Raw genomic sequence first — 55,822 nt, 5'->3', positions numbered from 1 at the left:
CGCTGATCAACGACCCCGTTTACGGGTCGCCGCTGGTCACGCAGCTCGTGAACAAGATCCTGCTGGACGGCAAGAAGTCCACCGCCGAGCGCATCGTCTACGAAGCCCTCGAGCAGGCGCGTGAGAAGACCGGCACCGATCCGGTCGTCACGCTCAAGCGCGCGCTGGACAACGTCAAGCCCGCCCTCGAGGTGCGCAGCCGCCGTGTCGGTGGCGCCACCTACCAGGTGCCGGTCGAGGTTCGCCCCGGCCGCTCCACCACGCTGGCCCTGCGCTGGCTGGTGACCTTCTCGCGTGCACGTCGTGAGAAGACCATGGTCGAGCGTCTCGCCAACGAGCTCATGGATGCCAGCAATGGCCTCGGTGCAGCCGTGAAGCGTCGCGAGGACACGCACAAGATGGCTGAGGCCAACAAGGCGTTCGCGCACTACCGCTGGTGATCCGGCGCCGGTGCGGCACTTCGTGTGCCGCACCGGCGTTGCCACTATGTGTCGGTTCCTCGCGGGCCGGCTGACAACACAAAAAGACGTGGTCCGCTAAGGACCGACACGAGCTACGAGCGGGGAAGAATCCTGTGGCACAGGAAGTGCTGACCGACCTGAACAAGGTCCGCAACATCGGCATCATGGCGCACATCGATGCCGGCAAGACCACCACCACCGAGCGCATCCTGTTCTACACCGGTGTCAACTACAAGATCGGTGAGACGCACGACGGTGCGTCGACGACGGACTGGATGGAGCAGGAGAAGGAACGCGGCATCACGATCACGTCTGCCGCCGTGACCTGCTTCTGGAACAACAACCAGATCAACATCATCGACACCCCGGGCCACGTCGACTTCACGGTCGAGGTCGAGCGCTCGCTGCGCGTGCTCGATGGCGCCGTTGCCGTCTTCGACGGCAAGGAGGGCGTCGAGCCCCAGTCCGAGCAGGTCTGGCGTCAGGCCGCCAAGTACGACGTCCCGCGCATCTGTTTCGTCAACAAGATGGACAAGATGGGCGCGGACTTCTACTTCACGGTCCAGACCATCATCGACCGACTCGGCGCGAAGCCGCTCGTCATCCAGCTGCCGATCGGCGCCGAGGACGACTTCGACGGCGTCGTCGACCTGGTCGAGATGCGTGCCGTCACCTGGCGCGGCGTGGTGCCGACCGGTGCCGAGCCGACCATCGAGGAGATCCCCGCGGATCTCGTCGAGAAGGCCAACGAGTACCGCACCAAGCTGCTCGAGACGGTCGCCGAGACCGACGACGCGCTCATGGAGAAGTACTTCGGCGGTGAGGAGCTCACGGTCGAGGAGATCAAGGGCGCGATCCGCAAGCTGACCGTGAACTCCGAGATCTACCCGGTTCTCTGTGGTTCCGCGTTCAAGAACAAGGGCGTTCAGCCCATGCTCGACGCGGTCATCGACTACCTGCCCACCCCGCTGGACATCGGCGAGGTCGAGGGTCACGTTCTCAACAAAGAGGACGAGATCATCACGCGCAAGCCGAGCAAGGACGAGCCGTTCTCCGCGCTGGCCTTCAAGATCGCGGCGCACCCGTTCTTCGGCAAGCTGACCTTCGTGCGCGTGTACTCCGGCCGTCTCGATCCCGGCCAGCAGGTGCTCAACGCCACCAAGGGCAAGAAGGAGCGCATCGGAAAGCTCTTCCAGATGCACGCCAACAAGGAGAACCCGGTCGATGAGGCCGTGGCCGGCCACATCTACGCGATGATCGGTCTGAAGGACACCACCACCGGTGACACCCTCTGCGATCAGGCCGACCCGATCGTGCTTGAGTCCATGAGCTTCCCGGACCCGGTCATCCAGGTCTCGATCGAGCCCAAGACCAAGTCCGACCAGGAGAAGCTGGGCACCGCGATCCAGAAGCTGGCCGAAGAGGACCCGACCTTCTCGGTCGAGCTGGACGAGGAGACCGGCCAGACCGTCATCGGCGGCATGGGCGAGCTCCACCTCGACATCCTCGTCGACCGCATGCGTCGCGAGTTCAAGGTCGAGGCCAACGTCGGCAAGCCGCAGGTCGCGTACCGCGAGACCATCACCAAGACGGTCGAGAAGCACGAGTTCACCCACAAGAAGCAGACCGGTGGTTCGGGTCAGTTCGCAAAGGTGATCATCGCGCTCGAGCCGTTCATCGGCGAAGAGGGCGAGTCGTACACGTTCGAGAACAAGGTCTCCGGTGGCCGCGTTCCGCGCGAGTACATCCCCTCCGTCGACCACGGTGCACGCGACGCCATGCAGTACGGCGTGCTCGCCGGCTACCCGCTGGTGAACCTCAAGCTGACGCTGCTCGACGGCGCGTACCACGACGTCGACTCGTCGGAAATGGCCTTCAAGGTTGCCGGTTCGCAGGCACTGAAGGAAGCCGCCCGCAAGGCCGGTCCGGTCATCCTCGAGCCGCTCATGGCTGTCGAGGTGACCACGCCCGAGGAGTACATGGGCGATGTGATCGGCGACCTCAACTCCCGCCGTGGCCAGATCCAGGCCATGGAGGAACGCAGTGGTGCCCGTGTCGTGAAGGCGCTGGTTCCGCTCTCGGAGATGTTCGGCTACATCGGAGACCTTCGGTCGAAGACCCAGGGTCGGGCGAACTTCTCCATGGTGTTTGATTCCTACGCAGAGGTTCCCGCGAACGTCTCGAAGGAAATCATCGCCAAGGCGACCGGCGAGTAACACCAGCTGGGAGCACGACCGCTGGCGAGTTTCACCAGCTGAGCACGACCAAGTAAAAACCAACCGCACTGCTGCATAGCGCAAGCACGAATACAGGAGGCCATCAAGTGGCGAAGGCGAAGTTCGAGCGGACGAAGCCGCACGTCAACATCGGGACCATCGGTCACGTTGACCACGGCAAGACCACGCTGACGGCGGCGATCACCAAGGTCCTGCACGACAAGTTCCCGGACCTGAACGAGGCCTCGGCCTTCGATCAGATCGACAAGGCGCCGGAGGAGAAGGCTCGTGGTATCACGATCAACATCTCCCACGTCGAGTACCAGACGGAGAAGCGCCACTACGCGCACGTCGACGCCCCGGGCCACGCGGACTACATCAAGAACATGATCACGGGTGCGGCGCAGATGGACGGCGCCATTCTCGTGGTCGCGGCCACCGATGGCCCGATGCCGCAGACCCGCGAGCACGTGCTGCTCGCCCGCCAGGTTGGTGTTCCCTACATCCTGGTCGCGCTCAACAAGTCCGACATGGTCGACGACGAGGAAATCCTCGAGCTCGTCGAGATGGAGGTCCGCGAGCTGCTGTCGTCGCAGGAGTTCGACGGCGACAACGCTCCCGTCGTGAAGGTCTCGGCGCTCAAGGCGCTCGAGGGCGACGCCAAGTGGGGCGAGAGCGTTCTCGAGCTCATGCAGGCCGTCGACGACTCGATCCCGGACCCCGTCCGTGAGACCGACAAGCCGTTCCTCATGCCCGTCGAGGACGTCTTCACCATCACCGGTCGTGGCACCGTGGTGACCGGTCGTATCGAGCGTGGCGTGGTCAACGTCAACGAAGAGGTCGAGATCGTCGGCATCAAGGAGACGGTCACCAAGACCACCGTCACCGGCATCGAGATGTTCCGCAAGCTGCTCGACTCCGGCCAGGCGGGCGACAACGTCGGTCTGCTGGTTCGTGGCATCAAGCGCGAAGATGTCGAGCGTGGCCAGGTCGTCGTGAAGCCGGGCACCACCACCCCGCACACCGAGTTCGAGGGCAACGCCTACATCCTGTCCAAGGACGAGGGCGGCCGCCACACGCCGTTCTTCAACAACTACCGCCCGCAGTTCTACTTCCGTACCACGGACGTTACGGGCGTCGTGACCCTGCCCGAGGGCACCGAGATGGTCATGCCCGGTGACAACACCGAGATGTCCGTCAAGCTGATCCAGCCGGTCGCCATGGACGAGGGCCTGCGGTTCGCCATCCGTGAGGGTGGCCGCACCGTCGGCGCCGGTCGCGTCACGAAGATCAACAAGTAGGCACCGCCTACGCGATCAACAAGTAGGCATTGCCTCACCGTTGATCTAGCAGTACCAAGCCGAATGGCGTTCACTCCCTCGGGAGTGGGCGCCATTCGGCGTTTCGGGGGGTTCGTCGGGCCGAGGGGGAGGTTGTCGTGCCCGGATGGGCGCAATGGCCCGAGAACCTCCCGGTCGGTGGTGAGTTGTGCCGGACCTTCCGCCCGTCATCGCTGCGCTGGGACGGTGTCTGGGCGAGTTTCCGGTGCGGGGTCGGGCCTGGACGCGGTTGTCCCCGACTCCTCGCCCGCCGCACCGGACGACGGGCTGCGTCAGCCCGGCTGGTCGGCGCGATCGAGATGGAGCAGCACCTGCGTGGCGACCGGCGCATCGGGCAGGGCCGCGGCCATCGACCTGGCCAGGGCCTCCGCATCGCGGGTGAACTCGCCGAGGTCCACCGCCGGGTCGGCGATCACCGTGACGCGCAGAGTCTGCAGCCCGCGGTCATCGACAGCCGCGGAGCGCACGGACCGAACCCCCTGCAGGGTGGACAGTTCCGAGGCCAGCCCGACCGCCATCGGCCCGAGGTCGACCGACAGATCGGCGTCGCCGAGGGCGGCCCCGATCTGCACCGTCGAGGTTCGACCGCGCCGAAGGTTGATCACCAGCAGGGTCACGCCGACGACCAAACTGACGACGCAGGTGACACCGAGGAGCGTCGGCCACCACTCCCGTGCGGGGATCGCCGCGTACTGAGCCCGGTCGAATCGACGCCAGAACTCCCGGGCCACGTCGAGCTCCATGTTCCAGGTCAGGGCCAGCGAGCCTGCCGCCAGCAGGGCGAGGCCGGCGCCGAGCGCGATCACCCGGTCGATGACGGAGGTGCGGCGTCTCATCGGCGCACCTTGCCGATCCGGACGCGCAACGGGCGCGGGGATGCCAGCGTGGACAGGCCCGGCATGACCGCCTCGCGGACGGCCACCTCGAGCGCGGCGGCCGCGACCTCGCCGTCCGGGGCGACGCGGACGGTGGTCCGCTTGCCGTCGACGACGGTCTGGACCGATCGGACGCCCGCGACCGTGCGCGCGTGCGCGCTGCACATCCTCGCGACGTCGGTCGGGCGCACCCACACCACGGCCGATCCCACGCTGCCGAGCGGCAGGTGGGTGCGGATCCGCGGCTTCACCGCCACGAAGATCAGCGCCAGGCCGCCGAACACGGCCGCGACCGCCGCCGGGAGCATCCAGGGCTGCCAATGCAGGCGGGAGGACCACTCGACCGAATTGCGCAGCCAGGCCGCGGGAGCGATGACCTCGTGGGCGATCAGGAACTCGCGCCCGGTGAGTACGGCAAGCACCAGCAGCGCCCCGGCGAAGAGCAACGCGACCGGGGCGGCCGCGGGCCGGGTGATCGGTGCCCGCGATGGAACGAGCGGAGACTGTGCGGCGCCGGGCGCCGTGAGCTGCTGGCTGTCGACCTCGGTGCCGTCCTGTGCCGCGGCGGGGACGGCTGCGGCAACGACGACGTGCAGTTGGTGCATCGGCAGGCCGCTGAGCGCGGCGATGCGATCGCCCACCTCACGGTGTACCTCGCGGGACAGGACGGCGATCGGGCACGGCCACGCGACCGCGATGTACAGCGTCACCGCGACCGACTCGGTGCCCATCGACACCTCGGCCCGCGGCAACTCGCGACCGGTGAGCCGGGACATTCCGCCGCTCTGGCGGACCACTCCTGGTACCTGCAGGGCCGCCGCCACCGCGATGCGGGAGACGGCGCGGTCCTTGATCGTCAGCTGGCCCCTGGCGCCGCGTTCGTCGTCCAGATCAGCGAGGTCGGTCTGCCCGCTCCCGTCAGCCACGGCCCCGGCTCCGCAGCAGCGCGCCCAGATCGACGTGCCCGTCGCGGTGCGCACCGATCGCTGCGCCGAACGCCCCCAAAAGCAGGGCGAACACGAAACCGCCGAAACCGCCGAGGATTCCGGCGATCGCCAGCAGCAGACCGGCGATCAGTCCGACGACCGTGCTGTTCATGGCGTAATCCTCTCCGTGAGTACGTCTTCGACCGTGACATCGACCGGGCCCGCGACCAACGGGGCGAGCGACGCCCTGACCCGCTCGGCCGTTTCGACGACATTCGCCGGGTACCGCACGCTGATGTGGACGGCGCAGGAATCGTCACCGAGCGCGACACCGAGCACCCGGCGGCCGGGCAGGTACGTCGCGACCTCACCGAACATGCCGCCGTGCAGCCCCGCGACACCCGGCACCGCGAGCACCGCATCGGCGATCAGATCGGCGGGCTCCGTCTCCTGCGCAGCTGGGTCGCTCCGCGGGCTCCGCTCCGGCGCAGCTGGGTCGCTCCGCAGGCTCCGCTCCGGCGCAGTTGGGTCGCTCCGCAGGCTCCGCTCCGGCGCAGCTGGGTCGCTCCGCAGGCTCCGCTCCGGCGTCACTGGACTCTCGGTCTGCCGTCGGTGTCGCTCGCCTGCTCGTTCTCGTCGAACAGCACGACGTCGTAGACGGTGATGTTGACCTCGGTGACCTCGAGCCCGGTCATCCGCTCCACGGCCGCGATCACGTTGCGCCGGATGCCTGCCGCGAGCTCGTGCAGCGCTACGCCATACTCGGCGACGATGCCGATGTCGATGGCGGCCTGCTTCTCGCCGACCTCGACGGCGACGCCCTGACCGTGGTTGACACGGGCGCCGGGGATCCGGTCACGCAGCGCGCCGACGACCCGGGCGGTGCCGCCGCCCACGTCGAACACCCCGCTGATCTCCCGGGTGGCGATTCCGGCGATCTTCGCGACGACTGCGTCGGCAATGATCGTGCGCCCCTGCGAACTCACCAGCTCGGTGGTGCCGGCGCCGTACTGCACTGGGGAGATGCCCCTGCTCGGATCGGTGGTCACGCTTCAACTCTAGTGAGTACAGCCGCGCCGCGACGCCCGTGCGCCGATTCACCTAACGTGGAGCAGTCCACTGCACCGTCGACGAAGGATGTAGCCCGATGGCAGGAGTTCAGGACCCGAACCCCGAGGGGGACGCGTCGCCCGCCGTCGCGGCGGGGACGGCGCTGCTCGCCGTGGCCGCGCTGCTGCTGGCGACGGCGTGCGGGGTCATGCTCTGGCAGCACCGTTCGGTATCTGCCCAGCAGTCCGAACGGGAAACCTATCTCCAGGTCGCCCGCGAGGGCGCGCTCAACCTGACCACTATCGACCACAACAGTGCCGAGGCCGACGTGCAGCGGGTGCTCGACGGCGCGACGGGCGAGTTCTATGACGATTTCGAGCGGCGGGCGCAGGGGTTCATCACGGTGGTGCGGGACGCGAAGGTGACCACGGTCGGTGAGTCGGCCGCCGCAGGCATCGAAACGGAGGCAGCGAATTCGGCCACGGTGCTGGTCCAGGTCACTTCGCGGGTCAGCAACGGGACCGGGGCGCAGGATCAGCAGCGGGTGCAGCGGCTCCGGGTGACCGTCGACGGTGAGCGGTCGAAGATCTCGAGGGTGGAGTACGTGTCGTGAGTGCGCGACGCAGGCTCACGCTCGGGCTGACCGCTGCGGTCCTCGTGCTGACGGCGCTGGCCGGGTTCCTGTACATCACCGCGTACCGGCCGGATCAGCGGATTGATGACGGGGCCAGGGCCGAGGCCCAGCGGGCCGCCGCGGACGGTGCGGTGGCCCTGCTGACCTACACGCCGGAGACCGCCTTCGCGAACATGGCCGCCGCGCGGGAGTTGCTGACCGGAGACTTCAGGGACTACCACGACCGGCTCGCGCGGACGGTGATCGTGCCCGCGGCCATGGACAAGAAGATCAGCGCGACGGCCACCGTCACCGCGACCGGAATGACGTCGTTGTCCGAGGACAGTGCGGCGGTGCTGGTGTTCCTCGACCAGTCGACGACCACCCCGGAGCAGCAGGCGCCGACCATCACGTCCGTCGGCGCCGAGGTGGAGCTGCAGAAGGTCGACGGACGCTGGCTGATCTCCGCGTTCGACGCGACGTGATCGAAGCTCGGCACGAGACCCGAACCCCGACAACGCTTCTGGAAGGCGGCGGACGATGACCGAATCAGGACGGAGCGTATTGCTCACGGGCGGCACCGGCGGGCTCGGGGTCGCGGTCACCAGGCGGTTGCTCGCGGACGGGTGGCGGGTGGTGGTGCCGTGGATCGCGGAGGCGGAACTCGAGCGCTTGGACCCGCACCCGCGGCTCGTGCTCAGTCGCGCCGACCTGTTCGATCCCGCGAGTGTCGCCGACGTGGCCGCGCTGGCCGGCGGCGACGAGCGGGCGCCGCTGCGGGCGGTGGTGAACCTGGTCGGCGGCTTCGCCAGCGGCGCTCGGGTACACGAGAGTCCGGTCGAGGATTTCGAGGCCATGCTGCGGCTCAACCTGCGCCCGCTCTACCTGTGCACCCAGGCGGCGCTGCCGTTGTTGATCGACGCGGGCGGCGGGTCGGTGGTCGCGATGTCGACCAAGGCCGCCTTCGCGCCCTTCTCGGGCGCCTCGGGGTATGTCACCTCGAAGGCAGCGGTCTGGGCGTTCATCAGTGCCCTGGCCGTCGAATACCGCGCGGAGGGCATCCGGGCGAACGCGGTGCTGCCCTCGGTGATCGACACCCCGGGCAACCGGGCGAGCCAGCCCGAGTCGAGCCGCAAGGGCTGGGTCTCGCCCGACGCCATCGCCGAGGTCATCGCGTTCCTGGTGGGTGATTCGTCGGCCGCGATCACCGGCGCCCAGGTCCCCGTGCCAGGGGTGGGCTGAGCGCGTTCGATTCGCCTCCCGCCGCACCACGAGGGCGTAGGTGTGGCTTTCCCTCGACGCTTAGGGCACGCTATCTAGAACACGTGTCAGTTTTGGTATGAAATGTGCGTGGTCCACGCGGGCCACAGCGATCCATCGGGTGAAAGGTTGGAGCGGGATGAGCGTTGGACGGGTCGTCGTGGTCGGTGCCGGGCTGGCGGGTTTGCGCACCGCGGAGGAACTGCGGCGGGCGGGCTTCGACGGTGAACTGACGCTGATCGGCGCGGAACCGCACCTGCCCTACGACCGCCCGCCGCTGTCGAAGGAGGTCGTCCGCGGGGAGCGGGACGACGTCACCCTCAAGCCGGCGGAGTTCTTCGAGGAACAGCGCATCGAGCTGCGCCTCGGTGCGGCCGCGACCGGCGTCGACACCGGCGCCCGCACGGTGGCCCTCGCGGACGGCGGGGCCGTCGACTACGACCACCTGGTGATCGCGACGGGCCTGGTCCCGCGCCGGATCCCCGGCCTAGCCGATCTCGAGGGCGTGCACGTGCTGCGCTCGTTCGAGGACGCGATGGGGCTGCGTGCCGAGATCGCGCCCGGCAAGACCGCCCTGATCGTCGGGGCCGGGTTCATCGGCTGCGAGCTCGCCGCGAGCATGCGCAAGTGCGGCATGAACGTCGTCCTGATCGAGCCGCAGCCCACCCCGCTGGCCTCTGTGCTCGGCGAGCGGATCGGCGGCCTCGTGGCCCGGCTCCATCGCGAGGAGGGCGTCGACCTGCGCACCGGGGTCGGTCTCACCGCGCTGCTCGGCGAGGGTCGGGTCACCGGCGCCGTCCTCGGTGACGGCACCGAGGTCGCCGCCGACCTGGTGGTCATCGGCATCGGGTCCGTCCCGGTCACCGGGCTGCTCGAGGGGTCGGGGGTGCAGATCGCCGAGCCCCGCGAGGGCGGCGGCGTGCTCGCCGACGAGTGCGGCCGGACCAGCGACCCGAATGTCTGGGCGGTCGGCGACGTCGCGGCATGGCGTCACCCCGAGGGCCAGCGGCGGGTGGAGCACTGGACCAACGCGGGCGACCAGGCGAAGGCGCTTGCCCTCGCGCTGGTCGGCTGCGACAAGCCCGCAGGCCCGGCCCAGGTCCCGTACTTCTGGAGCGACCAGTACGACATCAAGATCCAGGCGCTCGGCGAGCCGTCCGCCACGGACACCGTGCACCTCGTCCGCGACGACGGCCGCAAGTTCCTCGCCTACTACGAGCGCGACGGCATTCTCGTCGCGGTGGTCGGCGGCGGCCTCGCCGGTGCCGTGATGAAGACCAGGGCGAAGATCGCGGACGGTGCACCGATCACCGAGGTGCTCGAGGCCGCGGGCGTCTAACGTGAATACATGGTCCATGACCAGCGGGCGCTGCCGGAGCTGACGGACCTGACCGCCGCGCACTGGACGTCGGGCGCGTCCGGGCGGTTGTCGGTGCAGCGGTGCGTGCACTGCCTGCGATGGTCGTTCCCGCCCTCGCCGTGCTGCAGGCACTGCTGGTCCGCGGACTTCACCGTCGAGCCCGTCACCGGCAAGGGCGTGCTGCTCACCTGGACCGAGGTGCACGAGCCGGAGCAGATGGAGCCGCCGGTTCCCCTCGTCGTCGCCGTGGTCGAACTCGAGGAGGGCATCCGGCTGCTGCTGGGCTTGACCGGGGCGGAGCCGGGGGCGCTGCGGGTGGACACGCCGATCCGGCTGTACTTCGAGCACCTCGGCGGAGACATCTGGCTTCCGCTCGCCGAGATCGAGGAGTTGGAACTGCCGGAGGACCGGCTGGAGGCCGTGTCGTGATCGCCAGGGGGGCGGTGGTCAGCGGAATCGGACGGGTGCCCCGCGGACCGGCGCCCTGCGGTGTCGGCATCGCCGCGCAGGCCGCTCGCGGCGCACTGGCCGATGCGGGCCTGACCGGCGGCGCCGTCGACGGCCTCGTCACCTGCGGACTGCCGGACACCGTCGAGGTGGGTGACGCTCTGGGCCTCGAACTCTCCTGGCGCACAGTGGAATCGGATCGGCTCGGTGTACTCGCAGCGGTGTCGGCCGCGGTGGCGGCTGTGGCCTCGGGCCTGGCCACCCACGTGCTGTGTGTCGAGGCGAGCGACCCGCCGCGGCCCGTGCCGCCTGAGGCCGGGAGGTTCTCGGGCAGGCCGTCCGTATCGGGGTGGGCTCAGTGGCACGCACCCTACGGTGCGGGAACGGAATTGGTGACGACCGCGCTCGCGGCACGCAGCTATGTCGAGGCGTTCGGGCTCACGCGGGTCGAACTCGCGCAGATCGCGCTGACCGCCTGCCGAAACGGCGGGCGGGGCATCGGGCTTCGGGAGTACCTGGACGCCCCGATGCTGGCCGATCCGCTCTGTGTACATGACCGCGCGGCACCGGCGGGCGGGGCAACGGCGGTGGTGATCAGCCGGGGCGACATCGAGGGGGACCTGCCGGCCCCGGCGGTGACCCTCGAGGCCGTCGCGGCGGCACGGAGCGCGAGCCGGCTGTGGGAACAGCGCTCCGAGCTGACCACGATGGCAATCCATTCGGCGGGCCAAAGGCTCTGGGCGGGTACCGAACTCGGGCCGGATGACGTGGATGTCGCCCTGGTCGAGGACGAGTTCAGCTTCCTGGCATTGATCTGGCTCGAGGCGCTCGGGTTCTGCGCGCAGGGGATGGCGGGTGCCTTCGTCGCCGGGGGTCAGCGGATCTCGCGCACCGGGGCGTTGCCGCTCAACCCGCACGGCGGACAGCTGGGGCTGGGGCGGTCGGCCGCACTGGAGCTCGTCGCGGAGGCAGTGGCGCAGCTGCGCGGCGAGTCGAGCGCCCAGCTCGAGGTACCGCCGGAGGTGGCCGTCGTCGGAGTCGGCGGCGCGACCGTCGCGGGTTGCCTGCTGTTGGTTCGGTGATCGCACCCGCCAGAATCGTTGCTAGGAAAGGAAATCGGCGAGGATCGTGGTCAGCCGGTCCGGATCGTGACTGGGCAGGCAGTGGTGACTGCTCTCCGGCAGGACTTCGATCCGGACACCCGGGATGGCGTGGTGCGCCGCCGCGGCCACCCGTTCGGGATCGATCGCCCGTGAATCCTGGGCGAGCGCGACGAGGGTGGGGACGCGCAGCTCGCCGAGTGCGGTGGTGGACGGCCGCTTCGGCAGCACGATCCGCGGCCGCGGGGACCCCGCAGCGCCGAGCGCGAAAACCGTCAGCCAGTCCGGGTCGATCGCCCGCCCGTGCGTCTCCCACTCGATGAATCGCCGGACCCGGCTCTCGTTGGGGCGCAGCAACATCGGAAGCGCTCGCAGCACATAGCCGGCCCGCAGCCCGGAGAAGCAGTTCGTCGGGTCGAGCAGGCCGAGTCGGTCCACCCGGTCAGGGCGGCCGAGCGTGTATGCGAGGGCGATCCACGCGCCGTAAGAGTGCCCGATCAGGGCCGCCCGCGGCAGGTCGAGCTCGTCGAGAACCGTGTCGAGCCAGGTCATCAGGTCCGCGGGCGTGCGTGGCCGCCGATCGCCTGGCATGCTGCGGCCTGCGTCGCCGATGAGGTCAGGGGCATAGACCCGGTGGGTCCGGCCGAGCGCGGCCGCGACGGCGTACCAGGCCGTCCCGGTGGCGCCGCCGCCGTGCAGGAGGAGAACCGGGGGAGCATCGACCGGGCCGCAGGCGTGCACGCGGGTCACGCCGAACTCGGAGGTGGTCTCCAGCGGTGTTGCTCCGTCCCAGCGGGCGAGGACCGCGTCGTAGGCGGAGTCGAATCGGCTTCTCGTGCGGATTTGAGTGCTGTCATCCATGGGACGCTCCGAATTCTCTCGACATCAGATAATCTCGATGACTGAGATAATTACTGATCGAGAGATATGAATCAAGGGAGCCATGCATCAGGGGAGCAGTGCGTTGGGAGCACGAGAATGAGCGCGACGGGCGACCCCGACTCGGCGATGCGGCTCGTGCACCAACTGCGCAGGCTCACCGTCGACCTCGACCTGTTCGGTGCCGCGTTCGCGAGCCGTAACGGCCTACACGCGACCGACCTGCGGGCGCTCATCGCGCTGCTCGACGCGGACCGGGCCGGGATCGCCGCCACGCCGGGGTGGCTGGGCAGGCAGCTGAGCCTGGGCTCGGCGGCAACCACCGCGCTGCTCGACAGGCTGGAAAGGGCGGGCCACATCGGTCGGACGCCGGACCCCGGCGACCGCCGCCGGGTGCTGCTACAGGTTCAGGAGCACGCGAAGTACCTGGGCTGGTCCTTCTTCGGGCCGCTGATCGGTCGGATGACCGCCTCGATCGGCGAGTTCGACGAGGCCGAGCTGGCCGCCGTGGCCAAATTCCTTGCGGCGATGACCGAGGCGGTCGGCTCCGCGGATGGGGGACTCGACGGCTGGCGTTGACTTCCGCTCGGTGGACGGAGAAGGCTCGGGTCCATGGAACGGCTGCGGGGCCGCGTCGCACTGGTGACGGGGGCGTCCGGTGGGCTCGGCCCCGTCATCGCCCGCGCACTCGCGGGCGAGGGCATGGACGTCGCGGTCACCGGCAGGCGCGAGGACGCACTCGCCGCCGTGGTGGCGGATTTGCGGGCATTCGGCGTGCGGGCGGAGGCGGTGCCTGCCGACCTCACCGACCCGGGGGCGGCCGGCGCCCTGATCGAGCGCGCCGAGCAGGCGGTCGGTCCGATCGACGTTCTGGTCAACAATGCCGGCGTCGAGAACGTCGCCGCCTTCACCGCGCTCACCCCGGCGGAACTGACCGAGATGGTCGACGTCAACCTCACGGCCCCGATGCTGCTCACCCGTGACGTGCTGCCCGGCATGGTGAGCCGCGGCCGTGGCCACGTGGTCTTCATCAGCTCGATGGCAGGCAAGTTCGGACAGGCGTACACGGAGCCCTACTCCGCCACCAAGGCGGCCCTGATCGGGCTCAACCAGGCGCTACGCGCCGAATACGGGCCGTCCCCGGTCGGCTTCTCCGTCGTGTGCCCTGGGTTCATCGGCGGCGACGGCATGTACCAGCGGATGGTCGAGCGCGGAATCAGGTCCAACCGGGTGATCGGCGAGACCACGACGACGAGGGTGGCGGACAGGGTGGTCTCGGCGATCCGCAAGGACCTGCCCGAGGTGATCGAGAGCGGGGCGCCGGTTCGTCCGCTGCTCGCGATCGCCGCGGTCGCGCCCCGATTCGCCGAGCGGGTCGCCGCCAGGATCGGTGTGAAGGAGATGTTCCGGCGCCTGAGCGAGGACCGCGGGAAGGCCTAGGGAGGCGGGTGGGATCGACGGGCGGCCCCACCCAGGCGGCGCGATGGCGGCGTCGAGATAGATTTGTCGGGTGATTGTTGCGCTCATCGACTCCGGGCTGGGGCTGCTGCCCACGTCGGCCTGGCTGCGGCGCCTTCGTCCCGAGCTGGATCTGCTGCTCGTCCTCGACCCCGACGGCGCACCATGGGGGCCCAAGCCGGAGCGCTGGGTGATCGACAGGGTGGTCGGGGCCGCCGAACGGGCGGTGGACCTGGGCGCCGAGGTCGTGGTGCTGCCGTGCAACACCGCGAGCGTGACCGCGCTCGACCACGTCCGGGCCCGGCTGGGCGACTCGATCCCGGTGATCGGGACCGTGCCCGCGATCAAGCCTGCCGCCGCGGTCAGTCGCTCCGTCGCGATCTGGGCCACCGCGGCCACCACCGCCAGCCGGTACCAGGCAGACCTGATCGAGCAGTTCGCCAACGGCGCCTCGGTGGTCGGTGTGGCGTGTCACGGACTGGCCGACGCGATCGACCTGGGCGACACCGACCTGGCCAAGCGCGCGATCGCGGACGCCGTCGCCCGCACTCCGGCCGACTGCGACGGGGTGGTCCTCGGTTGCACCCACTACCCGTTGATGGCCGGCGAGATCGCCGACCAGCTGCCTGCAGGGGTCACCCTGTTCGACAGCGCCGAGGCGGTCGCCGCCCAGACGATCCGGCGAATCGATGCGCTCGGCCGCGAGGCGAGCGGGAGCGGAACGGTGTCGGTGCTGCTCAGTGGCCGACCGGGGTCACTGCCCGCCAGCGCCGCCGCGTTCGAGGCGGGCCGCCTACTCGGGTAGCGGCTGCACGGTCACGCACCGGCCGTGCCGAGCTGTTCGAGACCCGCGGCCACCACGCGTGCGACGCCGCCCAGGTCCTCCCGGTGTTCGCGGTTCACGCCGTCGAGATCGCGGAGTCGATCGGTGCTGGCAACGGAGAACATCGCGGCCACCCAGGCGGTCGCGCACGAATCGAGCACCCGCGCGGACACGGCGACCGGGGAGCTGGCCCGCAGCACCTCGACGGTGGCGTCGTGCAGGTAGCTGCGGAACCGCCGCAGGTGCGCGCGGACGGCGGGGTGCGTCTCGGCCTCGCGCCAGATGATCACCCGCATCACCGAGGAGTGATGGTCTCGCAGGTTCAGCGCGGCCTCGAGGTTGACCAGCGTCGATTCCGGCTCGCCCGTGACCACCAGTCCGGCGACGTCGGTCAGCGGTTCCGCAGGCAGCCGTTCGGCGATGAGCGTGGTGAGGATCGACGCCTTGGTCGGGAAGTAATAGAAGACCAGCCCCTTCGGCACGCCCGCCTTCGCCGCGATGGCCGCGGTCGAGGTCGCGTCGTAACCCGACACGGCGATGAGTTCTTCGGCGGCGTCGAGGATCAACTCCCGTGCGTCACCGTCCACGCTGGCCGTCCGGCGCTGGCGCGGACCTGGCATTCGGTTGCCTCCGAACGGGTTTGGTGGGGCGAGGCCATCGGCGCTCGCCCCAGCGTGGGAATTGTCGTTGATTCTGTCAGTGGTGCGTAGCCAATCCGCCACCGTGTCCGATGTGTAGCCGCGAACCCTCCGGCATGGCGGCCATCGCCGTGAGCGCCGTCAGCACTCCGCCGATCCATGAGGTCCAGGCGGCGCCGGCCATGTCGGCGAAGCCCATCACCCACGGGGAGAGGAACATCAGTACGCCGAGCGCGCCCATCGCCCATGGGACGAAGGCCATCTCAGACGACATCATGTGCGCCAGCCCGGCGACTGCCACCAGCACACCCAGCACGACCATCGACCAGCGTGCGGCGTTGTTCGTGTCCATCCACATCGGGGACAGCGCCACGACGACGCCGATCACCACGGCGGCCCAGTCCTGCCACCGAGCCATTGCTGCCTTCATTTCCTGCCTCCTCGAAGAGGGAACCCGCTACCTCCGGTATAACCCTGATTGACCGGCCGGTCAATAGCCCGGCCGGCCTCGATTCGGCCGCCCGTCTGGCATGGTCGGGGCATGGACGATGCGACGACAGTGACCGGGGCGTTGGCACAGGTCTCGAGCTCTGCCGACGCCACGCACCTCCAACGGTTCTTCAAGACCGGGCCGGGGGAGTACGGCGAGGGAGACGTGTTCATCGGGGTCCGGGTACCTGCGACCCGGGCGGTGGCGAAGCGGTTCGCGGACCTGCCGTTGGCCGAGGTGCGCGTGCTGCTCGACAGCGAGGTGCACGAGCATCGGCTGGCCGCCCTGGTCATCCTGTGTGGCCGGTTCACCCGGGCCTCCGCCAGCAGGACGCGCGACGACGCCGAACGCGAGCGGATCGCCGACTTCTACCTGGCCGCGGTGCTGCGGGGGCGGGTCAACAACTGGGATCTCGTCGACAGCTCGGCGGAGATCGTGCTCGGCGGCTGGCTGTTCGACCGACCGCGCGACCTGGTCTTCGAGCTCGGCGAGGACGGGGACCTGTGGCGCAGGCGGGTGGCGCTGCTGACCACGTTCGGCTTCATCCGCCGCGGCGACGCCACGACGACGCTTGAGCTGGCACCTCGGCTACTCGACGACCGACGCGACCTCACGCAGAAGGCACTCGGCTGGATGCTGCGTGAGGTCGGCAAACGGGTGGACCGGGCGCTGCTCACCGGGTTTCTCGACGAACACGCCGCCGAGATGGGTGCGACGGCGCTGTCGTACGCCGCCGAGCATCTCGACGGCGCCGACCGCGCCCGCTATCGGGAGATCAGAACTCGATCTCGAGGGCGTCGCTGATCGGCTTGGCCTGGCAGCCGAGGATGTAGCCGGCGGCGATGTCCTCGGGGTCGAGGATCTCGCTGTTGCCCATCTCGACCTCGCCCTTGAGCACGGTGCAGGCGCAGGAGCCGCACTCGCCCTCCTGGCAGGAGTACGGCACGTCCAGGCCCTTGGCCAGCATGATGTCGACGAGGGTCTGCTTGCGCGGCCAGCTCATCTCGTGGGTCTCACCGTCCAGGGTGACGGAGACGGTGGCCGCGTCGGCGGCCTCTTCCTCGGTGATCTCCTCGAGCTCGACGTCCTGGAACGGGTCGCCTGCGAGCGAGTTGAAGACCTCGGCGTGCACGGAGGTGCGCGGCACGCCTGCCTCGGCGAGCGCCTTGTGCACGGTGTCCATGAACGGGCCGGGGCCGCACATGAACGACTCGAAGCCGCCGAACGGCTTGGCGAGGGTGGCGAACTGGTCAGGCGTCGGCCGTCCCTGCAGGGATTCGAGCCAGTGCACGACGGTCAGGCGGGTCGGGTACTGGGCCGCGAGGCCGCGCAGCTCGTCCGCGAAGATGACCGACTTCTCGTCGCGGTTGGCATAGATCAGCACCACCTTGCCGGTGCCCTCGGTGAGCGCGGACTTGAGGATCGAGATCACCGGGGTGATCCCGCTGCCCGCGCCCCACAGCAGGAAGTCGTGGTCAAGCGACTTGGGGGTGAACACGCCCGACGGGGGCAGCACCTCGATGGTGTCGCCTGCCTTGATGTTGTCGCAGAGCCAGTTCGATCCATAGCCCTCAACGGTCCTCTTGACCGTGACCTTGGGCTCGGCGTCGCTGAACGGCGAGCTGGCCAGGGAGTAGCAGCGGGCCACCGAGCCGGTCTGATCGCTGGGAATGCGCAGCGTGAGGAACTGGCCGGGCTTGTAGTCGAACTTGCCGCGATGCTCGTCCGGGACGGTGAAGACCAGGGACCGGGCATCGGAGGTCTCCTCGACGACCCCGGACACGGTGAGGACAACCGACCTGGAGCTGTGCGGCATGTCAACGGTGGTCATCGCGGCGGATCCTCTCGGGGGTGAATCTGGAACGTGTTCTAGTTTCGAATGTAGCAGGAAATCATGAAACCAGGTCGATCGTAAAACGTGGGGGCCCGTTCCCGGCAATCGGGATACAGCAGCTCAGGGCGGTGGGCGCAGTCCCGAATGGTCTCGTGCGCGGGTCACTCACCGTGGATGGCTGCGGCGTCGAGTCCGTGGGACAGGACGGCACTCCCGGCGCGGAGCAGATCCGGCAGTTCGAGGGAGTCGTCGGTGAGCCACTGCTCGTAGGCGGAAAGTGCGACACCGAGGACCATCCAGCCGATCGTGCGGGGCAGGTGATCGGTTGCCCGGTTGCCCATGCGGTCGGCCGCATAGTCGGCGATCACCGCGCGCCAGCCGTTGTACATCACCATCGAATATGCCTGCAGCGCCGGAGCTTGCAGGATGATCTGCATGCGCTTGCGATGCAGCGCGGCCACCGCGGGCGGGAAGCTGTTGAACTCGAGCAGCGCCGAGGCGAGCCCCTCGGCCAGCGGGATGTCGCGGGGGAGTTCGGCGAGCTGTTCGCGCATGTTCGCCAGATGCAGGTCGAAGTCGCCCCACGGCACCGCGTTCTTGGATGGGAAGTAGCGGAAGAAGGTGCGCCTGGCGATGCCTGCGGCCTCGGCGATCTGATCGACGCTGGTCTCCTCGAAACCGTGCTCGGCGAACAGTTCGATGCCGATATTGCTGATCCGATCGCGCGTCGTCGAGGGACGGCGACCTATCCGACCTGCGGTTTTATTGCCGGTCTGCGTCAATTTGTCGCCCGGACCTTTCATTGTGCACTCGATGCCATTAGTGTGGTGAGGCGAGTCACAGTGAACCGATCGCCGTGACTGACGCCAACCCTGGCACAGGAGGTATGTGAATGTCTGACCATCGCGAAAGCGTCGTTGCCGAGACCGAGCTCGTCGAGGAGGCCCTCGTCGAAGAGGTCTCGATCGACGGCATGTGCGGCGTGTACTGATCGTGGATCTCGATACCGGGTGGAAGCTTCACCCGCAGGTGGCGCTGCGTCCCGAACCGTTCGGGGCGCTGCTCTACCACTTCGGGACAAGGAAGCTCTCGTTCCTGAAGAACCGCACGATCGTCGAGATCGTGCGGGCTCTGCCTGATCATCCCGACGCCAGAACCGCCATCCGTGCGGCAGGCATCGACGAGGCGCAGGTGGACACCTATGCCCGGGCGCTCTCCACGCTGGCCGCGTCGAAGATGATCGTCGCCGCCTGAGTCCGCCACCACGCCACCCCTTCTTCCGTCTCGAGGACACAGCCCATGACCTCTATGCTCGATCGCCCCGCTCCCGCCCCGGTGGGCAGGCTCGTTGACCAGTTCGAACTCGGTCTCGACGCGCCCATCTGTCTCACCTGGGAACTCACCTACGCCTGCAACCTTTCCTGCGTGCACTGCCTGTCGTCGTCCGGTCGGCGGGATCCGCGTGAGCTGAGCACCGAGCAGTGCAAGTCCATCATCGACGAACTGCAGCGGATGCAGGTGTTCTACGTGAACATCGGTGGCGGCGAGCCGACCGTCCGTTCCGACTTCTGGGAGCTCGTGGACTACGCCACCGAGCACCAGGTGGGCGTCAAGTTCTCCACCAACGGCGTCAAGATCGACAAGAAGGTCGCCGCACGGCTGGCGGCCAGCGACTACGTCGACGTGCAGATCTCCATCGACGGTGCCACCGCCGAGGTCAACGACGCGGTGCGCGGACCCGGATCCTTCGCGATGGCCGTGCGCGCCCTCGAGAACCTCGCCGAGGCGGGATTCAAGGACGCCAAGATCTCCGTCGTCGTCACCCGGCACAACGTCGGCCAGCTGGACGAGTTCAAGGCGCTCGCCGACAAGTACGGTGCGACGCTGCGGATCACCCGGCTGCGCCCGTCCGGCCGCGGCGCCGACGTCTGGGACGAGCTGCACCCGACGCAGCCGCAGCAGCGCGAGCTGTACGACTGGCTGGTCGCGAACGGTGAAGGGGTCCTGACCGGCGACTCGTTCTTCCACCTGTCCGCCTACGGCGATGCGCTCCCCGGCCTGAACCTGTGCGGTGCCGGACGGGTGGTGTGCCTGATCGATCCGGTCGGCGACGTGTACGCCTGCCCCTTCGCGATCCACGAGCAGTTCCTTGCAGGAAACATCGTGGCCGACGGCGGATTTCAGCACGTGTGGCAGCACTCCGACCTGTTCACCGAGCTGCGTTCCCCGCAGACCGGCGGCGCATGCAGCAAGTGCGACCACTACGACTCCTGCCGCGGCGGCTGCATGGCGGCCAAGTTCTTCACCGGCCTGCCGATGGACGGCCCGGACCCTGAGTGCGTGCAGGGCTACGGCGAGACCGCGCTCGCGGGTACTCGCGGCGAGATTCCCAAGTCGAGCGTCGACCACTCCCGCACCGGGAACCGCCGCACCCCGCGGGCACCGGTTCCGCTGCAGCTGATGGTCCGCCCGCCAGCCAAGATCTGTGACGAAAACCCGCTCGCGGGAATGGAATAGAGGATTTTTTCATGGCCAAGAATGCCTGGTTCGAAACCGTGGCCGAGGCGCAGCGACGCGCCAAGAAGCGGCTGCCCAAGTCCGTCTACATGGCGTTGGTGGCCGGGTCCGAGAAGGGGCTGACGGTCGACGACAACCTCGCGGCCTTCAGCGAGCTCGGCTTCGCACCGCACGTCGCGGGGCTGCACGACAAGCGGGACATGGCTACCCAGGTCATGGGTCAGCCCATCTCGATGCCGGTGCTGATCTCGCCGACCGGCGTGCAGGCCGTGCACCCGGAGGGCGAGGTCGCGGTGGCCCGCGCCGCCGCCGCCCGTGGGGTCGCGATGGGGCTGAGCTCCTTCGCGAGTCGCTCGATCGAGGACGTCGCCGCGGCCAACCCGCAGACGTTCTTCCAGATGTACTGGGTGGGCGACCGCGACACCCTGGTCCAGCGCATGGAGCGGGCTCGCGCGGCCGGTGCCACCGGCCTGATCATGACCCTGGACTGGTCCTTCTCGATGGGGCGGGACTGGGGCAGCCCGGCGATCCCGGAGAAGATGAACCTCAAGGCGATGATGCAGAACGCGCCGGAGGCCATCACCCGGCCGAAGTGGTTGTGGGAGTTCGCGAAGACCGGCAAGGTGCCGGACCTGACCACCCCGAACCTGGCCGCGCCCGGCCAGCAGGCGCCGACCTTCTTCGGTGCCTACGGCGAGTGGATGGGTACTCCGCTGCCGTCGTGGGAGGACGTCGCGTGGCTCCGCGAGCAGTGGGGCGGGCCGTTCATGCTCAAGGGCGTCATGCGCGTGGACGACGCCAAGCGCGCCGTCGACGCCGGCTGTTCCGCGATCTCCGTCTCCAACCACGGCGGCAACAACCTCGACGGCACCCCGGCCCCGATCCGGGCCCTGCCCGCGATCGCCGAGGCGGTGGGCGACGACCTGGAGGTGCTGCTCGACGGCGGTATCCGTCGCGGTAGCGACGTCGTCAAGGCCGTCGCGCTCGGCGCCAAGGCCGTGATGATCGGCCGCGGCTACCTCTGGGGCCTGGCGGCCAACGGGCAGGCAGGCGTCGAGAACGTCCTCGACATCCTCCGCAGCGGCATCGACTCGGCGGTGCTGGGTCTGGGGCACTCGTCGATCGCGGACCTGTCCCCGTCGGACCTGGTGATCCCGGCCGGCTTCCGCCGCGACCTCGGCGTCTAGGACGCCGCGGGCCGTGACGGCACGGCTCACCGAACCGATCACCCTGGCAGGGCGCACCGCACCGGCCAGGGTGATCTTCGGTCCACACGAGACGAATCTCGGTGTGGGCCGCGCCCTTTCCTCCGCGCACGTGGCGTATTACGGCAGGCGCGCCAGGGGCGGGGCAGGCGTCGTGGTCACCGAGGTGGCCTCGGTGCACGCGGACGACTGGCCGTACGAGCGGGCACCGCTGGCCGCGGACTGCGGGCCGGGCTGGCGGGAGATCGTCGACGCCTGCCGGCCGCACGGAACACTGGTGCTGGCAGGCCTCGGCCACACCGGGCTGCAGGGTTCGAGCGCGAATTCGCAGTCGGCGCTGTGGGGGCCGTCGCGGGTCGCGGATGTCGTCACCCGCGAGCTGCCCATGGAGATGGAGCGGGCCGAGATCGACTCGCTGATAGAGGGATTCCGGTCCGCCGCGGCGCTCGCCCGGGCGGCGGACCTGGACGGAATCGAGCTCGACGCTGGCCCGCGGGCGCTGCTGCGACAGTTCCACTCGGGTCTGACCAATATGCGCGACGACGGATACGGCGAGGACCGGCTCAGGCTCACCCGGGACGTGATCGACGCCGTCCGCGGCGAGCTCGGTCGCGACCGGGTGCTGTCGCTGCGGCTGAGCTGCGACGAGCTCGCGCCGTGGGCGGGGATCACGCCCGAGATCGCCGCGCGGTATGCCGGCGAACTGGCGCAGTCGCTCGACCTGCTGGTGGTCGTCCGCGGCGGCCCGATGTCGGTCGAGGCGTACCGCCCGGACGCGCACACCACCGCGATGTTCAACGTGAAACTGTGCTCCCGAATCAGGGAGGCGGTCGCGGGCGCGGTGCCGGTTGTGCTGCAGGGCAGCGTGATCGAGGCAGGCGATGCGCAGCTGGCGCTCGAGGACGGCGTCGCCGATGCGGTGGAGATGACCCGCGCGCAGATCGCCGACCCGGACCTGATCGTCAAGGCCCGCCGCGGCGACGCACCAAGACCCTGCCTGCTCTGCAACCAGGCCTGTCAGGTCCGCGACCCGCGCAATCCGATCGTCACCTGTGTCGGGAACCCGTCGGCCGGTCACGAGCGCGTCGACCCCGACGAGACGCTGCCCGCTCCGGACCCGGGTGAGGTACTGGTCGTCGGCGGCGGGCCTGCCGGGCTGGAGGCGGCGCGGGTGCTGGCGGTGCGCGGGCACCGGGTCACCCTCGCCGAGCGCGGTTCCCGGCTCGGCGGCATGCTGCGGGTGGCCTCGGTCGGCGCCGGTCGCGATTCGCTCTCGGCACTGGTGGATTGGCTGGAATCCGAATGTCGCCGGTTGGGCGTTCGCGTCGAAACCGGCCGCGCGGTCACAGCCGAGGAGATCGACTCCGCGAGGTCCGTCGGCCGCGCGGTGATCCTGGCGACCGGTAGCGCGCCGAATCCGTGGCCGGGGGACCGGCACGAGAACACCGAGATCGTGAGCGCGGCAGAGCTGTTGGCCGGACAGGCCTCGCGCGAACGGCCCCTGCGGGACGGCCCGATCCTGGTGTTCGATCCGGTGGGTGACCAGATCGGCGGCGCGGTCGCAGAATGGCTGGCCGCGCTTGGCCGCGAGGTGTCGATCGCGACGCCGGACCAGGTCGTCGGCGTCCAGCTCGGCAGGACCGGAGACCTCGCCGCCGCCAATGTCCGGTTGCAGCGGGCGGGCATCACGCGGCACCTGAGCATGATCGTTCGTTCGATCGTCGCGGACGGAGTCCTGTTGGAGAACGTCCACACCGGCGAGCGGCACGTGCAGGCCGCGGCCACGCTGGTCGACTGCTCACACCGGCTACCTGACGAGTCACTGTTTCTGATGCGGCCCACCGCGATCCGGGTCGGGGACTGCCTGGCGCCGCGGACGGCAGCCGAAGCGATCCGGGAGGGCCGGGCGGCGGCGGTCGCGGCCTCCGTGGGGGACGTGCGGACATGACCGCCTACCGTTACCTGCTGACCCCGCTGACCCTCGGCCGGACGACGCTGCGAAACCGGGTGGTGTTCTCGGCGCACCTGACCAACAGCGCACGCGGCGGGCTGCCAACGGAGCAGCACGCCGCGTACTACGAGGCGCGTGCCAGGGGCGGTGCGGGGCTGATCATCACCGAGGAACACAGCATCCACCCGTCGGACTGGCCGTACGAGAAGCTGATCCAGGGATATCGGCCCGAGGTGGTCCCGCACTATCGGAAGATCACCGATGCGGTGCACGCGCACGGCTCGGTGATCCTGGCGCAGCTCAACCACAACGGCGGGCAGGGCTCCGGGATGTACTCGCGGCAACCTGTTCTGGCGCCCAGTCCCGTGCCGGACCCGATGTTCCGCGAGGTGCCGAAGGCCGTCGACACGGCGGAGATCGGGGAGCTGGTCGCGGGCTTCGCGTTGGTCGCCGAGCATTGCAGGCGCGGCGGCTTCGACGGTGTCGAGATCCAGTGCTCGCAGGCGTCGATCGTGCGGGCCTTTCTCTCGCCCGACACCAACCGGCGCACCGATCGGTACGGGGGCACCCTGGCGAACCGGGCGCGATTCCTGCTCGAGGTCGTGGCGTCGGTGCGCGCGGCGCTCGGACCCGAACCGGTGCTCGGCGTGCGGTTGACCGGAGAGGAGTTGATCGAGAACGGCATCCACCTCGGCGAGGCGGTGGAGGTCGCCGCGATGGTGGAGGCGAGCGGGCACGTCGACTACATCAACACCTCGATCGGCATGGCGACGCAGACCCTGCACCTGATCGAGGGGTCGATGGCGGTGCCGCGCGGATACGCCTTGTTCATCCCGAACGCGATCCGGCAGCGGGTGGCACTGCCGGTGATCGGCGTCGGCCGGTTCACGGACCCGGAGCAGGCGGATCTCGCGATCGACGAGGGCCACTGCGACCTGATCGGCGTCGTCCGCGGCCAGATCGCGGACCCCGACTTCGCCGCCAAGGCCGTGGCGGGCCGCTCCGACGAGATCCGGACCTGCCTGGCCTGCAACCAGGAGTGCATCGGCCGCGTCGGGCTGGGCCGCTGGCTCGGCTGCATCGAGAACCCGAGGGCCGGAAGGGAATCGGTTCCGCTACCGCTGCCAAGGCGACTCGGTCTGCGGGTATGCGTGGTGGGCGGCGGACCCGCTGGGCTGCAGGCCGCGGCCACCGCGGCGGAGCGCGGCCATCGGGTGACGCTGTTCGAGCGGGCCGACCGCACCGGCGGCCAGGTCCGGATCGCCGCGGGCGCGGCCGGCCGAGCCGAGTTCGGGGATCTGGTCTCGAATCTCGAGGTGGAGTGCGATCGGTATGGCGTCGACGTTAGGACCGGCGTCGAGGTGGACGCGGACTTCCTTCGCGCGCAGGCGCCCGGCGCGGTGATCGTCGCGACCGGCGCCCGGCCGCGCCGGCCGCGGTGGGCCGGGGAGCTGGCGCGGGTGGTGGACGTGCGGGACGTGCTCGAGGGCCGGTCCGACCCCGGCGGCCGGGTACTCGTGATCGACGAGTTGGGCTTCCACCAGGCGACATCGGTCGCCGAACTGCTCGCCGACCGCGGCTGCGCGGTGACCGTCGCGGCGAATGGCATGATCGTCGGCCAGGACCTGGGCATCACCCTCGACATGGAGGGCTGGCAGCGCAGGGCACACCGCAAGGGCATCGCCCAGCTCACCGACCTGGTGCCGCTCGGGGCCGTCGCGGCACCGGGGTCGGCGGTACGCGTCGCGTTGCTGCACCACCCGACCGGGGTCACCACGGAGCCGGAATTCGACTGGGTGGTGTGCGCGGTGCACCAGCAGCCCGAGGACCGGTTGTGGAAGCAGCTGTCCGGCAGCGAGTTCGAGGTGCACCGGATCGGTGACGCGCTGACCCCACGCCGCGCGGACGCGGCGGTGACCGAGGGGCACCGGGTGGCCGTCGCGCTCTGAACGGCCCCGCCCAACCTCCCCAATGTCACACTCGTTCGGCCAGGCCGAACGAGTGTGACATTGGGGAGGTCTGTCCTGGCTAGATGGTGGTGGCCAGGTCGCCCGGCAGCAGGCGTTGCGGCGACTGGCTGAATGCCCATCCGTCCGAACCGTTCCGGGTGAGCACCCAGACCACGTCGAACCGGTCCTCGGGCCAGGGGTCGGGGGGCGTCGACTCGACCTCGCCTAGCGCGTCGACGATCTCGGGGAGATACTCGCGCTGCCAGCAGATCAGGACCGGCCCCGGCGTGCGGAGTACCCGCTTTGCGAGCGCCTTGACCTCGGATCGCCCGATGTCGGTGTCCACCTCGAGGCCGAGCTTGTCGGCCAGCGGCGAGATCGTCTGCAGCGAGCGCTTGCTGCCGTCCTTCTTGCTCGGCGTCGACGCGAACAGGGCCCGCGGTCGGAGCAGCCCGGTGGGTGGTTCGCCGTCGTCGGGGGCGAAGAGCGTGGCGAGCGCGGCGGCGCGTTGCCAGCCGACGGGGGTGAGCGATTCGTCGCACCGTCCGCCGTCCGGGTCGACGCCGAACGGTGGTTCGTCGCCCTCGGGCCGTTCCGCGTGCCGGATCAGCATGATCGACGTCGGGAACGTCGCCTCGTCCTTGGCCATACGCGTATTCTTCCCGATCGCTGCCGGCTATCCGGGTGTTTGATCACCCGAGGGCGCGGCGGACTGCAGCAGGCCCCAGGAGAACTGCGCGGCGCAGGCGGTGCCGTCCGGTGTGGCGAACTCGGCGGCCGCATGGCTGGGCACGGTGCCCGCGGACATGCGGTAGCGGACGGGGGCACAGGTCGACTCGAGGTCGTCGATGACCAGCAGCCACGGCCGTAGGTCCGCCACCGAGGCGATGGCGGGCGCGGCCCCGTCGGACGCCCTTGCGAGCCGCTCGTCGACGACTTCCCCTCCAGGCCCGAAGGTGACCTGGAACTGCAGTCCGGGCCACAGCGGCATCGGCCAGGCTTCGATGGCCAATTCCCCGACCACCGCCACCGGGCGGGAGGTCACCACCTCGGGCTTGCCGAGGGCGAGGCGATACCGCGCGGCACCGTCGGGGAAGTGGCTCCGCAGGCCGCGTTGCCACTGGGCGTGCGCGGCGCGCAGGTCCGTGCCGCTCTTGCCGAGGTTCTTGAGCGCGGCCTCGACCAGTCTTGGCTGATGGTCGTTCATCCGGCGGAGCAGCATCAGCTCGAAGTTGACGACGCCAAATCCTTTGAGCGGCATTCGGTCCAGCGTCACGTCATCCTCCAGCCGAGGGTCCTGTTGGTGACCGATGGTAGCCGCAGGGCCGCGACGGGCTCGGCATAACATCGTGGGCATGCCATTGGACCTCGCGGGCGCGACCTGGCCCGACATCGACGCCGACGCGCCCGCCATCGCGGTGCCGATCGGCTCGCTCGAGCAGCACGGCCCGCACCTCCCGCTGGACACCGACACCCGGATCGCGGTCGCGGTGGCGCGGTCGCTGCCGGGGATGGCAATCGCCCCCGCCATCGCCTACGGGGCCAGCGGGGAGCACGAGGGCTTTGCGGGAACCGTCTCCCTCGGCGCGTCCGCGCTCGAGGCGGTGGTGGTCGAGTACGGGCGGTCGGCGTGTCGCTGGTCCCCGCGCGTGTTGTTGGTGAACGGGCACGGCGGCAACGCCCCCACCCTCGCCAAGGCGGTCGCGCTGCTGCGCTACGAGGGCCGGGACGTGGCCTGGTTGCCCTGTGCGGTCCCGGGCGCCGACGCCCACGCGGGACGCACAGAAACGTCCCTGCTGCTGCACCTTTCGCCAGGTGACGTGCGGATGGAGCGCGCGCAACCGGGCGTCACGCAGCCCATCGGCGAATTGATGGACCGACTGCGGGCAGGCGGGATCGCCTCCGTCAGCGCGAACGGCGTCCTCGGCGATCCGACCGGGGCGAGCGCCGCCGAAGGTGAACGGATGTTCGAGCAGATGGTGGCGCGCTGTGTCGCGGCCGTGTCGCGATGGCAACCGGATGGCAATGGCATGTTGCGGTGAGAGCAGATCCGAATACGATCACCTGATGCGCCAAGCTCGACTGCCCGACGGATTCGGGGTGAGAATCGATCCGAAGGTGCGCACATTCTCGGGTGGACGGGTGTTGATCGGCGGTTCCCCGACCCGGATGCTCCGGCTCGCGCCGACGGCGGCGGCGATGATCGGTGACGGATTCCTGAAGGTCGTCGACACCCAGTCCGCACAGGTCGCCAGGCACCTCCTCGACTCCGGGGTCGCCAACCCCCGGCCGATGAGTTCGCCGTCGAATCAGGACGTCACCGTCGTCATCCCCCTGCACAACAACATCGCCGGGCTCAATCGGCTGCTGCCCGCGCTGCGCGGGCTCGCCGTCATCGTCGTCGACGACGGCTCCGACGATCCGGTGCCCACCCCACCGTGCTGCGACGGACGCGCCGAGGTGCAGGTCCTCCGGCATGAGACCGCGCTCGGTCCTGCCGCTGCCCGCAACACCGGAATGGCCGCCGCAACAACGGAGTACGTGGTCTTCCTCGATTCCGACGTGGTGCCCAGGCTCGGCTGGCTGGACGCGATGCTCGGCCACTTCAGCGATCCGGCGGTCGCGATGGCCGCGCCGCGGATCGTCGCTCTGGAACCGGAGGCGGGCGCGATCGCCCGTTACGAGCACGCCCGATCCTCCCTCGATCTGGGGCGCAAGGAGGGTGCGGTGCGGGCGGGCAGTCCGGTCTCCTATGTGCCGAGTGCGGCGATGCTGGTGCGCAGGCGCGCACTCGAGGAGTGCGGTGGCTTCGACGCCGCCATGCACGTGGCCGAGGACGTCGACCTGTGCTGGCGGCTGCATGCGGCGGGCTGGCGGCTGCGTTACGAGCCGATTGCCAACGTCGCCCACGATCACCGCGTTTCCTTCCGGAAGTGGTTCGGCCGCAAGCTCTTTTACGGGACCGGAGCCGCTCCGCTTGCCCTCCGTCACGAGGGGTTGGTGCCGCCGGTCGCGATGTCGCCGTGGACGCTGGTGGCCGTCTTGCTCGCCGCGACCTGCACCAGGCTGGGCCTGGCAGGCTCGCTGGTCGCGCAGCTCGTCACCGTCGTGCGCCTGCGCCGGACGTTCCGGGAGCTCGATCAGCCGACCCGGATCGCGGTCGTCCTCGCCGGGCAGGGCTTCGCGGGCGGCGTCTGGCAGCTCGCGTCCGCGATGTGCAGGCACTATTGGCCGGTGACGCTGCTGGCCGCACTGGTGTCGCCGCGGGTCCGTCGCGCCTGGCTGGCGGTGGCGGTGGCCGAGGGACTCGCCGACTGGTTCACGCACCGGGAGCCGGGCGGCCTGGGCCCGTTGCGGCACACCATGTTCAAGCGGATGGATGACGTTGCCTACGGCACCGGCCTGTGGCGCGGGGCGATTGCCGAGCGCAGTCTCGCCGCACTGAAGCCCCGGCTGCGGGGCTGAACGATGCCGGCCCCGGATCCGGTGGCCGATGTGATCGTGGTGGGCGGCGGGTCCAGCGGATGTGTCGTGGCCGCGCGACTGAGCGCGAACCCCGACCGCTCCGTGCTGTTGATCGAGTCGGGGCCCGGTGCGCGCGAGCCCGGACCGCTCGGGTTGCTGCCTGTCGGGCCGACCAGCGACCTCACCTCCAGCTACCGGGTCGAACTGCGACCAGGGCAGGAGACGACCATCGCCCGCGGCCGCGTGCTGGGCGGGTCCGGGGCCGTCAACGGCGGCTATTTCATCCGCGGGACCGGGTCGGACTTTCGCGGGTGGCCCGCGTCGTGGTCGTATTCCGAAGTGCTGCCGTACTTTCGGAGGCTCGAGACGGATCACGTCGGTGACCGTCGCTGGCACGGTGAGGACGGACCGATGCCGGTGACGCGGATCGCTCGCGAGGAGATGCACCCCGTCAGCGCGGCGTTCCTCGACGCGTGCGCGGCGGAGGGTTTCGGGTACGCCGCCGACCTCAACGATCCCGCCGCGGAGGGGGCAGGGCCGGTGCCGCTCAACGCGGTGGCGGGACGCCGGATCAGCACCGCGACCGCCTATCTGGAACCGAACCTCGGTAGGCCGAATCTGCGGGTGCGGACCGGCGTCGTCGCCCGCCGGGTGGTGTTCGACGGCGTCCGGGCGGTCGGTGTCGAGGCGGGCGTCGCGGGCGAGCGTCGCCTGCTGCCCGCCCGTCAGGTGGTGTTGTGCGGTGGTGCGATCGGCACGGCGCAGCTGCTGATGCACTCCGGAATCGGGCCGGCGGGGCAGCTTTCGAAGCTGGGATTGTCCGTCATCGCGGACCTTCCCGGGGTGGGCCGCGATTTCGGTGACCATCCCGAGGTGACGCTGCCGTACCGACTGCGCAACCGGGCTCCGAGGAATGTGCAGACCGCGGTCCTGGAGGCCGTGCTGGAGGCGGACGGGATCGAGATCCGTCCGTACACCGCGCCGTTCGCGGAGGTCATTCCCGGTACGGCTGACGCGGTCCCGCGTCTCGGGGTGGCGCTGATGCGTCCGGACAGCAGGGGCGAGATCGTGCTGCGGTCCGCGGATCCGGCGGACCCGCCGATCGTGCGGTACCGGTACCTGGCGTCCGCGGGCGACCGCGCGGCGATGCGGTCCGGGATCGAACTGGCACGGGGTCTGCTTGCCTCGGCGGCGTTCGGGCGGGTGGCCGAGAGCGAGGCGTCCGCGTGGCCGCCCCCCACCTTCGAGAACCTCGGCACCTCCCTGCACCTGTCCGGGACCTGCCGGATGGGGTCGGAGGCCGACGGGGACGCCGTCGTGGACGACCGGTGCCGGGTGATCGGCGTGGACGGGGTCCGGGTGGCCGACACCTCGGTGATGCCGACGCTCACCTCCAGGGGCCCGCACGCGACGGCCGTGATGATCGCCGAACGCGTCGCCGACCTGATCGACGGCGACGCGAGGCCCGGGCGCGCCGCCCAGGGAAGCGCCGAGGTGTGACCGGCGTTACAGTTGGTGGGACGTCACGGAGGAACTCGATTGACCAGAGCAGTGCACGGCAACCCCTGGATTGCCGTACGGCCGGGCGATGATGTCGCGCAGCTGGCGCGACTGATGTCATCGGCCCACCGGTCGTTCGTCGACGGCAGTGCGGGGGAGAGCGTGGACCCGGCGGCCGTCGGGCATGACGGGGTCCGATCCGTGATCCTCGATTCCTGGCTCCGCAGCCGGAACAAGGGCGTGAACCCCGACGGGGGTGACGACGGCATCGGCCTCGACGGCATCGAACTGGAGCGGTACCGCTCCGGGCACCCGATGGCGCTGATCCGTCCCGTGGTGCGCAAGCTGCTGGTCGACGACGCCGCCGACACCGGACTGCTCGTCGCGATCAGCGACGCCGAGGGGCGTCTGCTCTGGGTGGAGGGCGACACCGCAGCCAAGGACCGGGCGCTGGCGATGAACTTCGTCGAGGGCGCCGACTGGAGCGAGGACCGCGTCGGCACCAACGCGCCGGGAACGGCGCTCGCGCTCGACCACTGCGTGCAGATCTTCGAGGCCGAGCACTTCAGCAGGACGGTCCACGATTGGAGCTGCTCCGCTGCGCCCGTGCACGACCCGATGAGCGGCCAGATCCTCGGCGCTATCGACATCACCGGCGGTCCGAGAGTCGCTGTGCCCGAAGTGCTCTCGCTGATCCGGGCCACCGTCGCGGCGGCTGAGTCCGAGCTCCGGTTGCACCTGCTCAACTCGCCCCGGCTGCTCGGCGACGCCCGCCCTCGACTGCAGGTCCTCGGATCCGAGCGGCCCACCCTCGTGCGGGACGGAGAGCGGGCCAGCCTCTCGCAGCGGCACGCGGAGATTCTGCTGTTGCTGGCCGCGCACCCCGAGGGGCTGGGCTCCGACCATCTCGCCGTGCTGCTCGACGAGTCGGAGCTGGACTCGGTCACGATCCGGGCGGAGATGTCGCGCCTGCGCAAGGTGTTCGGCGCGGCGGGCCTCGGCTCCCGCCCGTACCGGCTGCTGACGGATCTCGGCTCGGACGTGGAGGAGGTCCGCCGCGCGCTGGACCGCGGAGACGCGGCCGCGGCGCTGCGGGCCTACCGGGGTCCGGTACTGCCGGGCTCGGTCGCGCCAGGGGTCGAGGACATCAGGACCGACCTGCGCGGCCGCCTGCGGGCGGCGCTGCTGCGGGCAGGCGACCAGGGCCTGCTCGCGAAGTGGACGAGCACGGTCGATGGCCGCGAGGACACCGCGGCGTGGGCCGCCTATCTGTCCTCGATGGACCGTCGATCGCCGATGTATGACCAGGTCAAGTCCAGGATCGAGCTGCTCGACCGGCGGCTGGGCGTCTGACCCACTCGGGACGCAACGTTGTTGCAACCCTCGAGCTCCTAGTGTTCTGGATCACACCACACCACGAGGAGCCTTCGATGACTGTGTACGCCCGCCCGGGTTCGCCCGATTCCGTCATGTCCTTCCAGTCCCGCTACGACAACTGGATCGGCGGACAGTGGGTGCCGCCCGTCAAGGGACAGTACTTCGAGAACCCGACCCCGGTCACCGGTCAGCCGTTCTGCGAGATCGCCCGAGGCACCGCCGAGGACATCGAGCTCGCCCTCGACGCCGCGCACGCCGCCGCCCCCGCATGGGGCAAGACCTCGGTCGCCGAGCGCGCGGTCATCCTGAACAAGATCGCGGACCGGATGGAGCAGAACCTCGAGGCCATCGCCCTCGCCGAGTCCTGGGACAACGGCAAGCCGATCCGCGAGACACTCAACGCGGACATCCCGTTGGCCATCGACCACTTCCGCTACTTCGCGGGTGCCATCCGGGCGCAGGAGGGTTCGCTCTCGGAGATCAACTCCGACACCGTCGCCTACCACTTCCACGAGCCGCTCGGCGTGGTCGGTCAGATCATCCCGTGGAACTTCCCGATCCTGATGGCGGTGTGGAAGCTCGCGCCCGCGCTGGCCGCCGGTAACGCGGTGGTGCTCAAGCCAGCCGAGCAGACCCCGGCCTCGATCCTGTACCTGATGAGCATCATCGGCGACCTGCTGCCCGCGGGAGTGCTCAACGTCGTCAACGGATTCGGCACCGAGGCGGGCAAGCCGCTGGCCTCGAGCCCGCGGATCAAGAAGATCGCCTTCACCGGCGAGACCACCACCGGCCGGCTGATCATGCAGTACGCGTCGCAGAACCTGATCCCGGTGACCCTGGAGCTCGGCGGCAAGAGCCCGAACGTCTTCTTCTCCGATGTGCTCGCCGCCAACGACGACTACCAGGACAAGGCGCTCGAGGGCTTCACCATGTTCGCGCTCAACCAGGGTGAGGTGTGCACCTGCCCGTCCCGTGCGCTCATCCAGGCGGACATCTTCGACGAGTTCCTCGCGATGGCGGCGGTCCGCACCAAGGCCGTGCGGCAGGGTGACCCGCTCGACACCGAGACCATGATCGGTGCGCAGGCCAGCAACGACCAGCTGGAAAAGATCCTGTCCTACATCGAGATCGGCAAGGCCGAGGGTGCCCAGCTGGTGACCGGCGGTGAGCGCGCCGAGCTCGGCGGCGACCTGTCCGGCGGCTTCTACGTGCAGCCGACGGTGTTCACCGGCAACAACAAGATGCGGATCTTCCAGGAGGAGATCTTCGGACCGGTGGTGTCGGTGACGTCCTTCAAGGATTACGCCGAGGCCATCGAGATCGCCAACGACACCCTGTACGGACTCGGCGCGGGCGTCTGGTCCCGCGACGGTGGGGTGGCCTACCGCGCCGGCCGCGACATCCAGGCGGGCCGGGTGTGGACGAACACCTATCACCAGTACCCCGCGCACGCGGCGTTCGGTGGCTACAAGCAGTCCGGTATCGGCCGCGAGAACCACCACATGATGCTCGACCACTACCAGCAGACCAAGAACCTCCTGGTCAGCTACGCCCCGAAGGCGCAGGGCTTCTTCTGACCTGGGTCCCCCGATCCACGGCGTCCGCCAATGCCCCCCTGCGGCGGACGCCGTGACCGACGGCACGGCGCCCGCCCATCCCCCCGAGGCGGGCGCCGTGCCACCACTTCTCGGCGAAGCGGAGGTTCCGATGGCCGACTCGATGACGGCGCCCGGCCGGATCGTCGTGACCGCGGCGGCGATGGATCTGCTCCGACGACTGCGCGGCGCCCATGGGCCGCTGATGATGCACCAGTCCGGCGGATGCTGTGACGGCTCGGCGCCGATGTGTTATCCCGCAGGCGAATTCATCGTCGGCGACCGCGACGTCCTGGTCGGGTTGCTCGATGTGACGCTCGGTGTCGGCGAGGTGCCCGATTCCCTGCCCGACGGTGACGACGCGGTCCCCGTGTGGATCTCGGGCTCCCAGTTCGCGGCATGGCAGCACACGCAATTGGTGCTGGACGTGGTCCCGGGTCGCGGTTCGGGTTTCAGTCTCGAGGCGCCGGAGGGCCTGCGCTTCCTGAGCCGGGCCCGCGCGTTCACGCCCGCGGAGAACGTCGCGCTCGCCGAGGTCGCGCCGGTCACCGGGCAGAGCTGGGAGGAGGGGCGACGGCCCACACTGTCCGCCGAGCCCCTGGTGGTCGCCGAGGCTGCCGACGCGTGCCCCGTACCGGGCGGCCCGAAGAACTGACCAGCCGTTACCCCGCGGACATCAATCCATGACGCCGAGCGCCAACACTGTTGTGCGTTGCCGGTGTCGTGTGATCATTCACTATGAGAAGGAGGTCGCCATGGCGATCACCACCAAGAAGACCTCACACGAGGACTTTCACACCGAGGACAGTGAGTACCTCGCGAAACGGACCCTCAAATCGGGTTCCGCGGGATGGCTGCTACTGGCCGGGCTGGGTGTGAGCTACGTGATCTCCGGCGACTACGCCGGGTGGAACAACGGTCTGGCCGAGGGCGGCTTCGGCGGGCTGCTCATCGCGGGCGTCGTCATCGCCGGCATGTACCTGGCCATGGTGCTCGGCATGGCCGAGATGTCCTCCGCACTGCCCGCCGCGGGCGGCGGCTACACCTTCGCCAGGAGAGCGCTCGGTCCATGGGGCGGATTCGCCACCGGCACAGCAATTCTCATCGAGTACGCGATCGCACCCGCGGCGATCGCCACCTTCATCGGCGGCTACGTCGAGTCACTGAACCTGTTCGGGATCACCGACGGCTGGTGGGTCTACCTCGCGGTCTACGCCATCTTCATCGGTATCCACCTGACCGGCGCCGGCGAGGCGCTGAAGGCGATGTTCGTGATCACCGCGATCGCGCTGGTCGGTCTGATCGTGTTCGCGGTGTCCGCCTGGGGCCTGTTCGACGCGAGCAACCTGACCGACATCGCTGCCGACCCCGGCGCAGCGGGCAGTTCCAGCTTCCTGCCGTTCGGCTGGTTCGGCATCTGGGCCGCGGTGCCGTTCGCCATCTGGTTCTTCCTTGCGGTGGAGGGTGTTCCGCTCGCCGCGGAGGAGGCTCGCGAGCCCGAGAAGAACGTGCCCAAGGGCATCATCATCAGCATGCTGCTCCTGATCATCACCGGGGCGTCGGTGCTCTTCCTCGCGACCGGCGCGCTCGGTGCCGAGGCCCTGTCCACCTCGGGGAACCCGCTGGTGCAGGCCCTCGGCGACGGCGGGGCGGCCAAGGCCGTCAATTACATCGGCCTTGCGGGCCTGGTGGCGAGCTTCTTCTCGATCATGTACGCGTACTCCCGACAGACGTTCGCCTTGTCGCGCGCCGGATACCTGCCGACGAGGCTCTCGGTGACCAATTCCCGCAAGGCGCCGACGCTCGCGCTGATCGTGCCCGGCGTCATCGGCTTCGTCCTCTCGCTCACCGGCGAGGGTGCGATGCTGCTCAACATGGCGGTGCTGGGCGCGGCGGTGAGCTACGTGCTGATGATGGTCAGCCACATCGTGCTCCGCAAACGCGAACCCGGCATGCCGCGTCCGTACCGCACCCCGGGCGGCGTCGTCACCACGTCTTTCGCGCTGGTCATCGCGATCGCGGCGGTGATCGCCACCTTCCTGGTCGATCCGACCGCGGCGCTGTGGACCGTGCTCGCGTTCGGCGGCTTCATGGCCTACTTCGGCTTCTACAGCAGGCACCATCTGGTGGCCAACTCGCCGGATGAGGAGTTCGCGATTCTCGCGAAGGCGGAGGAGGAGCTGGAGTGACCCGGTACACCCAGACGATCGGCGGCACCACGCACACCTTCGACGGGCTCGTCGAGCTGATGGCGAAGGCGACCCCGCTGCGCAGCGGCGACGAGCTGGCCGGCTGCGCGGCCTCCTCTGATGCCGAGCGCGCGGCCGCGCAGTGGGCGCTCGCCGAGATCCCACTCGACGTGTTCTTGCACGAGCTGCTGGTGCCGTACGAGGACGACGAGGTCACCAGGCTGATCATCGACTCGCACGATCGCGTTGCGTATCAAGCGATCTCGCATCTCACCGTTGGCGGTCTCCGGGACTGGCTGCTGGCGGTGGCCGCGGGGGAGGCTCCCGCCGAGGTGCTGCGTGCCGTGGCGCCGGGACTCACGCCGGAGATGGTGGCGGCGGTCAGCAAGATCATGCGGAACCAGGACCTCATCGCGGTGGCGCGCGCGGCCGTTGTCACCGCAGCGTTCCGGACCACGGTCGGGCTGCCCGGCAGGCTGAGCACACGGTTGCAGCCCAACCACCCGACCGACGACCCGCGCGGCATCGCGGCCGCCACCCTGGACGGGCTACTGCTCGGCTGCGGCGATGCGGTGATCGGGATCAACCCGGCGACCGATTCGCCGCACGCCACCTCGGAGCTGTTGTACCTACTCGACGAGATTCGGCAGCGGTTCGAGATCCCGACGCAGTCCTGCGTGCTCTCCCACGTGACCACCACGATGGACCTGATCGAGGCGGGCGTCCCGGTGGACCTGGTCTTCCAGTCCATCGCAGGCACCGAGGGCGCCAACACGAGCTTCGGCGTCAATATCCCGCTGCTGCGGGAGGCCAACGCCGCCGGGCGCTCGCTGGGGCGCGGCACGGTCGGCACCAACGTGATGTACCTGGAGACCGGGCAGGGTTCCGCACTGAGCGCCGGAGCCCACCTCGGCACCGGCGGCAAGCCCGTCGACCAGCAGACGCTCGAGACCAGGGCCTACGCGGTGGCCCGCGACCTCGAACCGCTCCTGGTCAACACCGTGGTCGGATTCATCGGTCCGGAGTACCTGTACGACGGCAGGCAGATCATCAGGGCGGGACTCGAGGACCACTTCTGCGGCAAGCTGCTCGGCCTGCCGATGGGGGTCGACGTCTGCTACACCAACCATGCCGAGGCCGACCAGGACGACATGGACACCCTGCTGACCCTGCTCGGCGTGGCCGGGGCGGCGTTCGTGATCGCGGTGCCGGGGGCGGACGACGTGATGCTCGGGTATCAGAGCCTGAGCTTCCACGATGCGCTCTACGTGCGGCAGGTCCTCGGGCTGCGCCCGGCCCCGGAGTTCGAGGCCTGGCTGCAACGGCTCGGCATGACCGACGCCGCGGGCAGGGTGCTTCCGGTCGACGCGGCGGCATCCCCGCTGCGAGCGTTGACGGGGGCACCGTGAATCCCGAGAAGCGTGACGGCACGGTCCGGGGCGGTGCGGCGCCGCAGGACTTCTGGGCCGATCTGCGCGGGAGCACCCAGGCACGGATCGGGCTCGGACGGACCGGCGACTCGTTGCCGACCGAGCGGGTCCTCGAGCTCCGGTCCGCACACGCCGCTGCCCGTGACGCGGTGCACCTGCCGCTGGACACGGATGCGCTCGCTGCACAGGTCGAGGCCATCGGGTTGGGGCTTCCTGCCGTGGTGACGAGCCTGGCCACCAGCCGCGCCGAGTACCTCCGCAGGCCCGACCTCGGGCGGCTACCGGCGGACCTGACGACCGTGCCGCGCAGTGGTGCGGACCTGGGTTTCGTTCTCGGGGACGGCCTTTCCCCTCTGGCTCTGATGGATCATGGTGCGGCGCTGGTGTCCGCACTGGCCGAGGAGCTCTCCGATCGTTATTCCATCGCTGCGCCGGTGATCGCCACCGAGGCCAGGGTGGCGCTCGGCGATCACATCGCCGAGGCGATGGGGGTCCGGACGCTGATCGTCCTGATCGGCGAGCGTCCTGGACTGTCGGTGGCGGACAGCCTCGGGATCTATCTGACGCACCTGCCGCGACCGGGCCGCACCGACGCCGACCGGAACTGCATCTCCAACATCCACCCGCCGGAGGGACTCGGGTACGCCCAGGCCGCGAAGGTGGTGGCGGGCCTGGTGTCCGGCGCCCGAAAGCTGGGACGCTCGGGGGTCGACCTCAAGGACACCTCGCGCTCCGACGCGTTGTCCTCGGGCGAGGTCCTGGCCCTCGAGTGACCGGCGATGAGGAGCGCTTCATATGGTGTGAGGCGTGGACGAGACCAATGCCGTGTTCACCGTGGAGGTCGGCGGCTTCCTCGATGGCCTCCCATGCCTGTTGACGCCGGTGTCGGTGATCCAAAAGGATGTAGCTCGCCCCTGACCTCGGGGCGGTGACGACGCCCGGTTTCGGGCACCAAGGAGATATGCAATGGCCTTTGCAGGCAATGTCGACGAGCTGGCTCTGCTGCAGTCGGTGCGGCTGAAGGGCTCGGTCACGGCACCGGCGCTCGCTGCACAGCTCGGGGTCGCCGAGTCCTCGGCACAGGCCGCTCTCGACGCGTTGGTCGCGGCTGGTCGCGCCTCGGACTCCGGCGAGGCCGGGGTCTCGCTCACCGACGCGGGCGTGACCGAACTCGAGGATCAGCTCGACGCCGAGCGGGTGTCCATCGACGAGGACCTGTTCGCGGAGGTGGTCGAGCGGTTCGAGCCGCTGGACGCCGAGTTCGCCGATGCCGCAGCCGATGCGGGCAAGCGCGCCGACCTGGATCGTCGCGCGTCGGACGTGTTCGACGACGTGTCCGCGTACGTGCCGCGACTCGCCCGGTACCAGGAACTGCTCGCGGACGCGGTCGAGGACGGCGACGCCTACGCGGTCGTGTGGTCCGAACTGCGCACCGAGATCCTGAGCGCGGCCGGGCGGTAGGAACCGCATGCGGCGCAGCTCGCGTGGTCCCCTGCGGGGCGGTCACGCGAGCTGCGCTCGTCAGGTCCGGGCGCGGAACCCGTCGACGAAGACGGCGACCACCTCTCGGGCCATTGTCTCCGCGGGGCGTTCGCTCGACGGGTGGTACCACTGCGGGGTCATCCAGACCGCGTTGCGCAACAGCATGTGGAATACGTGCGGGTCCATGTCGTGGCGGAAGACGCCCGCCGCGATCCCGGCCGAGATGGTGTCGGTCCAGAACGCGTCCAACTCGACGGCGACGGGCCCGAGGTTGGCCTCGCGCATCTGCTCCTGCATGTAGTCGAGCTCGTTCTGCCAGATCCGGGTGGCGTGCGGGTGTGCCTCGGCGGATTCGATCGCGGTGTGGACCAACACCTCGAGCCGCGAGATCGGATCCGGGTCGTCGGCCACGGCCGCGCGAAAGCGGGCCAGTATGTCCAGCAGGTACTCCCGGATCACCTCGAAGACGATCGCTTCCTTGGCCGGGAAGTAGTGGTACAGGGTCCCCGAGTAGACACCAACCGCGTCGGCGATCTGCCGGACGGTGGTGGACGCAACGCCTTTGGCCGCAAAGACTTCCGCTGCACAGTCGAGAATCTGGCGTTTGCGTTCCTGTGGATCCATGACGTCACCCTATCGGCTTTCCACTCAGCTGATCGAGCGCTTGATCAATGACGTGACGGGGCACACACTGTCGGCTGCGGTCCGGCGCCGCCGGATCGGAACCGGTGAAGGGTGGAACATGGGCGTGTTGGACGGCAGGGTGGCATTGGTGACCGGCGCGGGGCAGGGGGTCGGTCGCGGCATATCCCGGTCGCTCGCCGACGCGGGCGCCCGCGTCGCAGTGGCGGGTCGAACGCTTGGCAAGGTCGAGGACACGGCGGCCCAGATCAGGGCAAGCGGCGGGGACGCGCATGCGTTCGCCTGTGACGTCATGGACCCGGACCAGCTCGAGCGCCTGGTCCCGGACGTCGTCGAGCGGTTCGGTGGGCTGTCGATCCTGGTCAACAACGCGCAGACCACCGTGCACGGACATCTGCTCGACCTGTCCGAGGACGTGTACCGCGACGGGATGGATTCGGGGCCGCTGGCGACGCTGCGCCTGATGCGGGCCTGCCATCCCCATCTCAAGGGGCACGGGTCGATCGTCAATCTCGGATCCGCGGCCGGGGTGCGCTGGGACCCCTCCGGGTACGGGGGATACGCGGCCGCGAAGGAGGCCATCCGGGTGCTGACCCGGACGGCGGCGTGCGAGTGGGGCGTGGACGGGATTCGGGTCAATGCGATCCTGCCGCTGGCCTCGTCGCCTGCGCTCGACGACTGGGCCGCCGAGCGCCCGCAGGAGGCTGAGGAGTACCTGCGCACCGTCCCGCTCGGGCGCCTCGGAGACCCGGAGACGGACATCGGCCCGGCGGTCGTATTCCTGTGCGGCCCGGCCGCCCGATACATCACGGGCCATTCGCTGCCGGTGGACGGCGGTCAGGCGTTGATGCGCTGATCCGCCGAAAAGGTTACAGCTGGGCGGAATTTCGATCTCGGCCATGCACCGGACCTTCCTAGGCTCGGCCGGAGATCACGACCGGAAGGAGCGCACCATGCAGCAACTCGACTGTGAAGCATGCGAAAACCGAGTACTCGTCGAGAAGTACAGCCAGAGCCACACCAGCATCCAGTGGCTGGATGATCCCGAGAGTCGATGCCCGGAGTTCCGGGCACGCGCTGAGCGGGGCGAGCACAGCATGTTCGTCACCTCGTGCGGGGCATTGCAGGCCTCGGTCTGGCAGGCGGTTCACGAGGGGCGACTGAGTCAAGCCCACCGCTCCACGCCCGTTCCCGGGCGGCTCGGATGACCCCCGATGTGCTCGGACCGGCGCGCCTGGGGCCGGTCCGGCTGCGCAACCGGGTGATCAAGGCCGCGACCGCCGAGGGGAAGACGCCCGACGGAGTCGTCACCGACGAGCTCATCGCCTTCCATAGGTCGTTGGCCGAGGGTGGCGTCGGGGTCAGCACGCTGGCCGGTTGCGCTGTCGCGACGGACGGGGTGACCGCGGCGGGCCAGATCGTCGTGCGCCCGGAAGTGGTACCGGGGTTGCGGAGGCTGACGGACGCGATCCATGACGGCGGCGCGGCGGCAGCGGTGCAGCTGAATCACGCCGGTCCGGTCGGCGACGTGCGGGCCATCGGGGGGCCCGCGGTGGCCCCGGGCAAGCTGTTCAGCCTCATCAGCCTGCGCAACAGTCGGCCCGCGACCGAGGACGACATCGAGCGGGTCACACAGGGTTTCGTGGACTCCGCGCTGCTGTCGGTGGAGGCGGGCTTCGACGTGGTCGAGTTGCACATGGGCCACAACTACTTCATCAGCTCATTCCTCAGCCCGAAGTTGAACAAGCGGACCGACCGTCGCGGGGGATCGCTGGGGAACCGCGCGAGCATCGCGCGCGAGATCGCGCGTCGGGTTCGTGACGCGGTGCAGGATCGGGCGGCCGTGATCGCCAAGCTGAGTATGGACGACGGTGTGCCGGGCGGGACCTGGCTCGACGAGTCGCTGCAGACCGCGCGGTGGCTCAGCGAGGACGGCGCCCTCGACGCGATCGAGCTGACCGTCGGCAGTTCCCTCTACAACCCGATGTACCTGTTCAAGGGCGACACACCGATTGCGGAGTTCGCCGCGGTGATGCCGCAACCGGTGAAGCTCGGGGTGCAGATGTTCGGGAAGCTGGCGCTCAAGGAATACCCGTACCGCGACCTCTTCCTGCTCGAACAGGCGAGGCAGTTTCTGTCGGTGGTGAAGACGCCGCTGATCCTGCTCGGCGGGGTGACCGACCCGGCAGGCATGGACACCGCGATGGACGCGGGGTTCGAATTCGTCGCAATCGGACGCGCGCTGCTGCGCGAACCGGACCTGATCAACCGGATCGCCGCCGACGCAGGCAAGCGCTCGCTCTGCATCCACTGCAACAAATGCATGCCGACCATCTACACCGGCACCCGGTGCGTCTTGGCCTGAGTGCGACGTGAATCCGGGCATTCCGGATTCTCGAACCGAACCGAACCGAACTGGAGGAATCATGACCGTGGGCACGAATACCGAACCCGAAGTGCGGACCATCGAGACGGGCAGCAACCCGACGCGCTACGCGCGTGGCTGGCATTGCCTCGGCCTTGCGACGTCGTTTCGTGACGGCAAGCCGCACCAGGTGCAGATCTTCGGCACGGACCTGGTGGTGTTCGAGGACACCAAGGGCACGCTGAACATCCTCGATGCGTTCTGCCGGCACATGGGCGGAAACCTTGCCATGGGCGAGATCAAGGGCGATTCGATTGCGTGCCCGTTCCACGACTGGCGCTGGGGCGGCAACGGCAAGTGCACCGGCATCCCCTACGCCCGACGCGTGCCCCCGCTCGCGCGCACCAGGTCGTGGATCTCGATGGAGCGCAACGGTCTGCTGTTCGTCTGGAACGACCCGCAGGGCAACCCTCCGCCACCGGAGGTCACCGTCCCGGAGATCGAGGGCTTCGGCACCGACCAGTGGAGCGACTGGACCTGGAACACCTACCTGGTGGAGGGTTCGAACTGTCGCGAGATCGTCGACAACGTCGTCGATATGGCGCACTTCTTCTATGTGCACTTCCAGATGCCGGAGTACTTCAAGAACGTCTTCGAGGGGCACGTCGCGGCGCAGCACATGCGCTCGTCTGGCCGCGACGACATCCAGACCGGGGTGCAGCTCGACATGCCGGACGCCCAAACCGTGTCCGACGCGTTCTATTACGGTCCGTCCTTCATGCTCGACACCGTGTACACGGTCGCGGGTGACACCAAGGTCGAGGTCAAGCTGGTCAACTGCCATTACCCGATCACCCAGAACTCCTTCCTGCTGCAGTACGGCACGATCGTGAAACGGGTGGAGGGGCTCTCGGACGAGCAGGCCTCGGAGATGGCGACGATGTTCACCGAAGGTGTCGAGACCCAGTTCCTGCAGGACGTCGAGATCTGGAAGCACAAGTCCCGGATCGAGAACCCGTTGCTGACGGAGGAGGACGGCCCGGTGTACCAGCTCCGTCGGTGGTACAACCAGTTCTACGTAGACGTCGAGGAGGTCACGTCGGACATGACCAAGCGCTTCGAGTTCGAGGTCGACACCACCCGTGCCCTGGAGAACTGGGCCGTTGAAGTGAAGGCGAACGTCGCCCAGCTGGCCGACAGCTCGAAGTAGCCGGAACCGTTCACGAAACAGGCTGTGCCCCCTACATATTCATGTAGGGGGCACAGTGGTCGTGTCAGGCGGGGATGTCGCGGGGCGGTCGCTGCTCGGCGATGTGCCGCCAGGTCGCGAGGGCGGCCATCCTGACCGGCGCCACCAATGCGGCGGTATTGATCTTGTCGGTCGGCCCGCAGACCGAGATCGCGCCGACCGTCGTGCGCCCGTTGCCGATGGCCGCAGCCACGCAGGAGGCGCCGACGACCGCCTCATCGCGGTCCTGAGCCACGCTGCGCTCGCGGATCCGGGCGAACTCGCGTCGCAGCTGCTCCGGATCCGAGATGCTATGTGGGGTGGCTTGATTGGGTGCCTCGGCAGCCAACTCCTCGGGATCGGCCCCGATGCCGGCCAGTATTGCCTTTCCGACCGCGGTGAACGCCGCCGGCTGCCTGGCGCCCACCCGGGACGGCAGTGACATGGCAAACCGGCTACCGATCCGCTCGAGGTAGAGCACCTCCGATCCGGTGAGGACGCCGAGGTGGACGACCAGGCCGGTGGTCGCGTGCAGCTGGTGCATGATCGGAAGCGCCGCCCGGTGCACGCTGTCGTGATGCAGGGCGAGCGAACCGAGTTCGAACATCTTCATGCCGAGCTCGTAGGCCTGTCCGCGTCGCCGGACCCATTGCAGTCGCACGAGCTGGACGAGCATCCGATGGGTGGACGAGCGTGGGAAGCCGGTGCGCCGCGACAGCTCCGACAGGGTGAGGCGCTCGGAGTCGCTGAAGGCTTCTAGCAGGATCGAGACGCGGTCCATCACCGCGACCGGAGAATTTTCATCGCCCGACATTTTCTTGTCCTCCAGAGGTCCGAGTCGATGCAGGGGGATTGCCCCTGAACATTCATTGAGCAAGCGATCAATCAAGTGTTCGGCGACTATATCAGCGATGGTGACGGCGGTCACGTTGTGGCGCCGGCCGCGCCATCGCCCCAGGTCGGATGGTGTGTGCGGCTGAACGCGAGAACGCCAGGCCGCGAACCTCGCAGCCTGGCGTCCTCTCGTGCGGCTCGGATCAGGCGTTGGCCGCCACGGCAGGCACGGTCGGCGCGTGCCCGTCGGCGGTGGCTCGAGTTCGCTGTCGGAGCAGGCCGGCGACGACGAGGATCGCCAGCGCCGAGCCGGCCGCAGCGATGAGGAACGACAGCGATATGCCGCCGCCCGTGTAGAAGGCGTAACCGTCGACGACGGTGGCGACGTAGGAATTGAGGATTGCGAACGCCGCTACGGGGAAGATCGAAGCGATGAGGGTCTGTGAGGTCTGGACCATGCTCGACATCGACGCCTGCACGGTGGCCGGGACCGACGCGATGACCAGGTTGGGAATCGAGGCAGTGAAGGCACCCATGCCCAGCCCGAAAAGGAGCACCCAGACGACCAGCAGCGCCTTGTCGGTGTGGGAGAACGCGGTGAGCGCGGAGCCGGCGAGCATCAGGCCCATGCCGACCAACATCGTGGCCGATGGGCGGATCGTACGGATCGCGCGGCCGACGCCGAGTCCGCCGATGACGCTGCCGAGGCCGATCGGGGCCTGCAGGATCGCGAATTGCTTTGCGTCGACGCCGAATCCATATCCGAGCGCGAGCGCGGTGGGCGTCATGCACATGATCGGCAGCATGATGGTGTACAGCGACATCGTGCCGTAGCCGAGTCCCGCCCCCAGGCAGATGCGGAACATCGGCCCGCGGCGGAAGAAGCGCAGGTCGATGAGGGGTTCCTTGGCGCGCAGGCTCGTCGTGACCCACGCCGTGAGGAGCGCGACACCGCCGATGAGGTAGCCCAGCGTGCTGGTTTCACCCCATCCCCAGGTGGGGCCGAAGCTCACGCCGATGAGCACCGAGGCGAGACCGCCGCCGAGCAGGATCGCGCCGAGCACGTCGACCCGGGCGGGAGTGCGCACCGGGGATTCGGGCGTGGTGGCGACGATGATGGGGATCATGGCGACGAGAACGATCGCGAAGAACCAGAAGATCGCCCGGAACGACCAGGTGTCGAGGAGCCATCCTGTCAGGAATGGTGCAGGTACGGACATCAATCCCATGCCTGCCGCCGTGATGGAAACCGACAGCCCCAGGGTCGACGGCGGAAAGACGTCGCGCATCAGCGAGTAGGCGAGGAACATGCACGCGATGAGGCAGCCGAAGAGCGCGCGCCCGACGAGGAACAGCGCAAAGCTGGGGGCGGCCGCCGAGAGCACCGCGCCGGCGATGCCCAATCCGAGAGAGATGAGGAACAATTTGCGCTTGCCGTAGATGTCGGCAAGTTTGCCTGCCAACGGGCACGCGATCGCGGCCACCAGCAGCCATGTGGACATCACCCAGGCGAGTTGATCGGTCTGGAAGTGCTCGCCGATCGGCTTGAACGCTGTCGTGACCAGGTAGAAGCTGATCGACATGGTCTCGAGTACCAGCGCCATCGAGATCAACGACATGACCAGCCTGGGTGACCATCCGCCGTCGCCGGCCTCCGTGGCATCGGCCTGTGTGTGCAGTGACATCTGTGTGCCTCTCCAGTGCGTCATGGATGGGGTGGAATGTGACGCTCATTACAGGCCGCTCTGGAGTCGTGCCGTATGTGCGGTCCAGCTCACCGGAACACGGAATTCCAGGACTCGTCCGAGGCACGAGATGGGCCGAAATAAAAAGCGGCCCACCCTGATTCGCCGCTTTCGAGGTGGACCTTGCCGTGCGTGATTTCCGCTGATCGGAACGGCGCTGTCCCGCCGGGTCGGCGTTGACTACCGTTCGCCAGTACCGGCGACCACGGCGTTGCAATTCCACGTTCGACAACGGTTTCAGTACACGAATGTGAGGAATCAATGGGACAGGTACTCGACCACATCATGGAGCACGCGGAGGAGATCCGCGCTCAGGGCCCCGAGGGCGACCAGCTCATGCGGCTGCCTGACACCACGGCCAAGACTCTGCGCGAGTCGGGCGTGATCCGGATGCTGCAGCCCAAGGAGTACGGCGGGCTCGAGGCGCACCCCAGGGAGTTCGCCGAGACGACCATGGCCATCGGCGCGTTGGACGGCGCCGCCGGCTGGGTCGCAGGCATCGTCGGCGTGCACCCGTGGGAACTGGCGTTCTTCGACAAGAAGGCCCAGGACGAGATCTGGGGCGAGGACAACGACATGTGGATGGCGTCGCCCTACGCGCCGATGGGCGTGGCGACGCCGGTGGATGGCGGCTACATCCTCAACGGTCGCTGGTCGTTTTCCTCGGGCACCGACCACTGCGGCTGGATCATGATCGGCGCCGCGCTGGGGGACAGGGAGGGCAACGCGCTCACCCCGCCGCAGGTCCTGCACGTGCTGCTACCGCGGTCGGACTACGAGATCGATCCGGAATCGTGGAATGTCGTCGGGCTGCGCGGCACGGGGTCGAAGGACCTGATCATCTCTGGCGCGTTCATCCCGACCTACCGCACCATCGACGCGGACATCGTGCTCGGCGGTAACGCGTGGCAGCACGCCGGGCGCACGGAAACGCTGTACAAGTTCCCGTTCTCGTGCATCTTCCCGCTCGGCATCACCTCCTCCCTGATCGGCATGGCGGAGGGTGCGCTGGCCTGCCATATCGCCGCCCAGAAGGAGCGGGTCGCGGTCACTGGCATCCCGATCAAGGAAGACCCCTACGTCTTGTATGCGATCGGTGAGGCGGCCGCGGAGATCGCGGCTTCGCGCACCGGTCTGCTGGAGACCGTGGACCGGTTCTGGGACAAGACCGAACGCGGCGAAGAGGTTTCGTTCGAGGAGCGGGCCATCGGCCGGCGCACCCAGACCGCGGCGGCCTGGCGGGCGGTGCGGGCGGTGGACGAGATCTTCGCCCGCTCCGGTGGCGGCGCCATGCACTTGAAGACCCCGATGCAGCGGTTCTGGCGGGACGCGCACGTCGGACTGTCCCACGCGATCCACGTGCCGGGTTCGATCTTCCACGCCTCGGCGCTGACGCAGCTCGGCGGCGAGCCGCAGGGCGTCCACCGCTCGATGATCTAAGGGGTGACCGACTTGTCCACGTCCGTCCGTATCGCGGCGCTGCTCGGCGTGGTGCTCGCGATCGCAATCCCGAAGGACTGAGGCCGGGTGGGGTGAGCCAGGTCACCCCACCCCCCTTTCGGGGGTGGTTGTCACGTGAGCCACGTCACTACCTTTTCCCGCAGTCAGTGGTGCCCGACCGGGCGTCACCCTTGGCTCGAGAAGAGGAACACATGACGACAGTGTCGCCAGTAGAAGGAAAGGTGACCGCCGCGCCGCCGGGCACCAGCGTGCGCCGGGTGGCCATTGCGAGTTGCATCGGCACCACCATCGAGTTCTACGACTTCTTCATCTACGGGACAGCCGCCGCGCTGGTGTTCCCGAAGGTGTTCTTCCCGGCGTTGGGATCGACAGCCGGGACCGTCGCCTCGTTCGCGACCTTTGCGGTCGCGTTCATCGCGCGGCCGGTCGGCGCGATGCTCTTCGGTCACTACGGTGACCGGATCGGCCGCAAGAAGACCCTGATCTCCACACTGCTCCTGATGGGCATCTCGACGCTGCTCATCGGCCTGCTGCCGAGCGCCTCCACGATCGGCGTCGCGGCCCCGATCATCCTCGTGTTGCTCCGCTTCGGGCAGGGCTTCGCGGTCGGCGGCGAATGGGCGGGCGCGACGTTGTTGACGGCCGAGTACGCGCCACCGGGCAAACGCGGCCTGTACGCGATGTTCCCGCAGCTGGGCCCGGCCATCGCCTTCATTCTCTCCAGCAGCACCTTCCTGATCACCGGCTCCGTGCTCGGCGACTCGAACGAAACCTTCCTCAACTGGGGCTGGCGCGTTCCGTTCCTGTTCTCCATCGTCCTGGTCGGCATCGGCCTGTACATGCGCCTCGCCATCGAAGAGACCCCGGTGTTCCGCGCCAACCAGGCGCAGCGCGCACTCGACGGGCCGGACGCCGAGCCCCGCACCCTGCCGTTCCTCGACGCCTGGCGCTACCAGCGCAAGGAGATCCTGCTCTCCGCGGGCGCCCTGGCCACGCTGTTCGCCTTCTTCTACCTGGGCACCGCCTTCCTCACCAGCTACGGGACCAAGACGCTCGGCTTCAGCCGGCCGTTCGTGCTGATGGTCGGTATCGCGTCCGCCGTCGTCTTCGGCATCGCGATCATCGTCTCCGCGCTCTACTCCGACCGGATCGGCCGCCGCAAGGTCATCATGGCGTCCTGCGTCGCCGCGCTGGTCTGGGCGCTGGCGCTGTTCCCGATCCTCGACACCGGATCGCCGACCGCGTTCGTGATCGGCATGTTCGGCACGCTCGCCATCTTCGGTATCGCCTACGGCCCCTGTGGCGCGCTGCTGCCGGAGATGTTCCAGACCCGGTACCGCTACACCGGTGCGGGCCTGGGCTACAACCTCGCCGGTGTCCTCGGTGGTGCGATCCCGCCGCTGATCGCCGCGCCGCTGGCGTCCTCGTACGGCAGCTTCGCGATCGGCATCATGCTGGCCGGACTCTCGGTGCTGAGCTTCTTCTGCACCAAGGCCCTGGTCGAGACCAAGGACCACGCGCTCTAGGTGAAGGTCCCCGTTGGCGGGGTGTCCGGACCTTGGACAGTTACGGCCGCCCCGCACGACGGATTATGTCGTAGGTCACACCCGCACGAGTAAGTTCGACCATGGGAGGGCTCGCCACGGCGGGTCCTCCCCGGGGCGCTCACCGGCGCCCGGGAGAGGAACACATGAGCACCGCCCTGCCCAGCTACGCGTCGGGCGTCTGGGATGCGCCGATGTTGGGCGACACCATCGGCGACAACTTCGACCGGACGGTCGCGGCCCACGGCGGCCGCGACGCCCTCGTGGACCGGCCTTCGGGCAGACGGTGGACCTACGCCGAGCTGGCCGTCGACGTGAACGGCATCGCCGCGGGCCTGCTGCAGCGCGGGATCGGACTGGGCGACCGGGTGGGCATCTGGGCGCCGAACTGCCCGGAGTGGACGCTGATCCAGTTCGCGACCGCGAAGATCGGCGCGATCCTGGTGAACATCAACCCCGCCTACCGCTCACACGAACTGCAGTACGTGCTCGATCAGGCGGGTATCAAGCTGCTGGTCGCCGCGCCCAGTTTCAAGAGCTCCGACTACGCGGCGATGATCGAGACGGTCCGCCCGCAGTGCGGCGACCTGGAGACGGTGGTCCTGCTCGGCAGTGCGGACTGGCAGGCGCTGGTCGCCGACGGAATCGCCGCCCAGTCGGCCGACCCGACGTCGGTGGCCAAGGCCCAGTCCGCGCTCTCCGCGGACGACCCGATCAACATCCAGTACACCTCGGGCACAACGGGATTCCCGAAGGGTGCGACGCTCAGCCACCACAACATCCTCAACAACGGCTACTTCGTCGGCGAGCTGTGCCACTACACCGAGGCGGACCGGGTGTGCATCCCGGTGCCGTTCTATCACTGCTTCGGCATGGTGATGGGCAACCTCGCGTGCACCAGTCACGGTGCCGCCATGGTGATCCCGGGTCCCGCGTTCGATCCGAAGGCCACCCTCGAGGCCGTGCAGGCGGAACGGTGCACCTCGCTGTACGGGGTGCCGACGATGTTCATCGCCGAGCTCGCCGACCCGGACTTCGCCAGCTACGACCTGTCCAGCCTGCGCACCGGCATCATGGCAGGCTCGCCCTGCCCGGTCGAGGTGATGAAGCAGGTGATCGAGCAGATGGGGATGACGGAGGTGTCCATCTGCTACGGCATGACCGAGACGTCGCCGGTGTCCCTGCAGACCCGCTCCGACGACACGATCGACCAGCGGGTGTCCACCGTCGGACGGGTGGGTCCGCACCTGGAGGTGAAGATCGTCGACCCGGGGACGGGACTGACGCTGCCCCGCGGGGAGGCGGGCGAACTGTGCACCCGCGGGTACTCGGTGATGCTCGGCTACTGGGAGAACCCGGAGAAGACCGCCGAGGCGATCGACACGGCGCGGTGGATGCACACCGGCGACATCGGCGTGATGGACGCCGACGGGTACGTCGCGATCACGGGCCGGATCAAGGACATGGTGATCCGCGGCGGCGAGAACATCTATCCCCGCGAGATCGAGGAGTTCCTCTTCACCCACCCGGATGTCCTGGACGCGCAGGTGATCGGCGTGCCGGACGCGAAATACGGTGAGGAGCTGATGGTGTGGATCCGGATGCGTGAGGGCGCGCCGCAGCTCGATGCCGATTCGGTGCGGGCCTTCTGCACGGGAAAGCTGGCGCACTACAAGATCCCGCGGTATGTGCACGTGGTGGACGAGTTCCCGATGACGGTGACGGGCAAGGTGCGCAAGATCGAGATGCGCGAGCAGTCGCTCGAACTGATCGGGCAGGGATAGGCGGGCCGGCCGATGACCCCCCGCGGGGAGAGTGGCCGGCAGGCGGTTCGGCCCGAGATCGCGCTGTCCTGGAAGCGATCCGCGTTGAGCGGCGTCGGCCCTGGCGACGGATTCGACGCCGATCCGGCGACGGACCTGGACCTGAGCAGCCGGCTGCTGCGGGCGGCGCGCCCGATCCTCGACGAGGTCGCCATCCAGATCGCGGGCACCGGGTTGTGCCTCCTGCTGGCCGACCGCGACTGCCGCATCGTGGCGCGGGTGTTCGACAACGTTCAGGTCGAGCGGCACATGGAGAAGCTCGGGGCGGTGATCGGCTCACGATTCGGCGAGGACACCGCGGGCACCAACGCGATCGGTACCCCGGTCGAGGTGCGGCGCGGAATCGTCATCAACGGCGAGGAACACTATCTGGAGCGCTTCAAGGGGTTGAGCTGTTACGGACATCCGATTCTCCATCCGGTGACGCATCGGGTGGAGGGGATCCTCGACATGACCTGTCTTGCCCCGCAAGCGAACTTCCTGTTCGCGCCATTCCTGCAGCGCGCCGCGGCAGACATCGAGCGGCGACTGCTCGAGGGTTCGAGGGCGTCCGAGCAACGGCTCGTCGACGCCTTCCAGCGGGTCTCCCCGCAGCGCCATGTGGCCGTGGCCGCGATCGGCGAGGACATCCTGCTCAGCAACCGGACCGCGCTCGATCTCCTCGACGTGGCCGATCACGCCGCGCTGCGCGGGCTCGCCGCGGACCTGCTGCCGGACCAGTCGCGCACGGTGAGCCTGGAGTTGGCGTCTGGGCACCTGGCGACGGTGCAGGCCGACCGGATCGCCGGAACCAACGGCGGCACGCTGTTTCTGGTCGAGCAGGTGCACCGGACGAATGTGCCGATCCGGCGGCGCGCCGCCGGATTCGGCACCGGCGCGGACCGGGCGCGCGCCGAGCTGCGACGGGTACGCGGCAACACCGACTCCGTCGCGATCGTCGGCGAACCCGGTTCCGGCCGGACCACCGCCGTTCGCGATCTCGCAGGCGCCGAGCCCGTGCACTGGATGGATGCCGCCCGGATACCGGTCGTCGGGCTCGAACGGTGGTTGTCGGCGCTGCTCGAGAAGGCCGCGTCGTCGGGCGGCTCGCTGGTTATCGAACACGCTCAGCTGCTGCCGGGAACGGCGCTACCGCTCGTCACCGACCTTCTGGTCGCCGACTCCGGGCCTCGAATAGTGCTGACCAGCAGCCCGTTCGAGGAACTGCCCGCGCCCATCGCCGCGATGATCGCGCGCTGCCCCGAACGCGTCACGGTGCCGCCGCTGCGTCAGCGGCTCGGAGAACTGCCCGAGATCGCCCAGTCGATGCTCGACGGGATCGAGCCGGGGCTGAGCCTGACCTCGAGCGCGCTCGAGGCGCTGGTGGCGGGGGAGTGGCCGGGCAATCTCACCGAGCTGCGGGTGGTGCTGGCCCGCGCCGCGCGGGAGCGCTCGAGCACCAGGCTCGGGCTTGCCGATCTGCCCGACGCCTACCGGACCAGCTCGCGAATCTCGCGCCTCGCCGGCCGCGAGCGCGCGGAGCGGCAGGCGATCGTCGAGGCACTTCAGGAATGCGGCGGCAACAAGGTGCACGCCGCCGCGAAGCTCGGAATCAGCCGCAGCACACTGTATTCGCGGATCCGAGCGCTGGACATCACGCTCTGACCGCTGTCCGGAAGTCGCACAGTTAGCCGTGCCGGAACCGGCGGAGTATGGCGTGCATCACATACCAATACTCTCGCAGGAGGATCCGATGACGGCGATCGCCGATTTCCCGCTCAAGTCCGAGGTTCAGGGATTCTTGACAGGTGGTCCGAAGAAGCTGCTGATCGGTGGGGAATGGACCCCGGCAGCCTCGGGTCGCACCTTCCCGACCTACGACCCCGCGACGGGGAACGCGCTGACCGAGGTCGCGCACGGTCAGGCGGAGGATGTGGACCGGGCGGTTCGCGCGGCGCGGGCGGCGTTCGACGACGGGCCGTGGCCGGGCATGAAGCCGAACGAGCGTGAGCGGCTGCTCTGGCGGGTCGGGGACATCCTCAGCGAGCGGGCCGAGGAGTTCGGGCAGCTCGAGGCCCTCGACAACGGCAAGTCCGCTGGGATCGCCTCGGCGGTCGACGTGGCGTGGGCCGCGGACGTTTTCCGCTACTACGCCGGTTGGGCAACCAAGATCGAGGGCAGCACGGTCAACGTGTCGATGCCCTTCGCGCCAGGCGCTCAGTTCCACGCCTACACCCTGCGCGAGCCGGTTGGCGTGTGCGGGCTGATCGTGCCGTGGAACTTCCCGCTGCTGATGGCCTCGTGGAAGCTGGCCCCCGCGCTGGCCGCGGGCAACACCGTCATCCTCAAGCCCGCCGAGCAGACGCCGCTGACGGCACTGCTGCTCGGTGAGGTGTTCCAGGAGGCCGGCTTCCCGCCCGGTGTCGTGAACATCATCAGCGGCTTCGGCGACGCGGGCGCGGCCCTGTCCGCGCACGACGACGTCGACAAGATCGCGTTCACCGGGTCCACCGAGGTTGGCAAGAAGATCGTCGACGCCGCGAAGGGCAACCTGAAGAAGGTCTCGCTCGAGCTCGGGGGCAAGAGCCCGAACATCGTCTTCGCCGACGCGGACTTCGATGCGGCGGTGGAGGGCTCGCTCAATGCGTGGCTGTTCAACCACGGTCAGTGCTGCGTCGCAGGCACCCGGCTGTTCGTGGAGGACAAGATCTTTGACGAGTTCACCCAGGCCGTCGCCGACGCGGCAAGCCAGGTGAAGATCGGCCCCGGGTTGGATCCCGCCACCCAGCTCGGTCCGCTGGTCTCGCAGGAGCAGTTCGACAAGGTGACCGGCTACCTCGCTGCGGGACTCGCGGACGGCGCCCGCGCGCTCACCGGTGGAAAGCGCTGGGGCGAGAGCGGCTACTTCGTCGAGCCGACGGTCTTCGTGGACGTCAAGCCGGAGTTCAGCATCGTCCGGGAGGAGATCTTCGGGCCGGTGGTCGCGGCGCTGCCGTTCAACGCCGACGCCGGCGTCGCCGCGGCCGCGAACGACTCGATCTACGGCCTCGCCGCGGGTATCTGGACCAAGGACATCTCCAAGGCGCACCGCACCGCGCGGCAGATCAAGGCCGGCTCCGTGTGGATCAACCAGTACAACGGCTTCGACACCGCGATGCCCTTCGGCGGCTACAAGCAGTCGGGCTGGGGTCGCGAGTTGGGCGCGGCCGGCCTCGACGCCTACACCATCACCAAGTCCGTCAACATCGCGCTCTGACAACGATTTTCGAGGAGAGAAACATGAAGACAACCGCAGCCGTACTGCTGGAGCCCGGAAAGCCGTTCGAGGTGATGGAACTCGATCTGGACGGCCCCGGCCCCGGCGAGGTGCTGATCAAGTACACCGCCGCCGGCCTGTGCCACTCGGATCTGCATCTGACCGACGGTGACCTGCCGCCGCGCTATCCGATCGTCGGCGGGCACGAAGGGTCCGGCATCATCGAGGAGGTCGGGCCGGGAGTCACGAAGGTCCAGCCAGGCGACCATGTGGTCTGTAGTTTCATCCCGAACTGTGGCACCTGCCGTTACTGCTCGACCGGCAGGCAGAACCTCTGCGACATGGGCGCGACCATCCTGGAGGGGTCGATGCCGGACGGCAGCTTCCGGTTTCATTCCAAGGGAACCGATTTCGGTGCGATGTGCATGCTCGGCACCTTCTCGGAGCGGGCGACCATCTCGCAGCACTCGGTGGTCAAGGTGGACGACTGGCTGCCGCTCGAGACCGCGGTGCTGGTCGGCTGCGGGGTTCCCTCCGGGTGGGGAACCGCGGTCAACGCGGGCAACCTGCGCGCGGGTGACACCGCCGTCATCTACGGCATCGGCGGCCTGGGCATCAACGCCGTCCAGGGCGCGGTCAGCGCAGGCTGCAAGTACGTGGTCGTGGTCGATCCCGTTGCGCTCAAGCGTGAGACCGCACTGAAGTTCGGCGCCACCCATGCGTTCGCGGACGCGGCGAGCGCCGCGGAGAAGGTCAGCGAACTGACCTGGGGTCAGGGAGCCGACGCGGCGCTGATCCTGGTCGGCACCGTGGACGAGGAGGTCGTCTCGGCGGCGACTGCGGTGATCGGCAAGGGCGGCACCGTCGTGATCACCGGGCTGGCCGACCCGGCGAAGCTCACGGTGCACGTGTCCGGGTGCGATCTGACGCTGAACCAGAAGACCATCAAGGGCACGCTGTTCGGGTCGATGAATCCGCAGTACGACATCGTCAAGTTGCTCAGGCTCTACGACGCGGGTCAGCTCAAGCTCGATGAACTAGTCACCACGCAGTACCGCCTCGAGGACGTCAACCAGGGTTACGAGGACCTGCGGAACGGGAAGAACATCCGCGGGGTGATCCTGCACCAGTGACCGGCTGGCATTTTCGGTGACCCGGGCACTGGCCCTCACACATCGTGGGGGCCAGTGCCCACCCTGCGTGGCTACTCGACCACCCCTGGTGAGGACGATTTCGCACTCCATTTCACGTCAGGCTTGACGGCATCCAGCGCGAGGCCTCCGCACGTTGCGGACACCGTGCCCACACCGATATGAGAGCCGTCGAAATGAAGTCTCGGGAACAGAAGTATGCGGATGCCAAGCGTGAGCTCGCGGAAGCCGAGCGGAAAGAAGCCCTGGCGCACGAGCAAGAGCGCGAGGCGCACGCCGCCTGGCGCGAGGCCCGGCAACGGCGCATCGACCACGAATCCTCCTGGCGTACGAATGGCGACTCCCTCGAAGAGCATCGGGAGGAATCCGAGCGGCTCTGGGCGGAGGACGAGCGTCTCTATAAGGAGTGGCAGCGTCGTTCCAGGGAGTACGAGACACGGATGGAGATCACGCGGCGGCTGCGGGACAAGGTGAATTCACTGTTTCCGCAGCCGCCGGTCATCATCACACCGCCCACTCCTGCTGACCGCTGGAAGAACCTCGCCGGAAAACTGGCGATGGCCGTCGCCCTGGCCGTGGCGATCGCCCTCGGGGGGATCCTTGCGCAGCTCAAGTCCGACGATCCCGAGCCCGTTGCCTCCGGATATCGGAATTGCTATGAGGCCGTGGGGGATTGCGATTTCGACGACGCCTCAGCCGATGGCAAGGGGAAGTGCTGGGACACGCCCAAGGGTCGAGCGTGCGAGGCCGAGGGTCGGACGGTCGTGCCGATTGAAACCGACGATGATCAGAATCGCGATCGTCCGGCGGAAAAGCGTGAGCCGGCACCGGCGAATCCTGCCGCGAAGCCAGTGGAGAAGCCTGCCGCGAAGCCAGTGGAGAAGCCTGTCGCGAAGCCGGTGGAGAAGCCTGTCGCGAAGCCGGTGGAGAAGCCTGTCGCGAAGCCGGTGGAGAAGCCTGTCGCGAAGCCGGCGGAGAAGCCTGCCGCGAAGCCAGTGGAGGAACAGGCCAAGACGGCTCCGAAGCGCGATCCGGAACCGGCCAAACCTGTGGACAAGGAAAAGCCTGCGGACGACGGCAAGGGCAAGGACGAGCGCAAGCCTGCGGACGAGGGCAAGGACAAGGACAAGGACAAGCCTGCGGACGAGGGCAAGGACAAGGACAAGCCTGCGGACGACGGCAAGGGCAAGGACGAGCGCAAGTCTGCGGACGAGGGCAAGGGCAAGGAGGAGCGCAGGCCTGCGGACGAGGGCAAGGACAAGGACAAGCCTGCGGACGAGGGCAAGGACAAGGGCGCTGGCGCGGCCAACGGTGCGAACGAGCAGGCCGCTGCAGCCGCTGCTGAGGCTGCGGCGAACGAGCGG

The 55,822-nt window shown here is 68.8% G+C and carries 54 protein-coding genes and 1 pseudogene (1 of these 55 only partly in view); 40 read left to right on the top strand and 15 right to left on the bottom strand.

Annotation, left to right across the window (positions count from 1 at the left end):
• The 3 genes from rpsG to tuf all read left to right on the top strand — a co-directional run.
• On the top strand, positions 1-440 hold the 3' portion of the coding sequence (gene rpsG / locus ACFXMV_RS09750) for a 30S ribosomal protein S7 (protein ID WP_027500619.1). The gene continues 31 nt to the left of window position 1, outside the view; the window shows 440 of its 471 coding nt (coding positions 32-471); its start codon lies off the left edge, out of view; it ends in the stop codon at positions 438-440.
• A gap of 134 nt (positions 441-574) precedes the next feature.
• Positions 575-2,677 carry an elongation factor G gene (gene fusA, locus ACFXMV_RS09745; protein ID WP_378501105.1) on the top strand — a complete coding sequence of 701 codons (2,103 nt, stop codon included), beginning with the start codon at positions 575-577 and terminating at the stop codon, positions 2,675-2,677.
• 107 nt (positions 2,678-2,784) lie between these two features.
• Positions 2,785-3,978, top strand: a complete 1,194-nt coding sequence (gene tuf / locus ACFXMV_RS09740; RefSeq protein ID WP_077040759.1) for an elongation factor Tu — start codon at positions 2,785-2,787, stop codon at positions 3,976-3,978.
• A 311-nt stretch (positions 3,979-4,289) separates the two neighbouring features.
• Here the strand turns inward: tuf and ACFXMV_RS09735 are convergent, their stop codons facing one another.
• From ACFXMV_RS09735 to ACFXMV_RS09715, 5 genes are all read right to left on the bottom strand, one after another.
• Positions 4,290-4,853, bottom strand: coding sequence for a hypothetical protein (locus ACFXMV_RS09735; RefSeq protein ID WP_378501107.1), 564 nt, complete (start codon positions 4,851-4,853; stop codon positions 4,290-4,292).
• Complete coding sequence (locus ACFXMV_RS09730; protein WP_378501108.1) at positions 4,850-5,818, bottom strand: DUF6286 domain-containing protein; 969 nt, start codon at positions 5,816-5,818, stop codon at positions 4,850-4,852. The genes ACFXMV_RS09735 and ACFXMV_RS09730 overlap by 4 nt, the downstream gene beginning before the upstream one ends.
• Complete coding sequence (locus ACFXMV_RS09725) at positions 5,811-5,990, bottom strand: DUF2273 domain-containing protein (protein WP_378501109.1); 180 nt, start codon at positions 5,988-5,990, stop codon at positions 5,811-5,813. The genes ACFXMV_RS09730 and ACFXMV_RS09725 overlap by 8 nt, the downstream gene beginning before the upstream one ends.
• A complete protein-coding gene (locus ACFXMV_RS09720; RefSeq protein WP_378502960.1) occupies positions 5,987-6,250 on the bottom strand; it encodes a hypothetical protein in 264 nt (87 codons plus the stop codon). The genes ACFXMV_RS09725 and ACFXMV_RS09720 overlap by 4 nt, the downstream gene beginning before the upstream one ends.
• A 155-nt stretch (positions 6,251-6,405) precedes the next feature.
• Entirely contained in the window at positions 6,406-6,867 is a 462-nt protein-coding gene (locus ACFXMV_RS09715) for an Asp23/Gls24 family envelope stress response protein (RefSeq protein WP_378501904.1), read from the bottom strand.
• Between the two features lie 98 nt (positions 6,868-6,965).
• Between ACFXMV_RS09715 and ACFXMV_RS09710 the strand changes: the two genes are divergently transcribed.
• From ACFXMV_RS09710 to ACFXMV_RS09685, 6 genes are all read left to right on the top strand, one after another.
• Complete coding sequence (locus tag ACFXMV_RS09710) at positions 6,966-7,481, top strand: mammalian cell entry protein (protein ID WP_378501903.1); 516 nt, start codon at positions 6,966-6,968, stop codon at positions 7,479-7,481.
• Positions 7,478-7,966 carry a twin-arginine translocation pathway signal gene (locus ACFXMV_RS09705; RefSeq protein WP_378501902.1) on the top strand — a complete coding sequence of 163 codons (489 nt, stop codon included), beginning with the start codon at positions 7,478-7,480 and terminating at the stop codon, positions 7,964-7,966. Before ACFXMV_RS09710 ends, ACFXMV_RS09705 begins: the two co-directional genes overlap by 4 nt.
• Positions 7,967-8,021: 55 nt before the next feature.
• Positions 8,022-8,723: an SDR family NAD(P)-dependent oxidoreductase gene (locus ACFXMV_RS09700; protein ID WP_378501901.1), complete on the top strand. Its 702-nt coding sequence runs from the start codon at positions 8,022-8,024 to the stop codon at positions 8,721-8,723.
• Between the two features lie 157 nt (positions 8,724-8,880).
• Positions 8,881-10,080 carry an NAD(P)/FAD-dependent oxidoreductase gene (locus ACFXMV_RS09695; protein WP_378502919.1) on the top strand — a complete coding sequence of 400 codons (1,200 nt, stop codon included), beginning with the start codon at positions 8,881-8,883 and terminating at the stop codon, positions 10,078-10,080.
• A 9-nt stretch (positions 10,081-10,089) separates the two neighbouring features.
• Positions 10,090-10,530 carry a Zn-ribbon domain-containing OB-fold protein gene (locus ACFXMV_RS09690; RefSeq protein ID WP_378498996.1) on the top strand — a complete coding sequence of 147 codons (441 nt, stop codon included), beginning with the start codon at positions 10,090-10,092 and terminating at the stop codon, positions 10,528-10,530.
• The gene (locus ACFXMV_RS09685; RefSeq protein WP_378498997.1) at positions 10,527-11,630 is read left to right on the top strand and encodes a thiolase family protein; all 1,104 of its coding nucleotides are present in this window, start codon (positions 10,527-10,529) and stop codon (positions 11,628-11,630) included. Before ACFXMV_RS09690 ends, ACFXMV_RS09685 begins: the two co-directional genes overlap by 4 nt.
• 21 nt (positions 11,631-11,651) lie before the next feature.
• Here the strand turns inward: ACFXMV_RS09685 and ACFXMV_RS09680 are convergent, their stop codons facing one another.
• The gene (locus ACFXMV_RS09680; protein ID WP_378498998.1) at positions 11,652-12,509 is read right to left on the bottom strand and encodes an alpha/beta fold hydrolase; all 858 of its coding nucleotides are present in this window, start codon (positions 12,507-12,509) and stop codon (positions 11,652-11,654) included.
• Between the two features lie 117 nt (positions 12,510-12,626).
• Here ACFXMV_RS09680 and ACFXMV_RS09675 point away from each other — a divergent pair, with 117 nt between their 5' ends.
• The 3 genes from ACFXMV_RS09675 (at position 12,627) to ACFXMV_RS09665 (ending at position 14,790) form a co-directional block, all read left to right on the top strand.
• Complete coding sequence (locus ACFXMV_RS09675) at positions 12,627-13,106, top strand: MarR family winged helix-turn-helix transcriptional regulator (RefSeq protein ID WP_378498999.1); 480 nt, start codon at positions 12,627-12,629, stop codon at positions 13,104-13,106.
• 33 nt (positions 13,107-13,139) lie between these two features.
• On the top strand, positions 13,140-13,967 hold the full coding sequence (locus ACFXMV_RS09670) for an SDR family NAD(P)-dependent oxidoreductase (protein WP_378499000.1): 828 nt from the start codon (positions 13,140-13,142) through the stop codon (positions 13,965-13,967).
• Between the two features lie 70 nt (positions 13,968-14,037).
• Positions 14,038-14,790, top strand: coding sequence for a glutamate racemase (locus tag ACFXMV_RS09665; protein ID WP_378499001.1), 753 nt, complete (start codon positions 14,038-14,040; stop codon positions 14,788-14,790).
• 11 nt (positions 14,791-14,801) lie between these two features.
• On the opposite strand, the gene ACFXMV_RS09660 is transcribed toward ACFXMV_RS09665, so the two are convergent.
• Positions 14,802-15,428: a TetR/AcrR family transcriptional regulator gene (locus tag ACFXMV_RS09660; protein ID WP_378499002.1), complete on the bottom strand. Its 627-nt coding sequence runs from the start codon at positions 15,426-15,428 to the stop codon at positions 14,802-14,804.
• A gap of 76 nt (positions 15,429-15,504) precedes the next feature.
• Positions 15,505-15,876 carry an SPW repeat protein gene (locus ACFXMV_RS09655; protein WP_378499003.1) on the bottom strand — a complete coding sequence of 124 codons (372 nt, stop codon included), beginning with the start codon at positions 15,874-15,876 and terminating at the stop codon, positions 15,505-15,507.
• A 111-nt stretch (positions 15,877-15,987) separates the two neighbouring features.
• Here ACFXMV_RS09655 and ACFXMV_RS09650 point away from each other — a divergent pair, with 111 nt between their 5' ends.
• Positions 15,988-16,740: a DNA alkylation repair protein gene (locus tag ACFXMV_RS09650; RefSeq protein WP_378499004.1), complete on the top strand. Its 753-nt coding sequence runs from the start codon at positions 15,988-15,990 to the stop codon at positions 16,738-16,740.
• On the opposite strand, the gene ACFXMV_RS09645 is transcribed toward ACFXMV_RS09650, so the two are convergent.
• Together ACFXMV_RS09645 and mftR are read right to left on the bottom strand one after the other, a co-directional pair.
• Entirely contained in the window at positions 16,712-17,767 is a 1,056-nt protein-coding gene (locus tag ACFXMV_RS09645; protein WP_378499005.1) for a 2Fe-2S iron-sulfur cluster-binding protein, read from the bottom strand. The genes ACFXMV_RS09650 and ACFXMV_RS09645 overlap by 29 nt on opposite strands.
• 164 nt (positions 17,768-17,931) lie before the next feature.
• A complete protein-coding gene (gene mftR / locus ACFXMV_RS09640; protein ID WP_378499006.1) occupies positions 17,932-18,573 on the bottom strand; it encodes a mycofactocin system transcriptional regulator in 642 nt (213 codons plus the stop codon).
• Positions 18,574-18,662: 89 nt separating this feature from the next.
• On the opposite strand from mftR, the gene mftA reads away from it, so the two are divergent.
• The 6 genes from mftA to ACFXMV_RS09610 are packed head-to-tail and all read left to right on the top strand — an operon-like array spanning position 18,663 to position 25,392.
• Positions 18,663-18,761, top strand: coding sequence for a mycofactocin precursor MftA (gene mftA / locus ACFXMV_RS09635; protein WP_378499007.1), 99 nt, complete (start codon positions 18,663-18,665; stop codon positions 18,759-18,761).
• On the top strand, positions 18,746-19,024 hold the full coding sequence (mftB, locus tag ACFXMV_RS09630; protein WP_378499008.1) for a mycofactocin biosynthesis chaperone MftB: 279 nt from the start codon (positions 18,746-18,748) through the stop codon (positions 19,022-19,024). The genes mftA and mftB overlap by 16 nt, the downstream gene beginning before the upstream one ends.
• Positions 19,025-19,069: 45 nt before the next feature.
• Entirely contained in the window at positions 19,070-20,287 is a 1,218-nt protein-coding gene (mftC, locus tag ACFXMV_RS09625; protein WP_378499009.1) for a mycofactocin radical SAM maturase, read from the top strand.
• 11 nt (positions 20,288-20,298) lie between these two features.
• On the top strand, positions 20,299-21,474 hold the full coding sequence (gene mftD, locus ACFXMV_RS09620) for a pre-mycofactocin synthase MftD (RefSeq protein ID WP_378499010.1): 1,176 nt from the start codon (positions 20,299-20,301) through the stop codon (positions 21,472-21,474).
• A gap of 13 nt (positions 21,475-21,487) precedes the next feature.
• Positions 21,488-23,440: a mycofactocin system FadH/OYE family oxidoreductase 1 gene (locus ACFXMV_RS09615; RefSeq protein WP_378499011.1), complete on the top strand. Its 1,953-nt coding sequence runs from the start codon at positions 21,488-21,490 to the stop codon at positions 23,438-23,440.
• A complete protein-coding gene (locus ACFXMV_RS09610) occupies positions 23,437-25,392 on the top strand; it encodes a mycofactocin system FadH/OYE family oxidoreductase 2 (RefSeq protein ID WP_378499012.1) in 1,956 nt (651 codons plus the stop codon). The genes ACFXMV_RS09615 and ACFXMV_RS09610 overlap by 4 nt, the downstream gene beginning before the upstream one ends.
• A gap of 79 nt (positions 25,393-25,471) precedes the next feature.
• Here ACFXMV_RS09610 and ACFXMV_RS09605 read toward each other — a convergent pair whose 3' ends face one another.
• Both ACFXMV_RS09605 and ACFXMV_RS09600 read right to left on the bottom strand, forming a co-directional pair.
• On the bottom strand, positions 25,472-26,041 hold the full coding sequence (locus ACFXMV_RS09605; protein WP_378500696.1) for a histidine phosphatase family protein: 570 nt from the start codon (positions 26,039-26,041) through the stop codon (positions 25,472-25,474).
• Between the two features lie 27 nt (positions 26,042-26,068).
• Positions 26,069-26,668 (bottom strand): hypothetical protein, encoded by a 600-nt coding sequence (locus tag ACFXMV_RS09600; RefSeq protein WP_378500695.1) that lies wholly within the window; start codon positions 26,666-26,668, stop codon positions 26,069-26,071.
• A 79-nt stretch (positions 26,669-26,747) separates the two neighbouring features.
• On the opposite strand from ACFXMV_RS09600, the gene mftE reads away from it, so the two are divergent.
• From mftE to ACFXMV_RS09550, 10 genes are all read left to right on the top strand, one after another.
• Positions 26,748-27,434 (top strand): mycofactocin biosynthesis peptidyl-dipeptidase MftE, encoded by a 687-nt coding sequence (gene mftE, locus ACFXMV_RS09595; RefSeq protein ID WP_378500694.1) that lies wholly within the window; start codon positions 26,748-26,750, stop codon positions 27,432-27,434.
• 25 nt (positions 27,435-27,459) lie between these two features.
• A complete protein-coding gene (gene mftF / locus ACFXMV_RS09590) occupies positions 27,460-28,857 on the top strand; it encodes a mycofactocin biosynthesis glycosyltransferase MftF (protein WP_378502918.1) in 1,398 nt (465 codons plus the stop codon).
• 3 nt (positions 28,858-28,860) lie between these two features.
• On the top strand, positions 28,861-30,357 hold the full coding sequence (gene mftG / locus ACFXMV_RS09585) for a mycofactocin system GMC family oxidoreductase MftG (protein WP_378500692.1): 1,497 nt from the start codon (positions 28,861-28,863) through the stop codon (positions 30,355-30,357).
• A gap of 114 nt (positions 30,358-30,471) precedes the next feature.
• A complete protein-coding gene (locus ACFXMV_RS09580) occupies positions 30,472-31,710 on the top strand; it encodes a transcriptional regulator (protein WP_378500697.1) in 1,239 nt (412 codons plus the stop codon).
• 77 nt (positions 31,711-31,787) lie between these two features.
• Positions 31,788-33,311: an aldehyde dehydrogenase gene (gene adh / locus ACFXMV_RS09575; RefSeq protein WP_378502917.1), complete on the top strand. Its 1,524-nt coding sequence runs from the start codon at positions 31,788-31,790 to the stop codon at positions 33,309-33,311.
• 130 nt (positions 33,312-33,441) lie between these two features.
• Positions 33,442-33,984 (top strand): DUF779 domain-containing protein, encoded by a 543-nt coding sequence (locus tag ACFXMV_RS09570; protein WP_378500711.1) that lies wholly within the window; start codon positions 33,442-33,444, stop codon positions 33,982-33,984.
• Between the two features lie 100 nt (positions 33,985-34,084).
• Entirely contained in the window at positions 34,085-35,518 is a 1,434-nt protein-coding gene (gene eat / locus ACFXMV_RS09565; RefSeq protein ID WP_378500710.1) for an ethanolamine permease, read from the top strand.
• On the top strand, positions 35,515-36,927 hold the full coding sequence (locus ACFXMV_RS09560; RefSeq protein ID WP_378500709.1) for an ethanolamine ammonia-lyase subunit EutB: 1,413 nt from the start codon (positions 35,515-35,517) through the stop codon (positions 36,925-36,927). Before eat ends, ACFXMV_RS09560 begins: the two co-directional genes overlap by 4 nt.
• Complete coding sequence (gene eutC / locus ACFXMV_RS09555) at positions 36,924-37,721, top strand: ethanolamine ammonia-lyase subunit EutC (protein WP_378500708.1); 798 nt, start codon at positions 36,924-36,926, stop codon at positions 37,719-37,721. Before ACFXMV_RS09560 ends, eutC begins: the two co-directional genes overlap by 4 nt.
• 193 nt (positions 37,722-37,914) lie before the next feature.
• On the top strand, positions 37,915-38,409 hold the full coding sequence (locus tag ACFXMV_RS09550) for a hypothetical protein (protein WP_378500707.1): 495 nt from the start codon (positions 37,915-37,917) through the stop codon (positions 38,407-38,409).
• A 60-nt stretch (positions 38,410-38,469) separates the two neighbouring features.
• Here the strand turns inward: ACFXMV_RS09550 and ACFXMV_RS09545 are convergent, their stop codons facing one another.
• Positions 38,470-39,054 (bottom strand): TetR/AcrR family transcriptional regulator, encoded by a 585-nt coding sequence (locus tag ACFXMV_RS09545; protein WP_378500706.1) that lies wholly within the window; start codon positions 39,052-39,054, stop codon positions 38,470-38,472.
• A 118-nt stretch (positions 39,055-39,172) separates the two neighbouring features.
• Between ACFXMV_RS09545 and ACFXMV_RS09540 the strand changes: the two genes are divergently transcribed.
• The 4 genes from ACFXMV_RS09540 (at position 39,173) to ACFXMV_RS09525 (ending at position 42,647) form a co-directional block, all read left to right on the top strand.
• Positions 39,173-39,928: an SDR family NAD(P)-dependent oxidoreductase gene (locus tag ACFXMV_RS09540; RefSeq protein ID WP_378502959.1), complete on the top strand. Its 756-nt coding sequence runs from the start codon at positions 39,173-39,175 to the stop codon at positions 39,926-39,928.
• 97 nt (positions 39,929-40,025) lie between these two features.
• On the top strand, positions 40,026-40,280 hold the full coding sequence (locus ACFXMV_RS09535; RefSeq protein ID WP_378502916.1) for a hypothetical protein: 255 nt from the start codon (positions 40,026-40,028) through the stop codon (positions 40,278-40,280).
• Positions 40,277-41,437 (top strand): NADH:flavin oxidoreductase, encoded by a 1,161-nt coding sequence (locus ACFXMV_RS09530; protein ID WP_378501079.1) that lies wholly within the window; start codon positions 40,277-40,279, stop codon positions 41,435-41,437. The genes ACFXMV_RS09535 and ACFXMV_RS09530 overlap by 4 nt, the downstream gene beginning before the upstream one ends.
• A 61-nt stretch (positions 41,438-41,498) precedes the next feature.
• On the top strand, positions 41,499-42,647 hold the full coding sequence (locus tag ACFXMV_RS09525; protein WP_378501080.1) for a Rieske 2Fe-2S domain-containing protein: 1,149 nt from the start codon (positions 41,499-41,501) through the stop codon (positions 42,645-42,647).
• A gap of 64 nt (positions 42,648-42,711) precedes the next feature.
• On the opposite strand, the gene ACFXMV_RS09520 is transcribed toward ACFXMV_RS09525, so the two are convergent.
• Together ACFXMV_RS09520 and ACFXMV_RS09515 are read right to left on the bottom strand one after the other, a co-directional pair.
• Positions 42,712-43,479: an IclR family transcriptional regulator gene (locus ACFXMV_RS09520; protein WP_378501081.1), complete on the bottom strand. Its 768-nt coding sequence runs from the start codon at positions 43,477-43,479 to the stop codon at positions 42,712-42,714.
• 223 nt (positions 43,480-43,702) lie between these two features.
• A complete protein-coding gene (locus tag ACFXMV_RS09515; protein WP_378501082.1) occupies positions 43,703-45,184 on the bottom strand; it encodes an MFS transporter in 1,482 nt (493 codons plus the stop codon).
• A gap of 321 nt (positions 45,185-45,505) precedes the next feature.
• Here ACFXMV_RS09515 and ACFXMV_RS09510 point away from each other — a divergent pair, with 321 nt between their 5' ends.
• The 7 genes and pseudogenes from ACFXMV_RS09510 to ACFXMV_RS09480 all read left to right on the top strand — a co-directional run.
• Positions 45,506-46,684 carry a hydroxylase gene (locus tag ACFXMV_RS09510; RefSeq protein WP_378502915.1) on the top strand — a complete coding sequence of 393 codons (1,179 nt, stop codon included), beginning with the start codon at positions 45,506-45,508 and terminating at the stop codon, positions 46,682-46,684.
• A 212-nt stretch (positions 46,685-46,896) separates the two neighbouring features.
• Entirely contained in the window at positions 46,897-48,231 is a 1,335-nt protein-coding gene (locus ACFXMV_RS09505) for an MFS transporter (RefSeq protein WP_378501248.1), read from the top strand.
• 164 nt (positions 48,232-48,395) lie between these two features.
• Complete coding sequence (locus tag ACFXMV_RS09500) at positions 48,396-50,033, top strand: AMP-binding protein (RefSeq protein ID WP_378501247.1); 1,638 nt, start codon at positions 48,396-48,398, stop codon at positions 50,031-50,033.
• A gap of 12 nt (positions 50,034-50,045) precedes the next feature.
• A complete protein-coding gene (locus ACFXMV_RS09495; protein ID WP_378502914.1) occupies positions 50,046-51,716 on the top strand; it encodes a sigma-54-dependent Fis family transcriptional regulator in 1,671 nt (556 codons plus the stop codon).
• A gap of 88 nt (positions 51,717-51,804) precedes the next feature.
• Positions 51,805-53,307: an aldehyde dehydrogenase family protein gene (locus tag ACFXMV_RS09490; RefSeq protein ID WP_378502913.1), complete on the top strand. Its 1,503-nt coding sequence runs from the start codon at positions 51,805-51,807 to the stop codon at positions 53,305-53,307.
• A gap of 23 nt (positions 53,308-53,330) precedes the next feature.
• Positions 53,331-54,440: an NDMA-dependent alcohol dehydrogenase gene (locus ACFXMV_RS09485; protein WP_378502061.1), complete on the top strand. Its 1,110-nt coding sequence runs from the start codon at positions 53,331-53,333 to the stop codon at positions 54,438-54,440.
• A 194-nt stretch (positions 54,441-54,634) separates the two neighbouring features.
• Positions 54,635-55,822: pseudogene (locus ACFXMV_RS09480) on the top strand (hypothetical protein); the annotation flags it as partial.

Origin of the sequence: Rhodococcus sp. NPDC059179 (genome assembly GCF_042754885.1) — a bacterium.
GTDB lineage: Bacteria > Actinomycetota > Actinomycetes > Mycobacteriales > Mycobacteriaceae > Rhodococcus_G.
The sequence above is the reverse complement of the archived record's forward strand: the minus strand, read 5'-3'. Positions and strand labels throughout refer to the sequence as shown.

Excerpts from the sequence above, each read along its gene's own strand:
- mftR (WP_378499006.1), bottom strand. The coding sequence starts at position 18,573 with ATGAAAGGTCCGGGCGACAAATTGACGCAGACCGGCAATAAAACCGCA.
- ACFXMV_RS09515 (WP_378501082.1), bottom strand. The coding sequence starts at position 45,184 with ATGTCACTGCACACACAGGCCGATGCCACGGAGGCCGGCGACGGCGGA.
- ACFXMV_RS09525 (WP_378501080.1), top strand. The coding sequence starts at position 41,499 with ATGACCGTGGGCACGAATACCGAACCCGAAGTGCGGACCATCGAGACG.
- ACFXMV_RS09535 (WP_378502916.1), top strand. The coding sequence starts at position 40,026 with ATGCAGCAACTCGACTGTGAAGCATGCGAAAACCGAGTACTCGTCGAG.
- ACFXMV_RS09580 (WP_378500697.1), top strand. The coding sequence starts at position 30,472 with ATGTCATCGGCCCACCGGTCGTTCGTCGACGGCAGTGCGGGGGAGAGC.
- ACFXMV_RS09520 (WP_378501081.1), bottom strand. The coding sequence starts at position 43,479 with ATGTCGGGCGATGAAAATTCTCCGGTCGCGGTGATGGACCGCGTCTCG.
- mftA (WP_378499007.1), top strand. The coding sequence starts at position 18,663 with ATGTCTGACCATCGCGAAAGCGTCGTTGCCGAGACCGAGCTCGTCGAG.
- ACFXMV_RS09690 (WP_378498996.1), top strand. The coding sequence starts at position 10,090 with ATGGTCCATGACCAGCGGGCGCTGCCGGAGCTGACGGACCTGACCGCC.
- adh (WP_378502917.1), top strand. The coding sequence starts at position 31,788 with ATGACTGTGTACGCCCGCCCGGGTTCGCCCGATTCCGTCATGTCCTTC.
- ACFXMV_RS09675 (WP_378498999.1), top strand. The coding sequence starts at position 12,627 with ATGAGCGCGACGGGCGACCCCGACTCGGCGATGCGGCTCGTGCACCAA.
- ACFXMV_RS09510 (WP_378502915.1), top strand. The coding sequence starts at position 45,506 with ATGGGACAGGTACTCGACCACATCATGGAGCACGCGGAGGAGATCCGC.
- ACFXMV_RS09570 (WP_378500711.1), top strand. The coding sequence starts at position 33,442 with ATGGCCGACTCGATGACGGCGCCCGGCCGGATCGTCGTGACCGCGGCG.
- mftE (WP_378500694.1), top strand. The coding sequence starts at position 26,748 with ATGCCATTGGACCTCGCGGGCGCGACCTGGCCCGACATCGACGCCGAC.
- ACFXMV_RS09530 (WP_378501079.1), top strand. The coding sequence starts at position 40,277 with ATGACCCCCGATGTGCTCGGACCGGCGCGCCTGGGGCCGGTCCGGCTG.
- mftG (WP_378500692.1), top strand. The coding sequence starts at position 28,861 with ATGCCGGCCCCGGATCCGGTGGCCGATGTGATCGTGGTGGGCGGCGGG.
- ACFXMV_RS09735 (WP_378501107.1), bottom strand. The coding sequence starts at position 4,853 with ATGAGACGCCGCACCTCCGTCATCGACCGGGTGATCGCGCTCGGCGCC.
- mftD (WP_378499010.1), top strand. The coding sequence starts at position 20,299 with ATGGCCAAGAATGCCTGGTTCGAAACCGTGGCCGAGGCGCAGCGACGC.
- ACFXMV_RS09605 (WP_378500696.1), bottom strand. The coding sequence starts at position 26,041 with ATGGCCAAGGACGAGGCGACGTTCCCGACGTCGATCATGCTGATCCGG.
- mftC (WP_378499009.1), top strand. The coding sequence starts at position 19,070 with ATGACCTCTATGCTCGATCGCCCCGCTCCCGCCCCGGTGGGCAGGCTC.
- ACFXMV_RS09610 (WP_378499012.1), top strand. The coding sequence starts at position 23,437 with ATGACCGCCTACCGTTACCTGCTGACCCCGCTGACCCTCGGCCGGACG.
- ACFXMV_RS09505 (WP_378501248.1), top strand. The coding sequence starts at position 46,897 with ATGACGACAGTGTCGCCAGTAGAAGGAAAGGTGACCGCCGCGCCGCCG.
- ACFXMV_RS09545 (WP_378500706.1), bottom strand. The coding sequence starts at position 39,054 with ATGGATCCACAGGAACGCAAACGCCAGATTCTCGACTGTGCAGCGGAA.
- mftF (WP_378502918.1), top strand. The coding sequence starts at position 27,460 with ATGCGCCAAGCTCGACTGCCCGACGGATTCGGGGTGAGAATCGATCCG.
- ACFXMV_RS09695 (WP_378502919.1), top strand. The coding sequence starts at position 8,881 with ATGAGCGTTGGACGGGTCGTCGTGGTCGGTGCCGGGCTGGCGGGTTTG.
- ACFXMV_RS09500 (WP_378501247.1), top strand. The coding sequence starts at position 48,396 with ATGAGCACCGCCCTGCCCAGCTACGCGTCGGGCGTCTGGGATGCGCCG.
- ACFXMV_RS09725 (WP_378501109.1), bottom strand. The coding sequence starts at position 5,990 with ATGAACAGCACGGTCGTCGGACTGATCGCCGGTCTGCTGCTGGCGATC.
- ACFXMV_RS09655 (WP_378499003.1), bottom strand. The coding sequence starts at position 15,876 with ATGAAGGCAGCAATGGCTCGGTGGCAGGACTGGGCCGCCGTGGTGATC.
- ACFXMV_RS09700 (WP_378501901.1), top strand. The coding sequence starts at position 8,022 with ATGACCGAATCAGGACGGAGCGTATTGCTCACGGGCGGCACCGGCGGG.
- ACFXMV_RS09680 (WP_378498998.1), bottom strand. The coding sequence starts at position 12,509 with ATGGATGACAGCACTCAAATCCGCACGAGAAGCCGATTCGACTCCGCC.
- ACFXMV_RS09710 (WP_378501903.1), top strand. The coding sequence starts at position 6,966 with ATGGCAGGAGTTCAGGACCCGAACCCCGAGGGGGACGCGTCGCCCGCC.
- ACFXMV_RS09645 (WP_378499005.1), bottom strand. The coding sequence starts at position 17,767 with ATGACCACCGTTGACATGCCGCACAGCTCCAGGTCGGTTGTCCTCACC.
- ACFXMV_RS09650 (WP_378499004.1), top strand. The coding sequence starts at position 15,988 with ATGGACGATGCGACGACAGTGACCGGGGCGTTGGCACAGGTCTCGAGC.
- ACFXMV_RS09550 (WP_378500707.1), top strand. The coding sequence starts at position 37,915 with ATGGCCTTTGCAGGCAATGTCGACGAGCTGGCTCTGCTGCAGTCGGTG.
- ACFXMV_RS09540 (WP_378502959.1), top strand. The coding sequence starts at position 39,173 with ATGGGCGTGTTGGACGGCAGGGTGGCATTGGTGACCGGCGCGGGGCAG.
- ACFXMV_RS09485 (WP_378502061.1), top strand. The coding sequence starts at position 53,331 with ATGAAGACAACCGCAGCCGTACTGCTGGAGCCCGGAAAGCCGTTCGAG.
- eat (WP_378500710.1), top strand. The coding sequence starts at position 34,085 with ATGGCGATCACCACCAAGAAGACCTCACACGAGGACTTTCACACCGAG.
- ACFXMV_RS09495 (WP_378502914.1), top strand. The coding sequence starts at position 50,046 with ATGACCCCCCGCGGGGAGAGTGGCCGGCAGGCGGTTCGGCCCGAGATC.
- ACFXMV_RS09490 (WP_378502913.1), top strand. The coding sequence starts at position 51,805 with ATGACGGCGATCGCCGATTTCCCGCTCAAGTCCGAGGTTCAGGGATTC.
- ACFXMV_RS09660 (WP_378499002.1), bottom strand. The coding sequence starts at position 15,428 with ATGCCAGGTCCGCGCCAGCGCCGGACGGCCAGCGTGGACGGTGACGCA.
- ACFXMV_RS09670 (WP_378499000.1), top strand. The coding sequence starts at position 13,140 with ATGGAACGGCTGCGGGGCCGCGTCGCACTGGTGACGGGGGCGTCCGGT.